Genomic DNA, 54703 nt, shown 5'->3' with positions numbered 1-54703 from the left:
AGCCGGCCGCCACCAGCGGCACGACGTTGCGGTTGAAGTTGGCCCAGCCGGTTGCGCCCGGACCCGAGCCGTGCAGCATGACGACGGTTTCGGCGCCGGACCCGACATCGTTGCAGTGGATGTGGAATTCGGTGTCGCCATCCTTCACGGTCACGAACCGGCTCGTGTTGGTTTCGGTGATGGCTTGTGCAGTGGCTTGCATGATGATCATCCTTGTTCGATTGAATCTGTACTGAACTGTATGTGTGCAGGTGGCGTGCGGCTCAGGCGCCGCGCCCGCCCGGCAATGCCGTCCCGGAACCCAGGCGCGGCGAGAATGAGCCCACCACCGTCAGCGCGGCGAGCGCCGCCACGACGATCAGCGGAATGCTGGCGGCCACCAGCATCGATGCGCTCTGGCCCAGTGCGAACAGCTGCCCGGCAACGAGCGGCCCGAGGATCGAGCCGAGCCGGCCGATCGCTACCGCCGCGCCCACGCCGGTACCGCGTACTTCCGTCGGATAGGCCTGCCCGGCCAGCGCATACAGCACCGACTGGCCGCCCACCAGGAACAGGCCGCAGAAGAACGCGCCCCACGCCATTGACAGGCTCCCGCTCGCCCCGGCCAGTCCCGCCAGCGCAACCGCGATGCCCGCGTACATGCCCACCACCGTGAGGCGTCGCCCGAAGCGGTCCATCACGTTGGCGATGCCGACCGCGCCGATACCGCCGCCGATGTTGAACATCATCATGGCGATGCCGGCCTGCACGCGCGTCAGGCCGTTGGACAGCACCATCGACGGCAGCCAGTTCATCAGGAAGTACAGCACGATCAGCGTGCCCAGGTAGCTGACCCAGAGCGCAAGCGTGGTGCGCGTACGGTCGCTGCCGTATAGCGCCTCGATAAAGCCGGGCGTGGGTTCGGCGCTATTCGCGGACTGGGACTTCGCCCGGACGAACTGCGCCGACTCGCGCAGCCAAAGCGCGAGCAGCGGCACCATCAGCAGCGGCCCGAGACCGCCCACGTAGAAGATGTGCCGCCAGCCTTCGTCGGCGGGACTGATGATGCCGATCGCTGCCGCCAGCGCGGCGCCGAACGGCATGCCGCAGTACATGGCGCCGACGGCCGTGCTGCGCTGCGCGGGTGAAGCCGCTTCAGAGCACAGCGCGATCAGGTTCGGCATGGCGGCGCCCAGGCCCAGGCCTGTCAGCAGGCGCGCGGCCAGCAGGCTTTCAAAGTTCCACACCAGCGTCGTCGCCAGCGAGAACGCGCCGAACAGCGCCACCGACAGCATCAGCACGCGCTTGCGGCCCAGGCGGTCGGCCAGGCGCCCGCCCAGCGCCGCGCCCGGCAGCAGGCCGATCGCGCCGGCGCTGAAGGCCCAGCCCATCTGCGCCACAGACAGCGAGAATTCCTTCGCGATGCGCGGCGCGGCAACGCCCGCCGACTGCAGGTCAAGTCCTTCCAGCAAGGCAATGGCCAGGCACAGGGCGATCGTGGTGATGCTGTCCTTCGTGCTCGGGTTGGCCCCGCTGGGTTGAAATCTGTTCATTGGTTGTCTCCGTTCGTTCTGCGAGCCGCTCTTGGTGGCGGTTCTGTTGCGGGTATAGGTGCCAGCCGGGTTTCTCCCCTCCCGCTTGCGCGAGAGGGGAGAGACTCCGCGGTGATCCCCATAGCCTTTCTTACTGCTGGGCTTCAGCCGCGCGCTTCTTCAGGTCCAGCGCGACATCGACAATCATGTCCTCCTGCCCGCCCACCATCCGGCGCTTGCCGAGTTCGACCAGAATGTCCACAGTCTTCACCCCGTACTTGTTCGCGGCCACTTCCGAATGCCGCAGGAAGCTCGAATAGACGCCGGCATAGCCGAGCGCGAGCGTTTCGCGGTCCACGCGCACCGGACGGTCCTGCAGCGGACGCACGATGTCGTCAGCCGCATCCATCAGCGTGTAAAGGTCGGTGCCATGGTTCCAGCCCATGCGTTCCGCGGCGGCGATAAACACCTCCAGTGGCGCATTGCCCGCGCCCGCGCCCATGCCGGCCAGCGAGGCGTCGATGCGGTCGCAGCCTTCCTCGACCGCGGCGATCGAGTTGGCCACGCCGAGCGACAGGTTGTGGTGCGCATGCATGCCGGTCTGCGTGTCGGCGTTCAGCACAGCCTTGAGCGCGCGGAAGCGGTCCCGCACGTCGTTCATCGTCAGCGCGCCGCCGGAGTCCACCACATAGATGCAGGTCGCGCCGTAGCTTTCCATCTTCTTCGCCTCGACGGCCAGGTTCTCCGGCGTGGTCATGTGGCTCATCATCAGGAAGCCGACCGTGTCCATGCCGAGCTCGCGTGCGTACTCGATGTGCTGCTTCGAGATGTCCGCCTCGGTGCAGTGCGTGGCCACGCGCACGACACGTGCACCGGCGTCGTAGGCGGCCTTCAGGTCATGCGTGGTGCCGATGCCCGGTAGCAGCAGCGTGGCGATCTTCGCGTGCTCCACCACGTCGGCGACGGCGGCGATCCATTCGAGATCGCTGTGCGCACCAAAGCCGTAGTTGAAGCTGGAGCCTTGCAGGCCGTCGCCATGCGCGACCTCGATACTGTCGACCTTCGCGCGGTCAAGCGCTCGTGCGATGTCCTGCACGTTTTTGATCGAGTATTGATGGCGAACCGCGTGGCTGCCATCGCGCAGCGTCACGTCGGAGATATAGAGTTTCTTGGCCGTGTTGCTCATGCGCAGGCTCCTTCAGTGGTGGCGTTGGCACTCAGCATCGCTTGCGCCATGCGCTCGGCCGTGGCCAGCGCGGCGGAAGTCATGATGTCGAGGTTGCCCGCGTAGGCAGGCAGGTAGTGGGCGGCGCCCTCCACTTCGATGAACACCGAAGTCTTCAGTCCGCTGAAGCGGCCCAGGCCCGGCACATTGAGCGGCGCGCTGGCCGGGATCTCGTCGAACTGCACGGTCTGCTTGAGGCGGTAGCCGGGCACGTAGGCGTGCACCGCACGGACGATCTCCTCGATCGAGGCCTCGACCTTGTCGCGGTCGGCCAGCTCGGACAGCGTGTAGACGGTGTCGCGCATCATTACCGGCGGCTCGGCCGGGTTGAGCACGATGATGGCCTTGCCCTTCGCGGCGCCGCCGACAACCTCGATCGCCTTCGACGTGGTCTCGGTGAACTCGTCGATATTGGCGCGGGTGCCCGGACCGGCCGACTTGCTGCTGATCGACGCGACGATTTCAGCGTAGTGGACCTTCGCCACGCGCGACACGGCCGCGACGATGGGGATCGTGGCCTGGCCGCCGCAGGTGACCATGTTGACGTTCGGTGCGCCGAGGTGCGCGTCGAGGTTGACCACCGGTACGCAGTACGGGCCGATCGCTGCGGGCGTCAGGTCGATCATGCGCAGGCCCGGCTTGAGCTTGCGCAGCAGCGCGTCGTTCTTGATGTGCGCGCCGGCGGACGTGGCGTCGAAGACGAAGTCGATGTCGTCGAACACCGGCAGGCGCGTGAGCCCTTCGGCGCCCTCATGCGTAGTCGCGACACCAAGCCGGGCCGCACGTGCAAGCCCGTCGGAGGCCGGATCGATGCCGACCATCGCCGCCATCTCCAGATGCCGGCTGTTGCGCAGGATCTTGATCATCAGGTCCGTGCCGATATTGCCGGAGCCGATGATTGCTGCCTTGAGTTTTTCGGAAGCCATGTGTGTTCCTGGTTATGCGGCAAACGTCGCGCGGACGCTGCCGAGTCCTTCAATCTCGGTGGTGTAGGTGCCCGGCTCGGTGACCGCGACCATCGGGCCAAGCGCGCCGGTCAGCACCACGTCGCCGGCGCGCAGCGGCGTGCCGAGCTGCACCATGCGGTCCGCGAGCCAGACCGCTGCGTTGAGTGGGTTGCCAAGGCAGGCCGCGCCGTTGCCGCGCGACAGCACCTCGCCGTCGCGCGAGAGCGTCATCGCGCACGCGGTGAGGTCGACCGCAGACAGCGGCACCGGGCGGCTGCCGAGCACGAACACGGCGCTCGACGCGTTGTCGGCCACGGTGTCGACGAAGCGGATGTCCCAGTTCTGGATGCGGCTGTCGACAACTTCGATCGCCGCCAGCGCATAGGCACTGGCGCGCAGGATGTCGGCAAACGTGTGGCGCTCGTGCGTCAGGTCGTGCTCGAGCACCAGCGCGATCTCGGCCTCGACCTTGGGCTGAATCAGGCGCGACAGCGGCATCGGCTGGCTGTCGCCATAGGCCATGCTCGCGAACAGCGCGCCGAAGTCCGGCTGGTCGACGCCGAGCTGCTTCTGCACGGCCAGCGAAGTCAGGCCGACCTTGCGGCCGACGATGCGCTCACCGCTAGCTACGCGTGCGTCGACGTTGGCCTGCTGCACGGCATAGGCCGTGGTAATGTCGTCCAGCGCGATCTCGCCGCGCACCGGAGCAATGGTCTGGCGCGAGGCCTCGGCGTCGCGCAGGCGCGCGGCGATGTCGTTGACGAAGTTCCGGTCTGTCATCGGGTTCTCCTTGATCGGGTCAGGCAGCTGCGGCGAGCTCGGCGCGCGGCTCGGCGTGCATGGTGGCGAAGCCCGCGATCCACTCGGGAATGGCGCGGTAGAAATCGAGTGACGCGCGGTACGGCCCAAACGCGGCCAGCGCGCCGAACGCTGCCACCCAGGTGCGAATCTCGTGCGCCGACTTGCCGCCGTGGCGCGTGATGGCGTCGTTGGTCATGCCGTCGACGGCGGTCAGTTCGCCGGAAGCGAGCAGCGACAGGAAGGCGCGGTCCCACTCCGGATTGAGTGGATGCAGGTGGCTGTCGCCGGCGACGAAAGCCTGCGCGGCAGCAACGGTGCGTGCCTGGCGCGCGGCGCGCGATTCGGCCGATGGGTTGCGTCCGGCGATCAGGCGCTCCGCGACCTCCTCGCTCGCGCCGGACAGTTCCGGCACCGGCGGCTCGTGCGAGATGCCGCCCGAGCCAACCACCAGCACGCGCTTGCCGGTGCGCGACAGGAAGCGGCCGACCGCGTCGCCGAGCAGCCGCGCGCGGCGCAGCGTCGCCATCGGTGGCGCCACGGAATTGATGAAGACGGGGATGACCGGGTAGCGGTCCAGCCCGCCGGTCAGCACCGCGAGCGCATCGGCGCAGCCATGGTCGACCTGCATCCGATACGACAGCGAGACATCGATCTCGGCGGCCATCACGCTTTCGGCCAGCGACTGCGCCAGGCCCGCAGGCACCGGCAGCTTGCCGGCCAGGCTCCTGAAATCGCCGATCGCGGTAGCGGCCGCGCCGATGCAGAACGGCGGCATGACGTCATAGAAGAAGCCGTTGAAGTGGTCCGGCGCAAACACGACGACCAGTTCGGGATCGAACGCGCGCACGCGCTCGCGCGCCGCGGCCTGCACGCGCTCGACCTCGGCGACGACTTCAGGCGCGGGGTCGACATAACCGTGCAACGGCGTGTGCGACAGACATTCCAGGTGAATCGGCATCCTCATGCTCCTGCTGCTTGGGTAACGGTGATGGGGTCACGCGCCGGGCGCGACGACATGGAAGGGCTGGAGGCGCCGGCGTACGGCGGCACCTGCGTCATGCCGAGCCTGCCGGCCAGTTCCGTGATGGCGTCTGACACCTGCTGCGGCGAACACACGCCCGCGACAAAGCGGTCGGGGCGCAGCAGCACCACCGATTGCGGCAGGCGGCTGAACCACTCCTTCAAGCGGCCACTGGCGTCGCCGATCGCGAGCACGCCCTCGGGCACGTCGTCGGCATGGCGCAGCTGCACGTCAGGCTTGGCCAGCACGAAGCGCATGCCGGCCTTCTCCGCCAGGGCACGCGCCTGCGGCGTCAGGCCAAAGGTCGGGTCGGTGCCCCAGCCGATCACGGCAAAGCCGTTGCCGATGGCGTCGTCGAGCAGCGTGAGGCGATCATCGCTGGTGCGCACGCGCGGCTGGATGAACATGCGGCCCACCGGCGAACCAGCCAGCGGGTCGTTCCCATAGACCAGGCGCCCGAGCAAGGAATCGCGCTTCTCGCTCATCAGCCCCAGCAGGCGGCCCGGTGCCGAATTGCCGGAGCGCTCCAGCACGCGCGCCAGCCAGCCACTGCGCGGCTGCGGCGGCGGCAGCAGCACCACGCCTTCCTCGTAGCGCGGCATCGGCTTGAAGCGCATCTCGACGAAGTAGCGCTTGACCGATGGCAGCACGTTGAAGCTGCGCACGAAGGCATCGCGGAAGCGCGCGCCAAAGCGCGTGGTCGGCGCGAAGATGTCGCCCGCCACCTCGGACAGGTGGATCATCGAACGCGCATGGGCGCGACGCTCTGCGGTATAGGTGTCGAGCAGGCGACCATCGGCCAGCCCCTTCGTCACCATCGCGAGCTTCCAGCCGAGGTTGTTGGCATCGCGGATGCCGCTGTTATAGCCCTGCCCCTGCCACACCGGCATGATGTGCGCGGCGTCGCCGGCCAGTAGCACGCGATCGACGCGGAATGTCGAGGCGAGCCGGGCGTTGTGCGTGTAGACGCGCTGACGGATGTAGTCGACCTTGTCCGGATCGGCCACCACCTTGCGGATCAGCGCGGCCATGTTCTCCGGTTTCGACAGCTCTTCCTCGGTCTCGCCGGGCATCACCATGAATTCGAAGCGGCGGATGCCATGCGGCAGCGCGGCCGAGACATAGGGGCGCTCGTGGTCGCAATGCATGTAGATGTGCGGCGAACCGACCGGGTCATTGCGCACATCGACGACGATCCACTGGTTCGGCTTGGTGCGGCCCTCGAAGGGCACCTCCAGTGCGCGGCGCGCCAGGCTGTTGCCGCCGTCGGCGCCGACCATGTAGGCGGCGCGGATGGTGCGGCGCTGGCTGCCGCTCGTGGTCACCTCGACGCTCACCCCGGCGCTGTCCTGCGTGAAGGAATCGACGCCATGGCCGAACAGCACCTGCACGTGATCGAAGCGCTGCAGCCCCTCATACAACACCCGGTCGGCCAGCGGCTGGATGAACGCATTGCGGCGCGGCCAGCCGAACTCGTCGGTGCGTGGCTCGATGGACGCGAAGCAATGGCCGTCCTTCGTGACGAAGCGCATCCAGTGGTCAGGGGTGGTGTGCGGCAGCAGCGTGTCGGCAAGCCCGACCGCCTGGAATACGCGCAGCGCTTCATCGTCGAGGCCGATGGCGCGCGGATAATCGATGAGCTGGTCCAGCTTCTCGACGACCGTGACGCGCACGCCCTGCAGGCCGAGAATATTGGCGATCATCAGCCCGACCGGGCCGGCGCCGATGATGGCGACGTCGGTTTCGACATCGGGAAGACGGTCGGCGTGCACCGTCTGCGTGGCCGTGGTGTTCATAGGTCTCCTACTGGCAAGGCACGAGCGCACCCCCGCGCCGCTCTGGCGCGTACCGGCTGTGCTGCGATGAATGGGAATTGTGCGGCCGGCGGTGCCGGCTACGGGTCAGGCGCCGGAAATGCGGCGCCGGCGACGGATCAGGCAGGACATTGGGGGGCGTCTCCGTGGATTTGCGATTTTCAGAAGAGTCTAGGCATCCGCCAGCGCGCGCTCAAACATTTCTATAAAATGTGCAAGGATTGCACATGATTGATTTTTAAGGATTTTCCATGACCAAGTACGCGAACGTGCGGGGCCTGTCACGCGGCCTACTGGTGCTGCGGGCGCTCAACGCCATGGAAAACGGCCGCGCCACCAGCCAGCAGCTGAGCGAATCGACCGGCCTGCACCGGACCACCGTGCGGCGCCTGCTGGAAACGCTGGTCGAAGAAGGATTCGTGCGGCGTAGTACGTCGGACGACAGCTTTCGCCTGACGCTCGACGTGCGCGCGCTCAGCGAAGGCTTCACCGACGACGAACGCATCGCCACTGTCGCGCCGCCGATCATGGGACGACTGCTGCAGCGCGTTGTCTGGCCGTCTGACCTGACCACGCCCGACGGCGACGCCATGATCATCCGCGAGACTACGCACCGGTTCAGCCCGTTGTCGTTTCACCGCGCCATGGTTGGGCGGCGCCTGCCGATCCTGCTGACCTCGGCCGGCCGCGTGTACTTCTCGATGTGCCCGGATGCCGAGCGCGAAGACATTCTCGAAGTACTGCGTTCAGGCGCGGGCGGCGAACAGCAGCTCAAGCTCGCGATGGATGACGCCTATATCCGCAACCTCATCCGGCAAACGCGCAAGGACGGATTCGGGTCCAACCATGGCGACTGGGCGGACCAGCGCAAGATCGGCGCCCTGGCCGTCGCCATCCAGGCGGAAGGCCGCGTCCTGGCCAGCCTGAACGTCATCTATCTCGAGCAGGCGATCAGTCCCCCAGAAGCAACGCGACGGTTCGTGCCGGAGCTGCAGCGGGCGGCAAAGGAGATGGTCCAGGCGCTGGAGAGTAGTGATGGTTAGTCGGGAAAGGGGAGCCGCGGCGCCTGTCAAGCACGACAGCGCCCAACCTCACATCGACGCCACATGCTCCCGGACCAAGGCCAGCAACCCGTCCAACTCCGCCGAATGCGCTTCCGCGCGTGACACCATCGGCCCGGGATGCCGGTGGGGGACAATGCTCAGTCTGGAAAGGGACCGCCTGCGCATGCCTAGCAAAGGTGGGCGAGCCTACGTGCGACACATCCTGCCCGTGCCGCCGGACCGCCCGCATCAGCTGGGCTGGTCCACAGCATCGGCGCAGAATGTCAGCGCTTCTGGCAAGCGCATTCCTGGCCGCAGCGGCATTGCGGCCCGCAGGTACAGGCGGTTTGTTCGGCGGGCTTCTGGCAACCACGGTATGCCGCCCAGTCATCCCCTGGGCTCCGGACTCGGCGCAGGTCATGGCAGCGAGCATCAGGGGCTGGCTAGCGTAACGATCCGCATAAGCCGCATTGCGCGACGCGACGTCCGCATTATGGCCGGGCAGCCGGCCATAATGCGTAGCGCGTAGCAAGCAGCGCCTCTGCTGTTCCGCCTCTTTGCGAAAGCGCTCGCCTACGCCGGCCGGACCACCATGCAGGTCGCCGTAGCGGTCGCCACCACCTCACCGTCCTGGCGCAACTCCCCCACCACGTTGCAGACATTGCGGCCGCGCCGTTCCAGGCGCGCGCGTCCTTGCAGCGGGCCGGCTTGCGCCGGGCGCAGGAACGAGAGATTCAGGTTCAGCGTGGAGCAGTACTCGCCATCGGCCAGCGTTGCCGTAACCAGCATCGCCGTCACGTCGTCCAGCATGGCGCCCAGCATGCCGCCCTGCACCTGGCCGGCCGGGTTGAGGAACGCCTCGGTGGCAACGTAGTCGGATTCGAGCGAGCCGGCCTCCAGGTCGGCCCGGCGGACGCTGCCGCCGAGCAGGCCGGCGACTGCGGGCACAGGAGCCTGCCCGCGCAGCATGCGCGTGAAATAGTTGGTATTGCTCATCATGCGCGTCCCCAATCAACGGCCAGTGAAGCGCGGCGCGCGCTTCTCGCGCCAGGCCAGTGCGCCTTCGCACAGGTCTTCGGAAGCATCCGCCTCGGTGATGTCCCGTGCCAGCCCGGCGGCGTCGAGTTCGCCGCGGGCAATGCGGTTCATGTGCTTCTTCATGCCAAGCAGTGCCAGCGGTGCCATGCCCGCGAGTGCCTCGCTCCACTGCGCGGCAAGCGCGCGCAGCGCCTCGGGGCCGTCTTCCAGCCGGTCCAGGTAACCGCAGGCCAGCATGGCGGCCGCGTCGAACTTGTCGGCCATCAGCAGGATGCGCTTGGCCGTGGCCAAGCCCAGGCGCGTGACGTAGCGCTCCATGCCGCCGCGGTAGAACAGCAGCCCAAGGCGCGCGGCCGGCACCGACATCTCGGCGCCAGCCGCGCCGAAGCGAAAGTCGCATGCGAGCGCCAGGTCCGTGGCGCCGCCGTACACGCCGCCATGCAGCACGGCAATGGTGACCGGCCGCGCCTGTTCCAGTGCGTTGGCCAGCGCCTCGAAGCGGGCACCGACATCGTCCCCGCCGAGGCGGCCGATGTTGAACCCGCTGCAGAAGTGGCGGCCCTGCCCCTCGAGGCGCAGCACGCGGACCCGGCTATCCGCGTTGACGGTCTCCAGGTAAGTGCGCAGCAGGTCGAGGTCTTCCGGCTCCAGCCGGTTTGCCACCTCTGGGCGGCGCAACGTGATGACGGCGACGTGGCCATCGACGACCAGTTCGGGCACCTGTCCTTGCGGGTTCTCGCTCATGACATCCGCCCCGCTCAGCGAAAGCCGTATATCCGCATGGTGGTCTCGCCAGCCTCCACCCGCTTGAGAATCGCGGCCTCGGTGGCCTCGCGGTCCTGCGCCTTGCCGACGACCTCCGCCGCACGCTTGCGCGGCACCACCACCACGCCGTCACGGTCGCCCACGACGAGGTCCCCCGCTTCCACGCATGTACCGCCGATCAACACCGGTGCATTGAGCCAGCCAATCGCGCCATAGTCCTTGCCGGTCCCGCGGATGCACAGGCCGCGCGCGAACACCGGGAAGCCGATTTCCTCGAGCAACACGCCATCGCGCACGCAGCCGTCGATGACCAGCCCGCCAAGTTGCTTCACCTTTGCCGCTGTGGTCATGATCTCGCCCCAGTAGCCGTGCTCGTAGGCGCCACTCACATGCACCACCAGCACGTCGCCCGGTTGCGCGATGTCCAGCGCGCGGTGCAGCCACAGGTTGTCGCCGCCGGGCGAATGGACCGTCAGTGCCGGGCCGCAGATGCGAAATCCCGGTGCGACAGGCTTGATGGCGGGCGAAACCACGCCGATCTTGCCGCCCGCTTCATGCAGCGTGGCAGTGGGCAACGCGCGCGCATCGCTGACGATATCGGCGCTGACCCGTTCGAATTCGCAGGTCGTGGTGCTGGTTGCATCGTGTTCCGCCATGGTCAGGCTCCCTTGGTCTGCAGCTGGTGGTAACGGAACTGGCGGCGCGCTTCGTCCAGGCGCATGCCGCCGCGCACGGCTTCGCGGATCGCGTTTTCCGCGTGCTCGATCTGCTCGGCGGTGTCGAGCACCGCAGCCTCGTGCTCGCACGGGATGACCACCACGCCGTCGGCATCGCCGCGCAGGATGTCGCCGGGCTGCACGCGCGCGTCGCCGATATTGACTACCACATTGGTGGCTTCGACCTGGACGCGGTCCTTGCCCGTGCGCATCCAGTGGTCCTTGCTGAACACCGGGTAGCCGAGCTGGCGGCACAGCGCGACATCGCGGCACACGCCGTCGATGACGGTGCCGGCAATGCCACGGCGGTGCGCGATCTCGGTCAGGATGTCGCCCCAGACCGTGGCGTTGTCGCGGCCGCCGTTGTCGAGCACGAGGATGCTGCCCGGCGGCACATCGTCAATGTAGTCGCCCACGGTGCCCGCCGGATTCGACGCCGGACCGTACAGCAGCGTATAAGCGCGGCCCGCCGTGGCAAAGCCCTCGCCGCGCGCCTTGATGCGGTAGCACTGGCCGGCGATGCCGTGCTTGTCCAGCGCATCGCTCAGCGTGGCGGTGTCCAGCTTCGCGGCGCGCGCGACGTTGATGTCCTGTTGTTCGCTCATCTCTCTCAACCCTTCAGCATATCTTCGTAGTTGCCGCTCATGACGTCGCCGATCGGTGTGCCGCCCAAGATGGCTTTCGCCATCACGGCCTCCTTGCGCACAATGGCTTCGGCGGTCTCCAGTACGCGGGCGATGTCGCGCGCGGCGATGAAGATCACCGCGCTGCGGTCGGCCACCACGTAGTCGCCCTCTTCCACCGTCACGTTGCCGATCTGCACCGCGACATTGGTGCCCTGCTCCACCACACGGCTGCGCGCGGTGAACGCAGTCAGCGCGCGGCTGAACACCGGGAAGTCGAAATCTAGCGCTTCATCGATGTCGCGCACGGGGCCGTCTGCCACGACACCGGCAACGCCGCGTACCTTTGCGCCCAGCGATAGCAGTCCGCCCCAGCTGCCGGCTTCCACGCCGGTGCGCTGCTCGACGACGATGATGTTGTCCGGCCCCGCCAGCTCGATGGCCGTGCAGCCGAGATGACGGGTCGGTCCCGGCGGCGGCGCACCGGTGCCGAGCTTGACGGTAATGGCACGGCCGGCAATGCGCCCGGCGCCGGAGCGCTGCGGCAGGCCGGTCACAGTGCCCGGCAATTGCAGCTTGTCGAGCGCGTCTGACACCGCGCAGCAGTCGAGCCGGCGCAGGCGTTGTACATAGGATTCGGTTTCACTCATGGTCGTCTTGGAGTCCGGTTCAGCAGTTCAGTCGAGGGTGCGCCAGGCAGCGAAACACAGCCCGGTGCCGGTCATGGCGGGCGTGCGGTAGCCCGGCACATAGGAAGCCCATTCAAGGTCGAGGTCGCGCACGGCTTCCACGGCGATCAGCCAGTTGCGGATCTCCGAACTGCCCGCCTGGAGCTGGCGCGGATCCAGCGAGGCCAGGAAGCCGGTGTCCTTCCTGCGGATGGCATCGATGATCGCGTTGTCGAGTTCGGCATCCACCACGAAGTGGCTCAGGCCGCCCGAGGCCAGCACGCCCACGCGCAGGTCTTCGGGATAGGCGGCGATCAGCTCGCGCAGCGCGGCACCAAGCTGGATGCAACGGCGCGGCGTGGGCTGGTTCGGCGGATCGAAGGTATTGACGATGACCGGCACCACGGGCAGGTCCAGCCCCTGCAGATAGCGCCGGTGGATGAACGAAAACGCATGGCCTTCGAACTGGCCGCGCTCGAGCCCGTCCATCGCGGCGATGTCGAAGTCGCGGTCGCACAGCTCGCGGATCAGCCAGCGGCCCAGGTCGGCATTGACCGGGTAGTCGCGGTCGGCGTCGGGCTCATGGCGCGCCATGCGGGCCTTCTTGTACCAGCCGTCGGATGGGCTTTCATCGCGTTTCGCGTTGCGGATGGTGTCGCCGTAGTAGATCGCGAAGGCCGGGTTGTTGGTGGTGCGAAACAGCTCGGTCTGGTCGTCCCCGACCACCAGCAGCACGTCGAGGCGGGCGGCGCGGATGCGCTCGCGCAGCTCGTCCATGGCCGCTTCGGCCTGGTCGTAGCGCTCGCCCATGCGCTCGGGCGTCACCATGGCCTCGGCATCGGCCGGGGCGATGGCCAGCAGGGCCTCATAGGTGGTCGGGTTGCCGGCCCGGTCGAAATAGTGCGGGTTCTTCGGGTCGACCTGGCGGAATCCGTGCTGCCAGTCTTCACGCTGGCAAACCAGCATGATGCTGTGAGAAGAGCCGAATGCGGCGACGAGTCTTGCCATGGGAGTGTCCTTCGTTCAAACGATGTAGGCGGCGCGCAGCTTATCCACCTGCCCGGCGCTATAGCCAAGCTCGCGGAGGATGTCGTCGGTGTTGGCGCCCTGTTCCGGTGCCGGCTGCGGCGGCAGGTCGCGCGGATAACGCGACAGGCGCATTGGCTGCCCCACCAGGGCAACATCGCCAAGCTCGTCGTGGTGCATCGGCCAGGCGACCCCGAGGTGCTTCACCTGCGCGTCGGCGAACACCTGGTCGACGCGATGGATGGGACCGCACGGCACGCCGGCCTTGAGCAGCCGCTCGGTCCATTCGGCGGTGGTGCGCGTGCGCAGCGCGGCCTCGATCGCCGCATTAACCTTGTCGCGGTTGCGCACGCGCTCGGGATCGGAACCGAGGCCGGGTTCCTCGACGAGATGCGGCACTTCCAGGGCTTCGCACAGCCGCTTCCACATGGTCTGGCCAATGGCGGCGATGTTCAGGTAGCCGTCGCTCGTCGCAAACACTCCCGTGGGCACGGTCAGCGGATGCTCGTTGCCGGTCTGCTCGGGGATCTTCTGGTCCACCAGCCACTGTGCGGCCTGGAAATCGAGCATCGCGATCTGCGCTTCGAGCAGCGACGTCTGCACCCACTGACCTTCGCCCGATGCCTCGCGTTCCAGCAGCGCGGTGAGAATGCCCATTGCGCAGAAGTGCCCCGCGCACAGGTCCGCGAGCGGAATGCCGACGCGCATCGGGCCTTCGCCCGGCTTGCCGGTCACGCTCATCAGCCCGCCCATGCCCTGCGCGATGGAGTCGAAGCCGGGCCAACCGGCGTAGGGGCCATCCTGTCCGAAGCCCGAGATGCTCGCGTAGACCAGGCGCGGGTTGATCGCGCGCAGCGCATCGGGCCCGATGCCGAGGCGGTGCTTCACATCGGGGCGGTAGTTCTCGATAAAGACGTCGGCGCGGCTGACCAGCTCGTGCAGGATTTTCACGCCCTCCGGGGTCTTCATGTTGAGCGTGAGGCTCTCCTTGTTGCGGTGGAGGTTCTCGTAGTCGGCGCGATTGTGGTCGCGTCCGCCGATCATGTCGTCGCCGCCGGGCGCACCGGGCGGGATCTCGAGCTTGATCACGCGCGCGCCCATGTCGGCGAACAGCCTGACCGCGGTGGGGCCGGCGCGCACGCGGGACGCGTCGAGAATCGTGAAGCGGGACAGCGGGCCCTTGCGAACGGCAGTGCCGCGCTCGTCTTGTCTGGTGTCAGCCATGGTCATTACCTCAGGTCGTCATGCCGGGGTGAACATCGGCACGGCGTGGCCGCCGTCGCTCGGCTTGAACACGACTTTCACACGCTGGCCGATCTCGATGTCGCGCGGATCGCAGTCCACCAGGTTGCTCATCATCGTCACGCCTTCGTCCAGCTTGATATAGGCGAGCGTCCAGGCGGCTTCGCCCTTGCCCATGGTGCTGAACGAATAGACCGTGCCGATGCCGCTGGCATCACGCCATTCGGTGCGATCGGACTGGCAGTGCGGGCAGATGTCGCGCGGGTAGTAGTGCGGCGCGTGGCAGTCCAGGCAGACCTTCAGCAGCAGGCGGCCGGTGTCGGCGGCATCCCAGAACGGCTGGCTTTCCGGCAGCGTGCGCGGCGCGGGGATCTTGCGCGGACCGGCGGGCGGCGCCTTGGCAGCGGCGTTGGCAGGCGTGGCAGGTGTGCTCATGTTGATCATTCCCTTTCAAGAATCAGCGTGGCTGCGGTGTGGCGGGAAGCGAGCGCGCCGCCGATGCCGCTGGCAAGTGCCAGGTCGCAGTTGCTGACCTGCACTGCGGGATGCGCCTCGCCGCGCAGCTGGCGCACGGCTTCGATCACCTTGGTGACACCGCCGCGGTTGGCCGGATGGTTGTTGCACAGGCCGCCGCCGTCGGTGTTGAAGGGAAGGCGTCCCACGCCGGAGATGAGCCCGCCGTCGGCGACGAACTTGCCGCCCTCGCCCTTCTTGCAGAAGCCCAGGTCTTCCAGCTGCATCAGCACGGTGATGGTGAAGCTGTCGTACAGCGATGCGTACTTGATGTCGGCAGGCGTGACACCCGCTTCCGCGAACGCTGCCGGGCCCGACCATGCGGCGGCCGACCATGTCAGGTCGATATTGCCGCCCATGGCATGCTTGGGCGCTTCACCGGCTCCTCGCACCTTTACAAGCGGGCGCTTGAGCTGGCGTGCGATCTCGGGGCGCGCCACGATCAGCGCGCCGCCGCCGTCGCTCATCACGCAGCAGTCCAGGCGATGCAGCGGGTCGGCCACCATCGGCGAATTGACGACGTCTTCGACGGTGACCACATAGCGCAGCATCGCGTGCGGGTTGTGCTGGGCGTGATGGGACGCTGCCACCTTGATCCACGCGAGCTGTTCGCTGGTGGTGCCGAATTCGTACATATGGCGCTTCGCGACCATGCCGTACAGGTTCTGCGTGGCCGGGCCGAACGGCAGCTCGAATGCCACGTCGGGCGCATCCGGGTCCGGCGCACGCAGCGCCAGCGCAGCGCCCGCCGCGCGCGGCCGTCCGGCCAGCGTGATCAGCGCGACATTGCAGCGCCCCGCGGCAATGGCCTCGGCGGCATGCGCAACGTGCAGGATCGGCGCGGAGCCGCCACATTCGGTGGAATCCACGTGGCGCGGCTTCAGGCCGAGGTATTCGACGATCGTTGTCGTTCCGAGGCCGGGCGCATCGCCGGCGCAGAAATAACCGTCGACGTCTGCTGCGGTGAGGCCGGCGTCGGCCAGCGCGCCGCGCGCCACGTCGGCATGCAGACGCGCGACCGACAGGTCATCGGCTTTGCGCGTGGGATGCTCGTAGGCCCCCACGATGTAGGCGGATCCGTTCAGGGTCATGATGAAAGGCAGGAACTAGGTGAGATGGCTGGCGTGGCGCGCGTGATCACTGGTCAGGCGAAAAGCCGCTGGCCTTGATGACGGGGCCCCAGTAGGCGAGTTCCTTGCGCTGCAGACGATCCAGATCTGCAGCCGGCCGGAAGTCGGGATTCAGCGTGGCGCGCTGCTGCAGCGTGGTGCGCACGTCAGGCATGGCGAGTACCTTGCCCAGCGCCGCCTGCATGCGATCGAGCTCTGCTTTGGGCGTGCGTGCGGGTGCCCAGATGCCGGCCCACGCTTCGCCACTGTCGACGGCCACGCCCTGCTCGGTTGCGGTCGGCACGCCCGGCAGCAGCGGCGAGCGTGCGGCACCAAACACGGCGAGGATGCGGACCTTGCCGCTCTTGGCATGCGGCAGGATGTCGCCGGCGGTCATCACGGCTGCAGCGAGTTGCCCGCCGAGCAGGTCGGTGACGAGCGGGCCGTTGCCCTTGTAGGGCACGACATTCATTGGCACGCCGATCGCCTTGCCGAACTGCAGGCCCGTGAAGTGGGTCTGGCCGCCGAGCCCGGCCGTGCCGAACATGGCCTTTCCGGGATGCGCCTTCACCCATTCCACGAAGCCCTTCACGTCGGTGACGCCAGTCTGGGTGCTCACGACCAGCGCCAGCGGATACGAAATCACCACCGCGACCGGTGACAGGTCGGCCAGCAGGTCGTACTTGAGCATGGCCGGCGGATACAGCAGCGTCGGGAAGATCGCGGTCGCATTCGGCGCGACCATGTAGGTCAGTCCGTCGGGAGCGCTGTGCTTGAGCATGCCGGTCGCGACGCGGCCACCTGCGCCGGGGCGGTTGTCGACGATCACGGTCTGCCCGAGTTCGCCTTGCAGCTTCTCGGCCAGCACGCGCGCCACGGTGTCGGTCGAGCCGCCGGGCGGGAAGCCGACCAGGAACTTGATCGGCTGTTTCTCTTGCGCCTGCGCGCCGCAGGCAAGCGCCAATCCCAGCGCTAGCAAGCCGCAGGCGGATCTGAGGGTACGGATGAGGGCCATGTCTTTGTCTCCTGTGTATTTCTTGTGTGAACCGGCCAGGTCAGGCCTGCCGGGCAAAACAAGCCAGGTGATGCCCGGCGTCGCCGAACAGCTGGTTGATGACCATCAGGCGCTTGGCGTAATGGCCCACGCGGCACTCGTCCGTCATGCCCATGGCACCGTGCATCTGGATCGCCCACTGCCCGACCTGCCGGCCCGCCTGTCCGATCATCACCTTGGCAGCGGACACCAGCCGGCGGCGCTGCACGGGGTCGCCATCGGCCACCGCCATGGCGGCCACGCAGGCCATCGACTTGCACTGCTCGAGCGCGATCAGCATGTCCGCCACGCGGTGCTGCAATACCTGGAACTTCGCGAGCTGTGTGCCGAACTGCTTGCGCGTCTTCAGTTGCTCCGCGGTCAGGTCCAGCAATGCTTCCAGCGCGCCGACGGCTTCCGCGCACAGCGCGGCGTTGGCGCGGTCCGCAGCGGCGACAATCGACGGCAACGCGGCGCCGGCCTGGCCCAGGACCGTGTCGGCGCCCACGCTGACTTTTGTCAGCGTGAGGTGCGCGGCGCTGCGGCCGTCCAGCGTGCGGAACTCACGCACGATCGCTCCGGGTGCATCGGACGGAACGAGGAAGAGCGTCACGCCCTGTTCGTCCGTGGCATCGCCGGCAGTGCGCGCCGCCACGAGGAAGGCATCGGCCTGCGCGCCATCGAGCACCAGCGACTTGGCCCCGTCGATGACCCAGCCATCGCCAGCGCGGCGCGCCTGTGTACCAACGCGCGACAGGTCATAGCGGGCGTCGGCCTCGTGGATGGCAAGAGCCAGCCGCGCCTGCCCCGCCGCCAGCGCCGGCAGCCACTGCTGCCGTTGCGCGGGCGTGCCGGCTTCGTCGAGCAGTTGCCCGGCCAGCACCACGCTCGACAGCCACCCGTCGCCGCCGAGCGCCCGGCCCAGTTCCTGGGCCACCAGCATCATTTCGGTCGGGCCCTGCCCGCTGCCGCCGACGTCTGCTGCAAGCGGCAGGCCCAGCAGGCCAAGGTCGGCCATGGCGGCCCAGCGCGCGGCGGCTTCGCCGCCGGTCTCGGCATCGCCGCGGCGGTGCGCGGGGTACTCGCCGTCGCAGAAGCGGCGCACCGCATCGCGCAGCGCGATATGTTCGTCGTTGAGAGAGAAATCCATGGTCTCGGGTACGGTGTCAGGCCGCGAGGAAGGCCTTGCTGATCAAATTGCGCTGCACTTCGTTGACGCCGCCGTAGATCGACAGCTTGCGCGCGTCGAGGTAGTTGGCGGCCAGCGCCGACAGTTCGAGCGGGCTGGCCGGATCGTCCAGCTCGCCGCGCAGCGCTGCTTCTTCGAACGGCACCGCATGCGGACCCGCCACTTCCACCAGCAGCTCGTAGATGGCCTGGCGCAGTTCGGTACCGCGCACCTTGAGCATCGACGCTTCCACGGCCGGCACGCGGCTCTGCTGGTTGGCGCTGAGCAGGCGCAGCGCGGTGAATTCGAGCGCCAGCAATTCGATCTCGAATTGCGCCAGGCGCGACTGCAGCACCGGATCGCCGTCCAGCCCTTCGCTGGCCGCCAGCGCGCGGGCGCGCTGCAATTGCTGCTTGCACGAGCCGATGCCCGCGATGCCCGTGCGCTCATGGCCGAGCAGATACTTGCCGTAGGACCAACCCTTGTGTAGCTCGCCGACCAGGTTCTCCACCGGCACCCGCACGTTGTCGAGATAGCACTCGTTCAGGTCGGTGCCGCCTTCCAGCATGCGGATGGGACGGACCTGCACGCCCGGCGTGTTCATGTCGATCAGCAGGAACGAGATGCCCTCCTGCGGCTTGGCCGCGTTCGGGTCGGTGCGCACCAGCGCAAACATCATCGAGCACCAGTGCGCATACGAGGTCCACACCTTGTGGCCATTGACTACGAAGTGCTTGCCATCAGGCTCAAGCACCGCGGTGGTCCTCACCGCGGCGAGGTCCGAACCGGCGCCCGGCTCGGAAAATCCCTGCGCCCACCACGTATTGCTCTGGCGGATATCGGGCAGATACTTCGCCTTCTGTTCGGGCGTGCCGAACGCAATCAGCACCGGCCCCAGCATCTGGATGCCGCTCGCGATGATGCGCGGCGCGCCGCCGAGCATGGTTTCCTCGTCGAAGATATAGCGCTGCACGTGGTTCCAGCCCGGCCCGCCGTGTTCGACAGGCCAGCCCGGCGTCAGCCAGCCGCGGGCTTCGAGGATGCGGAACCACGTCACGTAGTCGGCATGCTCCAGGCGCAGGCCGAGTTCGACCTTGCGCCGGATATCGGCGGGCAGGTTCGCCTTGACGAACGCGCGCACCTCCTGGCGGAACGCCTCGTCGGCGGGAGAGAAAGTCAGCTTCATGGTGTATGCGTAAGTTCAGGCTTGCGGAGCGCAGACGACCAGCGCGTCGAGCGCGAGCACGCGGTCGGGATAGGCCACCAGCGGGTTGACGTCGATCTCGACAATGGCCGGGTTGGCGCGCATTTGCCCGCCGATCAGCGTCACGGCGCGCGCGATGGCGGCCACGTCAATCGCGGCCGCGCCGCGGATGCCCCGCAGCAGGGAAGCCGCCTTGAGCCGGCCCAGTTCCTGTACGACATCGGCCTCGGCGATATCCGCCGGGATCAGCCGCACATCCTTGAGCGCCTCGATCCACACGCCGCCCAGGCCCACCAGCACCACCGGGCCCCAGCCGGCATCGCGCCGCGCGCCGACCACGAGTTCCAGTCCGCGCGGCCCCATGGCCTCGACCAGCACCCCGTCGAGCGTGAGGTCCGGGCGATGGGTGGCGATGTTCTGCTGCAGGCGATCCCAGCCGGCACGCAGTGCGGCTTCATCGGCCAGCCCGACGATCACGCCGCCGACGTCGCTCTTATGCGGCAGTTCGCTGGCCTGCGCCTTGATGACCACGGGGTAGCCGATGCGCGTGGCAATCGCGGCGGCATCATCGGCGCTCGTCGCCAGCGCGCCTTCGGGCACAGTCAGCCCCGCAGCGGCCAGCCATGCCTTGCCCTGATACTCGGCGAAGACGCCCGAAGTCGGAACGGCGCCGGGCAGCGGCACCGCCGCAGGAACGGACTGGCTGGCGCGGCCGGCGCGCTGCAGCGCCTCGCCATAGGCCGAAACGCGGGCGAGCGCGCGCAGCGCGCGGTCGGGCGAGCGGAAGAACGGCACGCCGCTGGCGCGGATCGCCTCGACAAAGAACGGTTCGATGGGACCGCTGTCGCCGGTCACGACCAGCACAGCCGGCTTGCCGGCGCGGGCCAGCGCCGGGACGATGTGCTCGGCCTTGTCGCGCTGGGCCACTTCGGGCCCGGCAGGAATGCTCAGGACGATGCTGCCCACGGCCGGATCGGACAGCATGGTCAGCAGGACCTCGCCGACCAGCCCGGGCTGGCGCACGCCAATGGTGGTGTAGTCGAGCGGGTTCTCGGCCACCGCGTAGTCCGGCAGCATGGCCTTGAGACTTGCCGTTGTCTGCGCGCCGAGCGGGGGCAGTTCCAGACCGAGCCCATCGCAGAAGTCCAGCGCGACGTTCTTCATCGCGCCCGAACCGGTCATAAAAGCCGGGCCGCCAGCTGGCGGCACCGGGAAACGCAGCAGGATTGCTGCAGCGTCGACAAGCTCGTCAGGGGTATCGACCAGCACCACGGCCTCGCGCGCCAGCGCCACGCAAGCAGTGGCGTGATCGCCGGCCAGTGCGCCGGTGTGCGACTGGGCGGCTTCGCGGGCACGCTCGCTGCGGCCCGGCATCAGCATCACGATCGGTTTGCCGGCCTCGCGCGCCTTGCGCGCCAGCGCCAGGAAGGTACGCGGACGGCGCACCTGTTCGGCGTACACGGCCAGCACGCGGGTCTGCGGGTCGTCGATGTAGTGGGCAACGAAATCCTCCGCGCCGAGCGAGGCCTCGTTGCCCGTGGATACCACTGCGGTCAGCGGCAGCCCGCGCCCGATGAAGGCGTCGCGCATGTTCGCGGCCATCGCCCCGCTCTGCGCCACCACGCCGATACCGGGGCGTCCGCCGCACGGATAGGGCTGGACCGCTTCGAAGGTCACGGGCACGTTGCCCTCGAAATTCGTGAAGCCCATGCAGTTCGGCCCCAGCAGCGCCATGCCGGCGTCGCGTGCGGCGGCCGCAAGCTGGTCTTGCCGTTCACGGCCGGCGTCGCCGGTCTCCGCATAGCCGGAGGCGAACAGCACCGCGGCTTTTGTGCCCTTCGCGGCCAGGCTGCGCACCGCGTCGAGCACGCCTGCCTCGGGAATTGCCAGCACGGCCAGATCGATGCCTGCCGGCAGTTCGTCCACCGTCTTCACGCAAGTGCGGCCATTGATCTCGGCGCTGCTGCGGCTGACCAGGTGAATCGCGCCGGCGTAGCCAAAGCGCTCCAGGTTCGCCAGCACGAAGCCGCCAAATGAACGCGGGTCCGCCGAAGCGCCGACGATCGCCACGGAAGCCGGACGCAGGACGCTGGTCACGGCAGCCACCGCGGCTTCGGCCGCCGGTTCGCGCTGTCCGGCCTGCGCGCCGGAAAAGTCTGAGGTCTTCATGGGTTGGGTTTCTTCCAGAAAAGGGCGTTTGCCTCGTGTTGAACGAATTCTGGCATACCAGAACAGCAGTTTCAATACACCAGAAAACGCAAACTCCGAAAAACTGGTAGGGGCTTTCCCCTAGCCGCACACCCGTTCTGAAGGGACTCCCAGTCATGCAAGAGACTGATAAATCACTGCGGCGAAGCGCTTGCGCCGCTCCGCCGCGCACCAGCCTCAAAGCCAGAAAGCCATACGCAGAGCGGATTTCCGAGATATCTTCCGTTCCTCATCCGGCCTTCCTGTCTCTCAGCATAGAAGACGAATGTCGAATAATCCCGAGCCTGTTCGATGCGATCATTAGTCACCGTCTTTGCATACCAGTATTTTTTTGTTGTATATTTTCGACCAACAACCACATGCTTGTCGTCGTTCAACCGTATGCAAACAACCCATCCCACCCTGATTCCGCCGCGCCACAGCCGGGCCGAAGACATCCGGGCCACGCTGGAGGCCGAGATCGAGGCAGGCGTGCTGTGTCCCGGCGCACCGCTCGACGAGCGGGAACTGGCGCAGCGCTTTGGCGTATCGCGCACGCCGGTGCGTGAAGCGCTGCAGCAACTGGCCGCGCACGAACTGGTCAGCATTGCCCCGCGCCAGGGTGCGGCGGTGGCGCGCCTGTCCGTCGGCAAGGTGCGGGCGATGCTCGAATACGTGGGCGAACTGGAATCGCTGGCCGCGCGGTTGGCGGCACGCCGCGGGGATGAAGCGCTGCACGCCGCACTCGACGCGGGCCTGTCGTTGGGCCGGCGCGTGGCAGCAGCGCCCGGTGCGGTTGGCTACGCCACCGCGAACGCGGCCTTTCACGAAGCCATCTACCAGGGCTGCTGCAACGAAATCCTCGCCGGCCATATTCGCGCGGCGCGGCGCTGCCTGCAGCGCTACCGCATGCGCGACTTCGCTACCGGCCAGCAGGTGGCGAAGTCGCTGGAAGAACACCAGCGCATTGCCGACGCCATCCGCGCCGGCGACGAACAGCAGGCTGCCGCGGCCATGACGCTGCATGTGCCCGCGGGCACCACTGGCTTCGCCGAATTCCTGGCGACCGTGCCGGCCCATTTCTTCGACGGCGGCCATGCCGCCGTCTCCTGATCCCGAATCCCGGAACCCGCTACTTCAGGCATCCCATGACCAGACCTCTCCGTTCGATCGACGTGCCCGGCCTTGCGCACAACGCCCCCATTCCCACCGGCGCGCGCGTGGGCAATGTCATCTGCACCTCCGCCATCTCGGGCAAGGATGCGGCCACCGGCGAACTGCCGACCGGGGCCGACGCACAGGCCGCGCACGCGTTCCGCAATCTCGCGAGCGTGCTCGCGGCGGGCGGCGGCAGCGTGGCGGACGTGGTCAAGCTGACCATCTACGTGAAGGACAACAGCGTGCGCGAAGCCATCAACACCGAATGGCTGCAGTGCTTCCCGAACCCCGAAGACCGCCCCGCGCGGCACATCGTCGTGCATGAACTGCAGCACGGCATGCTCCTGCAACTCGAATGCCTGGCCGTTCTGGCCGGCGCCAACCAAGGCTGAACACCATGATCATCGATTCCCACGCCCACGTCGTCATGCCCCCGGAGAGCTTCCGCTACATGGCGGAACTGATCGGCGGACGCGCCAACCCGTCCACCACCCCGAAGATTCCGGACGCCTCGGTGCGCAAGGCCGCGGAAGAACTGGTGCGCAGCATGGATGCCGTCGGCACCGACGTGCAGTTCATCTCGCCGCGCCCCTACCTGCAGATGCATTCGGTCAAGCCGGGCCGCGTGACCGAGCTGTGGTCGCGCCACTGCAACGACATCATCGCGCGCTTCGTCACCATGTTCCCGGACCGCTTCCGCGGCGTGGCCGGCTTGCCGCAGCACATGCTGGAATCGCCGGCCGAGCGCGCGGTGCCCGAGCTGGAGCGTTGCGTCAATGAACTCGGCTTCGTCGGCTGCCTGATCAACCCGGATCCGACCGAGAGCGAAGGCCCGACGCCGCCGGGCCTTGGCGATCCGTTCTGGTATCCGCTCTACGAAGCCATGACGCGCCTGGACGTGCCGGGCCTGATCCACTCCGCAGGAAGCTGCAGCGCGCGCGAGTCGTACACGCTCAAGTTCATCAACGAAGAAAGCATTGCCGTGATCTCGCTGCTGAACTCCAAGGTCTTCCAGGACTTCCCGAACCTGAAGATCGTCGTGGCACACGGCGGCGGCGCGATTCCGTACCAGATGGGCCGCTTCCGTTCGTGGTCGGTGCGCAAGGGCGAGACCGTCACGTTCGACGAGCAGCTGCGCAAGCTGTATTTCGACACCTGCAACTACTCGACCGAAGCGATCGACCTGCTGCTCAAGGTGGCCGGCACCGACAACGTGCTGTTCGGCACCGAGAAGCCCGGTACCGGCAGCGCGCGCGACCCGCTGACCGACCGCGACTACGACGACATGAAGCCGGTCATCGAAGGCATCTCGTGGCTGACGGACCAGCAGCGCAAGAACATTTTCGAATGCAACTGCCGGCGCCTGTACTCGCGCGCTTTCCGCACCGACGAGGAGTGCTGAGATGCCGCTGACCCGCGAAGACAACGACCTGCTCACGCGCGTGGAGAACGGCGCGCCGATGGGCGAGATGATCCGCCAGCATTACTGGATCCCCGCCGTGCCCTCGGCCAAGCTGGTGGCTGACGGCGCGCCCGTGCGCGTGCGGCTGCTCGGCAGCAATTATGTCGCGTTCCGCCGCACCGACGGCGCGGTGGGCGTGCTCGATGAACTTTGCCCGCACCGCAAGACGTCGCTGCTGATGGCGCGCAACGAAGACAACGGCCTGCGCTGCATCTTCCACGGCTGGAAGCTCGGCACCACCGGCGAGGTCATCGAAGCGCCGAACCACGTCGGCGACCAGGCGCAGTTCTGCAAGCACGTGCGCGTGAACCGCTACGGCGTGCAGGAGCGCGGCGGCATCGTCTGGGTGTGGCTCGGCAAGGGGGAACAGGCACCGAAGTTCCCCGACCTGCCCTTCACCTCGCTGCCCGAAGACCAGCGTTCGGTCACGAGCCAGGAAGTGCCGACCAACTGGGTGCAGGGCGTGGAAGCATCGATGGATTCCTCGCACGTCGGCGTGCTGCATGAATCGACCACGCAGATCACGGCAGGCTCGGGCAACCAGCGCATGCACATGACGCAGGCGCTTGCACCGCGCCTGGAGTTCGAGGACCGCCCTTATGGCTACCGCTATGCGGCGCTGCGTCCGCTGCCCGACGACAAGCTCTATGCGCGCGTGAACAACTTCGTCATGCCGTGGTACGGCATCATCTGCGCGCCCGATGAAAAGGGCCCGAGCACGGTGTTTTTCTCCACTCCGGTAGACGATGTCACGCACCGTGCCTGGTTCGTGCATTTCAATCCGCACCGCCCGCTCGGCATGACGATCATGTCGGCCACGCCCGACGTGTGGAACTTCCCGCCGCTGCCGCCGGGCACGCCCGCCGACAACTGGGGCCAGAACCGCGACCTGATGCGCCGCGGCCATGCCACCGGGTTCCCGCAGCATCTGGGCACCGAGGACTTCGCCATGTTCATCGGTCAGGGCCCGATTGCCGACCGCACCACCGAGCAGCTCTGCTCGGCCGACGGCGCGGTGCTGCGCGTGCGCCAGGCGCTGCTGAAGTCGGTGCGCGAGTTCGCGTCTGGCAAGACCCCGACGCTCGCCGACAACCCCGAGCTCGACTACAGCCGGATCGTCTCGATCGGCGGCGTGCTGCCCGCCGGCGAAGACTGGCGTTCGCTGGCCACGGCACCCTGAGCCGGCCGGCACAAGACTGACAAGAAGACGGAGACAATGATGACCAGCCCCCGCCTCCGCTCGCGTCGCCGGCTGCTACTGGCGGCGTGCGCGGGCCTCGCCGCACCCGCGGCCTCGTTCGCCCAGCTTCGTGGCAAGCCGCCCATCCGGATCCTGGTGGGCCTGCCGCCCGGCGGCGGTACCGATGCCATCGCGCGGTACTTCTCGGATTCCCTGCCCGCGCTGCTGGGCCAGCCCGTGATCGTGGAGAACCATGTCGGCGCCGGTGGCCGGCTGGCGGCGGATGTGCTCAAGTCCGCCGAGCCGGACGGCCTCACCTACATGATCGCGCCCAATGCCACGCCCACGTTCCAGACGCTGGTGTTCGGCAAGCAGCTCAAGTGGGACCTGTGGCGCGATTTCGCACCGGTGGCCGGACTGGTGTCCTATCCGACCGGCATGGCCGCGGGATCGACGACTGGTGTGTCGACCGCGGCTGCATTCGTGCAGTGGGCGCGCGCCCATTCGCAGGAAGCCAGCTTCGGCACGCCGGGCCTCGGCGGCCAGAACCATTTCCTCGGCATGCAATTCGCCAAGGCGGCTGGCATTTCGTTGTCGGTGACGCCGTACAAGGGCACGCCGCCGATGATCACCGACCTGCTGGGCGGCCATATTCCATCGGCCGTCACGCTGCTGCAGGACCTGCTGCGCCATCACCGCGCGGGCAAGGTTCGCCTGCTCGGCATCTTCAGCGACAAGCGTTCGCCGCTCGCGCCGGATATCCCGACCATGGCCGAGCAGGGCATTGCGGTGCGCTCCGGCGACGCGTGGACAGCCATGTGGGCACCCGTGCGCACGCCACAGGCCGAGGTTGCCCGCATGCAGACGGCGCTAAAAACCATCCTGGCCGCGCCGCAGGCACGCCTGTCGCTGATGGCCCAGCTCTCGGTGGTGCCCGACTACCTCGACGGCGAACAGATGGCACGGCGCCAGCGCGCCGAGCTGGAAACGTGGGCACCGATCATCCGCGCCTCGGGCTTTCGCGCGGAGCTGTAGAAGCCGGGACCACAAGACTTTCGCGGCCATGCATGCCGTGCGTGCATGACGGCCCCCCGCTTCGACCGGAGACATCCATGAGCATTACCGACACCCTGCAAGTCCGGGTCAAGTCCATCAACTGGGAGGCCGAAGGCATCCTGGCCTTCGACCTGCGGCCCGAACCGCCGCTGCGCAGCCTGCCCGCCTTTACGGCCGGCGCCCATATCGATCTGCACCTGCCGAACGGCCTGATCCGCAGCTACTCGCTGCTCAACGCGCAAAGCGAGCCGCACCGCTATGTAATCGGCGTCAACCGCGACGCGCAGAGCCGCGGCGGCTCTCGCTACCTGCACGAAACGCTACGCCCCGGCGACGTGCTGACCATCAGCGCGCCGCGCAACAACTTCCCGCTCGACGATTCGGCGTCGCTCGCGGTGCTGGTGGCCGGCGGCATCGGCATCACGCCGATCCTCGGCATGATCCATCGGCTGCGCGAGCAGGGCCGCCCGTGGCGGCTGCACTACGCCGCGCGCACGCGCAAGCAGGCAGCGTTCGTCGAAACGCTGGAAGACATGGGCGTTGAGCCGGGCAGCGAGGTCCACCTGACCTTCGACCGCGAGGCCGGTGCGGAACGCCTCGACGTCGAGGCGATCGCCGCGAGCCTGCCGGAAGGCGCGCACATCTATTGCTGCGGGCCGGTGCCGATGCTGGAGGCCTTCGAGCAGGCCACCGCATCGCTGGCGCCCGAGCGCGTGCACCGCGAGTACTTCGCCGCGCGCGAAGCCGCAGCCACTGCCGGCGGCTTCACCGTGGAGCTGGCACGCAGCGGCCGCAGCATCGAAATACAGCTCGGCAGAACCATCCTGGAATGCCTGATCGCCGAAGGCGTGGAGCCCATGTACTCGTGCCAGGAAGGCGTCTGCGGGACCTGCGAGGTACGCGTGCTCGACGGCGAGCCCGACCACCGCGATCTCGTACTGAATGCGGCCGAGCGCGCCGCCAACAACCGGATGATGGTGTGCTGCTCGGGTGCGAAGACCCGCAAGCTGGTGCTTGACCTGTAGGCGCCGCACCGCGAAACCACGCAATGAAAAAGGAGCATGAAATGAGCACCGCACTGGTGACCTATGAACTCGACGGCAACGTCGCCCTGATTGGCCTGAACCGCCCCGACAAGCGCAATGCCATCAATGAAGAGGTGGTCTGGGCCCTGCACGACGCCGTGGTGCGCGCCGGCGAGGAAGCCGACGTGGGCGTGCTGTTCGGCCACGGCAGCAACTTCTGCGCGGGGCTGGACCTGAAGGAAGCGCTGGCCCGCGCCTCCGGCGAGCAGCCGCGGCCGCGCAAGCGCACGCGCCACTCGTGGCACACCGTGTTCGATGGCATCGCGCGCGGGCCCATCCCGTTCGTCGCGGCACTGCACGGCGCGGTCGTGGGCGGCGGACTGGAACTGGCGACAGCCGCGCATATCCGCGTAGCGGATGAATCGGCGCTGTTCGGCCTGCCCGAAGGACAGCGCGGCATCTTTGTCGGCGGCGGCGGCACCGTGCGCATCCAGCGCGTGGTGGGCTACACGGTCATGGCCGACATGATGCTGACCGGCCGCCTGCTCAATGCACAGGAAGGCGAGCGCGAGCACATCGTGCGCTACGTGGTGCCGCAGGGCCAGGCGCTCGACAAGGCACGCGAGCTCGCCGCGCTGGTCGCGCGCAACACCGCCGACACCAACTGGCGCATCACCAATGTGCTGCCGCGCATCAACGACCTGTCGCACGACGATGGCCTGTTCGTCGAGTACCTGACCTCGAACATTCCGCGTCCTCCCGAAGCCGCCGAACGCCTGCGCGATTTCGTCGAAGGCCGCGCCAAACCCCTCGCCTCCGGCGCCAAGCCCGACTGAATCCAGGGAACGTCATGACAACCACAACCCAATCCACCGCCGGCGGCGAGGCACAAACCACGGCCGACTACGTCCGCTTCGCCCAGGCCGAAGCGGCCCGCATCCCGGACTTTCCGCAAGACCTGCCGCTGCGCCCCGTTAACCGTGTCGCCGTAGTGGGCGCGGGAACCATGGGCGGCGGCATCGCGATGGCGCTGGCCAACATCGGCATCCCTGTCACGCTGATCGACAGCAGCCAGCAGGGGCCCGATACCGGCCTGGGCCGCGTGCGCGACAACTATGCGGGCAGCGTCTCGCGCGGCAAGCTGGAACCGGCCGAGATGGAACTGCGGCTGTCGCGCATCACCGGCTCCCTCGACCTGGCCGACGCCGCGCAGGCGGACATGGTGATCGAAGCCGTGTTCGAGGACATGGCGCTCAAACAGCAGGTGTTCCGCAAGCTCGATGCGGTGTGCAAACCCGGCGCCATCCTGGCCACCAACACCTCCGGGCTGGATGTCGATGCCATCGCGGCTGTCACGCAGCGCCCGCAGGACGTGGTCGGCGCCCACTTCTTCAGCCCGGCGCACGTGATGCGCCTGCTCGAAGTGGTGCGCGCGCGCGAGACCGCACCGGACGTGATCGCCACGCTGATGGATCTCGGGCGGCGCATGGGCAAGACCGCCGTGCTCGCGCGCGTCTACCCGGGCTTTATCGGCAATGCGCTGTTCCGCAACTACACGCGTGAAGCGCATTTCCTGGTCGAGGAAGGCGCGCTGCCGCACGAGGTGGACCAGGCCCTGACCGGCTTCGGCTACGCCATGGGCATCTTCGCCGTGCACGACATGGCCGGCAACGACGTGGGCTACCAGACCCGCAAGGCGCAGATGGCCACCCGCCCGCAGGACCGGCGCTGGAACGACCTGATCCTCAAGCTGACCGAACTGGGCCGGCTGGGGCAGAAGAGCGGCAAGGGCTGGTACCGCTATGAACCTGGCAGCCGCCAGCCGCTGCGTGATCCCGAGGTCGAGGCCTTCATCGAACAGGAGTCGGCGCGTCTTGGCATCGTACGGCGCCCCATCGGCGCCGAGGAAATCATCAAGCGCTGCGTGTACGGCATGGTCAATGAAGGCGCGAAGCTGCTCGAAGCCGGCGTGGCGCTGCGGCCCAGCGATATCGACACCGTCTACCTGACCGGCTACGGCTTTCCCGCGCGCCATGGCGGGCCGATGTACTACGCCGACCGCATCGGGCTGCGCGAGGTGTACGCCGACATCGAGCGCTTTCACGCGGAACACGGCTACTGGTGGGAGCCGGCCCCGCTGCTGGCCCGGCTCGCGCGCGAAGGTAGGACCTTTGCCGACTACCAGCGGGGGAACGCGTAAGGCCGACGGCGGCGCCTTTCCGCTCTCCCTGAGCGCTCTCGTTGCATTCTTAATACGCACTAACGTATACCACTATTTTTCATATACATACCAGTGGGCGATAGTTCTGCCACTTCCCGGACCGTGGGAATGACATCTGGGTGACACCAAGAACATGGAGGAGAAAAAGATGAAACGAACCCTGGTCGGCCTTGCCTGCGCGATCGCCAGTGCATCCGCCGCGGCGCAGACGTCGGGCGTCACGCTGTATGGCGTTGCCGATGCCAACATCGAATACACCAACAACAACCCGGGAAGTGGCCCCGACGGGCATTCCAAGGTCGGGCTCGGTTCGGGCGGCCTGTCCCCGAGCCGCTGGGGCCTGCGCGGCACGGAAGACCTCGGTGGCGGAAAGCAGGCGATCTTCGCACTGGAAAGCGGCTTCAGCCTCGATACCGGCGTATCCACGCAGGGCGGCCGTCTATTCGGCCGCCAGGCATGGGTTGGCCTGCGCAGCGGCACGCAGCAGGTAACGCTGGGCCGGCAATACACTTCGCTGTTCCTGATGATGGCCAACTACTCGCCCACGGCGTACGCCACCACGTATGAACCGGTGGTCGGCATTGCCGGCGCGAACCTGCGCGAAGACAACATGGTGAAATACCATGTCGACCTGGGCCCGCTGACGGCGGAAGCGCACTGGAGTTTTGGCGAGCAGCCCGGCACGGTCGCGGGTTCATCGGCCTTCGGCGGCGGCTTCGACTACCGCGTCGGCCCGTTCGGCGTCGCGGGTGCCTATGACAGCCTCAACAGTGCAAAGACTGCCGACTACACGCGTACGCAGAAGGCGGCACTGGGCCTGCGCTACCAGATCACACCGGGCCTGCTGGCCCAGGCCGCATACCGGTACAACAACAACGGCACGCGCGCGACCAATACGTCGGCACGTGACGACCTGTGGTGGTTTGCCCTGAACTACCAGGCAACCGGTGCCTTGCAGCTTACGGGCGCGTTCTACTACGACAACGTCAAAGCGCAGTACACCGCGACGGGCAAGACCAACCCGAACAACCCGTGGCAGGTGACGTTCATCGCGGATTACTCATTGTCCAAGCGGACCGACGTCTATGTCAGCACCGCGTACACAAAGAATGCGTCGCTGAACTTTGAAAGCCTGAACGGCGCCGCAGCTGCCTACCAGATTGCGCCGAACGAGAAGAACCAGTTCGGCGTGGCGATGGGCGTGCGGCATAAGTTCTGAGGTGGCCAATCAGGCCGCGCGTGAAGCGGCCGGCTTGCGGCCACGCCTGGCGCCGCCGCGCGGTGCGGTGCTGCGCGTGGCGGCAGCTTCCCCGCCGCCCTCGCCCTCGAGATAGCTCGCTGGCAGGGTGGAAAGGAACTCCGAAAACCCGGTGGTGCCCACGGGCGCATGTTCGAGCATGGCCGCATGCGCGGCGGTTTCATCGCCGCTGAGAATGGCGTCGGCCAGCCGCTGGTGGTCTTCCAGCACGCGTTGCCGGCGCGCCGGGGTCTGGAAAATGCGCGGGCGGTAGCGCTGCATCAGCCGGCGGATGCTCTGGATCTGCTCCACCAGGTATTCGTTGTGGCTGCCCGCATAGACCGTGTCATGGAATTCCGCGTTGGCTTTGGCGAAGCGCTTGCCGTCGTCCTCGGCGTGCGCCTGCTCGCATTCGGCGCGGGCCGCCTTCAGGCGCACGCGCTGGTCGTCATCCATGCGGCGCGCGGCCAGCTTCGCCGCCACGGCTTCCAGCTCGCCGAGCAGTTCCAGGGTTTCGCGCAACTGCGTGATCGACAGGCGCGACACGAACACCCCCACGCGCGGCACGATGCGGACCATGTTCTGCACGGACAACTGCTGCAGCGCCTCGCGCACCGGCGTACGGGAAACGCCGAAGCGCTCGGCCAGCATGCGCTCGTCCAGCGGCGTGCCGGGCGGCATGTCGCCGGCTTCGATTTCGTGCTGGATCGTGGCCTTGATCTCGCCGGCCATGCTTTTCTTTTCTGGGTGTGTCATCGCGTCTGGGTGAGCAATCTTTCCGGCACAGTATACCGAAACGCGATACTGGCATGCCATCCGGAGGCGAAAGATACGGCAAATCCCGAACGAGCCGCCATCCGGATTGCCGTCGGGACACTGAGCCTGCCGCAGGCTCACCGGCATATCCCGCATGAATCACGCATGAGTCCGACGGCGCCCCACTCATGCTACGGCTCTATCCGCCAGCTGAAAAGAGGGAGTGGCCAAAAGCAGGGAGCAAAACCGTCAGGAAAGCTGCTATTCACGTCGACCAGCGCGCGGTTTTCCTGCACTACAGTCTGCCAAGCTTGCTCCCATGCTTCCTGCGTGCGATCGAGCTGTCCTGAGTTACTTGTTGTGTCATGAGTTCTCCAGCCCCCACCCCTTGGGGCATTTTTACCAAAGCGTAAAGCGCTACGGGTAGCGGCGGGAGTGTGGCCGCCGGCAGACGATCAGTCACCAGGGGGCCGGCTTTCGACTCAGACATGCTGCCTCTGCTTAAACCCGCTCAGTCCAGTATTGCAGCAAAGTCATGCAGTTGCCGAGCAGTCACCGTGGCGCCGCCACATACCACCACGGCAATGCTGGAGGCCGCCTTCAGCACCGCGTTGTCGCAATCCAAGGCCGTCAGGGCTGCGCCGCATGCCGGCTCAACCAGGACGCGGTGTTCGTCAAGAAACCTTATCGCTGCCTGCACCGCCTGATCGTCTGACACAACGACGCTGTGGATCTCGTGACGCTGCGCCCATCGGAGCGCGCCATCACACGGCCGCTTGGCGCCAAGCGATGTCGCCACGCTGGTGATACTTGAGAGTTCGACCGGCCTGCCTTGGGCGACCGAGCGGGCGTAGCAGTCCGCACCGTCGGTCTCTACCGCGATGACAGGCACGTCGGACCAGCCATTCCGCTGAAGCCCTTCCAGCACGCCGCACAGCAGGCCACCACCGCCCACGGCAAGAACGATGGCGCCCGGCTTCGGCCCGGATACCGCGATCTCGTCCACCAGCGTGGCGTGCCCCTGCCAGATGAGCGGATCGTCGAAAGGGTGCACGAAGGCATCGCGTGGCCCGATCAGGGACAGCGCAAACTCGTGCGCTTCCGCCCATGTGCCTCCGTGCACGATCAACTCCGAGCCTTCCAGGCGGATCAGGTCGCGCGCTTGGGGTGGCGTGCTCTCGGGTACCACCACCACGACGGGAACGCCGAGTTCGCGTCCGCAATAGGCTGCCGCAATCCCGGCATTTCCGTCTGACGATGAAACGAATCGCTGTGCGCCCGCGGCGTGCCGCGCTTCACACAAGGCTCCGACACCCCGGAGCTTGAAAGAGCCGGTCGGCTGTGCGGCTTCCATCTTTAACCAGACCGGCTTGCCGAGCCGCCGCGAATTGGGCTGGGACTGTACAAAGGGGGTGCTGATGTGGATCGTCATGTTTCGTAGCGAAATGGGGAAGCGAGCCGTCCCTGCAACGCGGGAAGCTGCGCCATCGTAGCGCAGGAAGCTATGCAAACCAATGCTGTTTAGGTAGCCTAGCTATGCTTGAGGAGCATGGGAATGAACGCGCGGAAGCGGTATGCGGAACATTGAATTGCGACATCTTCGCTACTTCATCGCGGTAGCACAGGCCGGCAGCGTGGTGGCGGGCGCCCGTGCCGTCGGCATTGTCCAGCCCGCCCTGTCGCGGCAAATTATCGAACTTGAGGCGGCCATCGGTACGCCACTGCTGGCGCGCAAGGCAAGGGGCGTGCAACTCACCGTGGCGGGCGAGAGCTTCCTGCGGGATGCCACACAAATTCTGGCAAACCTGCAAGCCAGTCGCGATCGCGCCCTGCGTTGCGCTGCCGGGCAGCTCGGCGAGCTGCGCCTTGGTGTGTTGCCGAACTATCTGAGTTCAGCCGTCGTGACGGAGGTGCTCAGAGCCTTCCGGACGGCGTGCCCGGAGGTCAAGGTCCTGGTGGACCCGATGCTATCGACGGAGCAGATTGTCGCGATCCGGCACAGGCAGGTGGATGGCGGCATCATGGCCTGGCGTCGGAATGAGGCGCCGCATCTGACAGGCATTGTGTTGCTCAGCGACCGCTTCGTATTGGCCATGCCTTCATCACAGACCGCCCGCCACAAGCAGCCGAAACGGCTGGCGGACGTGGCGGATCTGCCCTTCGTCTGGTTCGATCCGGCGCGGTCCTCGTCCCAGCATCGCTTCCTGATGACGCAGTGCGAGCGCGCCGGTTTCTCGCCCCGCGTGGCCCAGGTTGGCAGCGACATCCCGACCGTGCTCGGTCTGGTTTCGGCGGGGATGGGTTGCGCGTTTGTCCCCGAAAGCCTGTCAACCGTCTGTCCGCCGACCGTGCGGCTAGTGCCACTGCCTGAGGTCGCTGATCGCTTTGATGTGGAATTCGCGTTCGACGAGGAGGTAGCAACGCCAGCAGTCAGGCAATTTGTGCAGGCGCTACAGCAGGTGATCGATGATCGGGCAAGCCCATAGCAATTGGCTCCGTGGCGGTCCGTTCCGGTCGGTCCATGTTTGATGCTGTTCCGGTGTCGGACGGCAGCTGCCCTCGTCTTCGTGAGGAATGTCGCCGCACAGGAGTGAACAGCAGGGCGTGGCCCCGCACCGGCACGTCAAAACATGCACTGGAGGGGCGGCGTCTCACATGGAATACCGTCGCCGTCCCCATCCATCTTTACCGCCGGGCAGTTTTTCAGATAGAAGCGCGCTTCCGCGCAGGATGCCATCTGGCTGCAGTGCTGTTTGCCCTCGCAGCGGAATGCCGGTTCCGCCGTTGCTGCCACGGCTGAAACCTCGATCTGCTGTGGCTCGGCCTGGGCAACGGGATTTACCAGAGGCGCGTGCGTTTTGTAATAGATGAAGGCGGCCGCGACGGCCGCAACTACCAGCAAGCCCTTATACATGTTGACCCCTACCCTTCTTTTTCTTTTTGGAAATGGAAGGATGCCACAACAGCGTCGCTGTCGGTCAGGCGCTACTCTGCCAGCCTTGCCGTGACCTCGCTTACCATGTCGTGCAACTCTGAACCCAGCTTTTGGCGCAACGTGCTGTGGGCGGGCTGCCACAGCGCCAGAGCCTGTTGCAAATTAAAGGCGCCGGCCTCTGTCAACCACACCGCGCGGCGGCGGCGATCCGCTTCGGACATGACGACTTCCACCAGCCCCATGCTGACAAGCTGATCGACATTCCTCGACATTGTCGATTGATTCAGTCCGGCTCGTTGCGCCAATGAGCCAAGGGTGTCGTCTGTTGCCGACGCGATCAGACACATCAATCCAAATTGGGTACTGGACAGGCCAGACGAAGCCAACGCCCCATCTAACTCCGCTGTAATTCTGCGCGCCAACAGGCGCGACCACCAGCCGAGATCGACATCGAGAACCGCAGCGGCGTCTGCGCGCAGGGTCCTGGCTCCTTGCCTTCGCTTTTCCATGACGATACTATATGCAGATGCATTGTTTGTATCTGCATATATTACCAACAACAAGGAGATCTGACGAGATGGAATATCGATATGGCCTTGCCTCACCCGCCGACGTCGCAAACATGAACGGCCGGGCAATTCTTCAAGCCATTGTGGACGGACGCCTTCCACAGCCGCCCATCTCACAGATCCTCGACTTCTGGTTAGTCGAGGTTGGCGACGGATTCGCCGCGTTCGAAGGCGAGCCGTCGTCTCGACTGCTCAATCCAATGGGCTCGGTGCACGGCGGATGGCCTCTGACGCTCATTGACAGCGCAACCGCGTGCGCGGCCAACTCCCTTCTTCCCGCTGGCGCTGCTTACACCACTGTCGAAACCAAGGGAAATTTCTCCCGACCGATCAAGCCTGATACAGGCAGGGTCCGGGTCGAAGGCCGCGTTGTCAGCCACGGCCGTCAAATCATTACCGCGGAAGCTCGCGTGCTGGCGAAGAACGGGCGCGTTCTGGCCCATGGCACGTCTACGCTACTCGTGCTATCGCCTGCGCGGGAACAATAGGCAAACAAAGCGAGGAGCCGTTTCGGCAAGACTGCAGGATTGATGAGGCACTTTCCATTCGGAATTTGACAGGCTAATGTTGGACTATGCCGCTGGCAGACGATGGAGGCAGGTATGGGCATGGTCTCAATAGAACCCGGCAGCTATCACGTTGCGCCGCCGCAAAACCCCGGCGAAGTCATCGATCTGATCCGGACGCACGCGATCCAGGTCGTTGACCTCAGGTTCACCGACTTGCCCGGCGTGTGGCAGCACTTCTCGATCACGCTGCCGGAAGTCAACGACAATTTGTTCTCGGCCGGCATCGGCTTCGACGGGTCTTCCATACGTGGGTTCCAGGAAATCCACGAGTCCGACATGCTGGTCAGGCCTGACCCGGCCACTGCATTCATCGATCCGTTTTGCACAGCACCAACGCTGGCGCTGATCTGCGACGTGCTGGACCCTGTCCTGCACCAGCCGTACTCGCGCGATCCGCGCTACATCGCACGCAAGGCCGAGCTGTACCTCCGGAAAACCGGTCTTGCCACGGTTTGCTACCTTGGCCCCGAACTGGAATTCTTTATTTTCGACTCCATCCGCTTCGGGCAGGACCAGCACTCTGGCTACTACCATGTTGAATCCGCCGAAGGCGAATGGACCTCGGGCCGTGACGAAGGCGCCTATGGTGGAGGCAATCTCGGCTACAAGCAGCGCTACAAGGGAGGATATTTCCCCGTGCCGCCAAGCGATACGCTGCAGGACATCCGCTCCGAAATCGTACTCGCGCTGATGCAGGCCGGCATCCAGGTCGAGGTGCATCACCATGAGGTCGCCACGGCGGGCCAGAATGAAATCGACATGCGCTTTGCGCCACTGATGCGCATGGCAGACAACGTGATGATGTACAAGTACATCTGCAAGAACGTTGCGCGCCGCCACGGCAAGGTCGCCACATTCATGCCCAAGCCCCTGTTTGCCGACAACGCGAGCGGCATGCATTGCCACCAGAGCCTCTGGCGCGATGCCGAGAACCTCTTCTATGACAAGAACGGTTGGGCGCAGACGTCCCAGATGTGCCGTTGGTACATAGGTGGCCTGCTCAGCCACGCCCCCGCGCTGATGGCTTTCTGCGCGCCCAGCACAAACTCCTACAAGCGACTGGTGCCCGGATACGAGGCGCCTGTCAATCTGGCCATGTCGCAGCGCAACCGATCCGCCGCGGCCAGGATTCCCATGGTTTCGGACTCCCCAGGCGCCAGACGCGTTGAATTTCGCTGCCCTGACCCGTCCGCCAATGCCTACCTCGCCTTCTCGGCAATGCTGCTCGCCGGCCTTGACGGCATTGAAAACCAGACGGACCCCGGCGACCCGCTCGACAAGAACATCTATGATCTGCCACCGGAGGAAGCGGCCAGCATCCGGCAGGTACCAGGTTCGCTCGAAGAGTCGCTTTGCGCGCTGGAAGCCGACTCAGCGTTCCTGCGAAAAGGTGATGTTTTCACTGAAGACCTGATCAGCACCTGGATTGACTACAAGCGCACGCATGAGATCGATACATTGAAGGTGCGGCCACACCCGTGGGAATTCCAGCTCTACTTCGACATTTGATTACGGCGCGCCAGCAGTGTCCTTGCCTCCGGCAGAAGACCAGCTTCGCCCCTCACGCCCAGCCAGAAAATCAAAGGCCACTCCACGGGCAGCATCGGCCCGGCATGGCACGGAACATTTCGGCCTGGGCTGACACGAACTACGAGAGGGCCGCGTAAACGTCGACGCAGCGCGACGGCATCACATTCCCTGGCCATTCGCGGTATCTATCCTGGCAGGAGCACCGACATGGACACCACTGCAAAACTCATTCCCTCAACCGAGCTGGCGCAACAAAACCCCGTCCGGTTTCCCAATGAAAGCGCGGAGTACCGCAAGGCGCGCAATGCGCTGCTTGCGGAGGAGATCGAGCTGCGGCGCCACATCGAGCGCGTGGCCCAACAGCGCCGCGGCCTGCCCGCAGGCGGCGAGGTGACCAAGCGCTATACCTTCCAGGGAGAACGCGGTCTGGTCACGCTGGCCGAACTGTTCGGCGACAAGGACACCCTGGTCATCTACAGCTATATGTTCGGCCCGCAGCGGGAACAGCCTTGCCCCATGTGCACTTCGGTGATGGCGTCGTGGGATCACAAGGTTCCGGACATCGAGCAGCGCGTGGCGCTGGCGATGATCGCCCGCTCGCCCGTCGATCGCCTTGTCGCCGCCAAGAAGGCACGAGGCTGGACCAAGCTGAAGGTCTACGCGGACGTCGATGGCGATTTCACGCGCGACTATGTCAGCGCCGAGGATGCCGACGTCCCGGCCTACTCGGTCTTTACGCGCCGGGACGGCAAGATCCGCCATTTCTGGAGCAGCGAGATGTACGCCCTATCGGCCGACCCGGGTCAGGACCCGCGCGGCGCGCCGGACCTGGATCCACTGTGGACCCTGCTGGACACCACGCCGGAAGGCCGGGGGGCGGATTGGTATCCGAAGCTGGAATACCCGGATGGGAAATAATCGTGCCTCGATGGAAGGGTCAGGCCGCGGGTTGGTGGCAAACCACTTCGATGTTGTGCCCGTCCGGACCAATGACGAACGCTGCATAGTAGTTGGCGTGGTAGTGCGGGCGCAGACCAGGCGCACCATTGTCTTTGCCACCGGCCTCCAGAGCCGCGCGATGGAAAGCTTCGACTTGCTGGCGAGTCTCGGCAGTGAACGCCAGGTGTAGATGCGCAGGCTTCTCCTCGGCCTGGAACAGGCACAATGAAGCCTTGCCCTTTGGGGGGCAAAGCTCGACACCGTACGTCGGCGGCCCCTCCGAGGCAACAGCTACGCCGAGCGGTTCGAGTGCCTTGAGGAAGAACGCCTTGCTCGCTGCATAGTCGCTGACTCCGAATTTGACGTGGTCAAACATGAGTTCTCCTGAAGTGTGTGGGCCTGCGCGGCCCGACGTTTGCAAGAGACCGCTCTTCCCCGAGATCCGCGCCCCCACCCCGGAGTTTGACGATGAACCAAAAAAAATGCCAGCCATCCCGGATGGCCGGCACCAAGCTCACAGCGGTTGGAGACTGAGACCCCGCCGCGCGTCGCCGCCGCCGGACAGCGCGCTCTCGGGGCAAGCCTCAATCTGCATGACCTCGACGACTTCGCCTTCGTCCACCCGGACTCGTCCGTTCGGGGTATGCGAAGCCCACATGCACGGCTCTAGTGTGTCCCTTCCCAATGAATTTCATGAAGGAGGGGCCAATGGCCAAAGCAGAGAATCTCGTGACGTCGATCCAGGTGGAGATCGACGCGCCAGTAGCGCTGGTGTGGGAAGTGCTGACCGACTTTGCGCGCTACGCGGAATGGAATACGTTCTGCCCGGGGCTGGAGACCACCGGTCGGCTCGGCGACATGGTGTACATGCAGGTGCGTATCCCCGGCACCGACCAGGTCATTCCGGTCAACGAGTACCTGGTGGCGTGGGAGCCGGAGCGCCTGCTCTCGTGGGAGCAGCGCCCCACCGACGAGAACAAGGATGCCGCCCGGCGCGACCAGTACCTGGAAGCCGTCGGGCCCGGGCGCACCCGCTACTTCACCACTGACCTGTTCCTGGGGCTGAACGCGGAGACCATCATGCGCGAGCACGGTGCCTGGGTGAAGCAGGGGTTCGACCAGGTGGCACGGGACGTCAAGGCGCGCGCGGAAGCGCTCAATGCGCAACGGCAGGCTGGCCTGCGCTGAGCAGGGAAGTGCTGATCAATGAGGTTTGCGATTGATGTCGCACTAGCCAAGCAGCCCGCCGTTGATGGCGATATTCGCCCGTCACGCAGGCCGCATCATCCGAGCACAGGAAAGCCGCACAGCCGCCCGGCCGACCAAGGCACCGGGGTGTCCATCATTGCCTGTACGCGCGGGCGGGAGCGCCGCTACTCCCGCATTCTCTCCGCCATGAATGCCCGCAGCATCTCCATAGCGGGCGTCTCGGTCCGTCCCTGCAATGTGATCAGCGCGAACTGCGCGCTGGTGTGCAAGGGCGGCGTCAATGCCAGCTCCACCAGTTCCCCGCTTGCCATGGGCTCGCGCGCGGCGGCGATGATGCCGAGGAACACCGCATCGGTGATGCGGGCCGCTTCCACCAGGCTGGAGATCTCCTCGCAGCGCAGCGTGACCATCTGGTCGGGATGGGCCCGTGGCCCGAAGTGGGCGATCAGGATGCGCGCCACCTCGTCTGACAGGGGGCTGGAAGCGATCGGGTAGGCCAGCAGATCGTCGAAGCTCACGCGGCGCAGCTTGCACAACGGATGGCCGCTGCGGCACATGAAGCCGGCGCGCAGGTCCGGCAGCCGCTCCACGCGCAGGTCGGGGCCGGGCACTAGCGAGCGCAGATCGATGACCACGCTGTCAAGCACGCGGGCGCGCAGCTGCTGAAGCTGCAGATTGGTCGCGCCGCGCGAAATGGTCAGCCTGACCCTGGGATGGTGCCTGGCCATATGCACCAGCAACGGCGTCATCAGCATGGCGCCCGGCCCGGATCCCAGGCCGATGCGCAGCGTGCCCGCCTGGCCGGCCTGCAACTCCAGCGCGCTCTGCCTGAGCTCGCCGGCCTCGAAGGCGATGCGCCGTGCCCTTTCCAGCGCCAGCTGCCCGAACGGCGTCAGTTCGTTGCGCTTGCCGATGCGGTCCACCAGCGGCATGCCCAGCTCCGCTTCCAGGGCCTGGATGCTGCGGCTGAGTGCCGGCTGCGTCAGATGCAGCCGCGCGGCGGCCTGGCTGAACGAGCCGGTCTCCGCCAGCGCGATCAGGTGCTTGAGCTGAATCAGGTTCATCGCCGTCCTCGCATGCAATCTTGTAATGATAATGAGAAAAATGATGCATTGGACATCAGGTTGCCGCCCTCCTAACATGGCTGCCAGCCGTGCGTCCCGCGGGGGCAACAAGACAGACGCGGCATCCATGATCAGGAGACGACGATGTACCTCACACAATGCCTGCGCCGCCCGCTAACGAGACTGACTGGCGGTCTGCTTGCCGTCGTGCTGGCCAGCCCGATCTGCGCCGGCGCGGCCGGCGCAACCGCAGCCGCGGGGCCGACCGGGGCGGCCGCATCCTATCCCGCCAAGCCGATCGCACTGATGGTGCCCTATCCCGCCGGCGGCGCCTCCGACGCCATCGCCCGCGTGCTGAGCCAGCCCGTCGGCAAGCAGCTCGGCCAGACCGTGCTGGTGGAGAACCTGGGCGGCGTCAGCGGCGCCATCGGCGCGCAGAAGGTGCTGTCGGCGCCGGGCGACGGCTACTACCTGTTCCAGGGCTCTCCCAACGAAGTGATCCTGTCTCCGCTGACCAATGCCGCGGTCAAGCTGCAGGCGGAGGACTTCCAGCTGGTGCAGCCGATTTCCACCGCGGTGCTGGCACTGATCGCACGCAAGGACCTGGAAGCCAACTCCGCGGACGAACTGATCGCCCTGGCGCGCAGCCGCAAGGACAAGCCGCTGTCTTACGGCAGCGTGGGAGTGGGCTCGCTGTACCACATCCTGGTCGAGCACATGCAGCAGCTCACCGGCACCAGGATGACCCACATCCCTTACAAGGGCGCGGCGCCGCTGGTACAGGACCTCGGCGGCGGCCAGCTCGACTTCGCCATCGTGCCGTTCAACGCCGCGCTCGGCGCGATGGCCCAGCAGGGACGGCTGAAGCTGCTCGCCACCGCGGGCGCGACCCGGGCGCCGCTGTTGCCCAATGTGCCCACCATCGGCGAAGGCAAGCTGCTGAAGAACTTCGCCTTCACGATCTGGACCGGCTTCATGGTGAAGAAGGGAACCCCGCCCGAGGTGGTGCAGCGCCTGAACCTGGCGCTCGGCAATGTCCTCAAGGATCCCGCCGTGCGCGCCGGGCTGGAAGCCCAGATGCAGATCGTGGCCACGCCGATGACGCTGCAGGAGGCGGCCCGCTTCTATGAAGGCGAGACGGCGCGCTACCGCGGCCTGGCCAAGGCCATCGGGCTGCAGCCGCAATGACGCAACGCCAATGCCATCGCATATAGAGGAGAGAAATCCCATGCACGCCTTCCTGGAATCGCTGCGCTCCCGCGCGGACAAGTTCGTTGCGCTGCGCCGCGACATTCACCAGCATCCGGAACTTGGCTTCCAGGAGCACCGCACCAGCGACGCCGTGGCCGAGCGCCTCGCCCAATGGGGCTACGACGTGGAGCGCGGGCTGGGCGGCACCGGCGTGGTGGGCAGGCTGCGGCGCGGCAGCGGCACGCGCCGGCTCGGCCTGCGCGCCGACATGGACGCCCTGCCGATCGGCGAGGCGACCGGCCTGTCCTACTCCAGCAGCCATGCCGGCGTCATGCATGCCTGCGGGCACGATGGGCACACCGCCATGCTGCTTTGCGCCGCGGAATACCTGGCGCAGGAAGCGCAGTTCTCCGGCACGCTAAACCTGATTTTCCAGCCGGCCGAGGAAGGCATGGGCGGCGCCTTGCGCATGATCCAGGACGGGCTGTTCGAGAAGTATCCCTGCGACGCCGTCTTCGCCATGCACAATATGCCTGGCATCACGCAGGGACGGCTGGTGCTGCGCGACGGTCCCACCATGGCTTCGTCGGACTACGCCACCGTCACGCTCAGAGGCGTGGGCGGCCACGGCGCGCTGCCGCACCGGGCAGTCGATCCGCTGGTGGCCGCCGCCGGCATCGTGCTGGCCCTGCAGACCGTGGTCTCGCGCAACGTCGACCCGCTGCAGATGGCGGTGGTGACGGTCGGCGCCATGCACGCCGGCAAGGCCAACAACGTGATCCCGCAGGAAGCCACGCTGGAAATCAGCGTACGGGCGCTCGACCGCGACGTGCGTGCCACCCTGGAGCGGCGCATCAAATCCCTGGTGCAGGCCCAGGCGGAAAGCTACGGCGTGCGCGCCGAGATCGATTACCGGCAAGGCTATGCGGTGCTCGTCAACTCTCCGGAAGAGACGGAATTCGCGCGCCAGACGGCGCTCGCCTTGCTTGGGCCGGACAAGGTCGTGCCGCAAGGCGCGGCGCTGCCCGGCAGCGAGGACTTCGCGTTCATGCTGGAGCGCTGCCCCGGCAGCTATCTGCTGATAGGCAACGGCGATGGAGACAGCGCAGGCGCCTGCATGGTGCACAACCCCGGCTACGACTTCAACGACGACAACGTCGCCATCGGCGCGGCCTATTGGGCGCTGCTGACGCAGCGCTTCCTGATCGGCTGAGGTTGCAGATCGCTATTTCGGCTATTAGGGACTGGCCCGTCGAACGGCCTGCATAGGCAGGCCGTTCGACGGGTCATTGCGGAGGTCTCTGGCTTAGCACCACCAACGCCGCGGTGCCGCGGCTGCGCACGCAGGCGTCGTTGCAGTGGTCGTGCGCCACGTCGGCGGAGGCCATGCTGACAGCAGGCATCTCGTCCTGGCTGCCATGCGCGGTGGCAAGGTCGCCGCCCACGGCAATCGCCCAGGCCGCGCCCATTGCGGCGGCGGCCCCGGCCAGGCCCGCCGCCCAACGAAATCCGAGCCGCTTCATGCTGTCTCCTCCGCACCCTTGCTGGGTTTCCATGCTTTTGAAAGCATCGTAGTCAGCGCCGGCCCGAAACGCTTCGTCCGAGCAGACTAAGGGGTATCCCGCAGCAGCGCCGGATCGAAAGGGGCGTCGGATCGACCGGAAGGGATGGTGGGCAGGGCCGGATGCGGCGGCGCATCAGGCCCTTGATAGATCCGGGCCAGCGATGCGGCACAGCCGGACAGGCCAGACGGCGCCAGGTGCATGGCGTGCGCGCTCAGCAGGCCCCACAGGTGCGCCACCAGCAGGCTGGCCAGGGCGGGGGCCGGCAGCAGGTCAGCGAAGGTTGCGCGCAGCGTCTCGACACCCACCAGCACGCGGGCGCGCAGCGGGCAAAGCTCGCAGTCGTCGCCGCACTTGTGCTGCAGCAGCGCCGCCAGCAGGCTGACGTGGCGCGCCAGGTCATCGCCACGGAGCAAGGCGGCCAGCACCTGCTCCAGCGTGCCTGGCCCGGTGCCGGCGCGGCCCTGCGCCAGCGGCGCGAGGCGCGCGGCGAAGTCGGATTCGGCGCACGACAGCAGCGCGCCCAGCAGCTCGGCGCGGGAACGGAAATGCCCATAGACGGCCCCGCGCGTCATGCCGATGGCGCGGGCCACATCGTCCACGGTGACGCAATGCAGGCCGCGGTGCCGGATCAGCTGCAGCGCGCTGGCCAGGATGCGCGCCCGCGTGACGGCGGCATCCTCGCGGGTGTGGCGGGCCATGGGCGCGGCGGGCCTACAGGAAATGCACGTCGTCCGGCCCCCAGTGGGCGCGCATGCTGCGGATGCGGCCATCCGCGCCGAACGCCATGATGTCGGTCACGTCGATGCGGGCCGGCCGCCCTTCCAGGCGGGCGTGCACCGCAAAGGTCAACGCGGCGGCGTCGCCGTGCGAACCGCGCGGCGGCACCACCACCTCCAGGCGCGCGCCCAGCGCGGTGGCGTGCTGGTAGAAGGCCAGGATCGCCGGCTTGCCGGCGACCGGCTGCGCGCCGACCGGGTCTTCCACGGTGGCATCGTCGGCGTAGAGCGCGGCAACGCCCTGCGCGTCACCGGCATTGAAGCGCTCGACATAAGCGAGCAGCGTGGCCTTCATCGCGGCGCTATCGGGCATGGGGTTCTCCTTGTTGTTCTAGCGTGCGGTGTAGCCGCCGTCGATCACCAGCTCGGCGCCGGTGACGTAGCGTCCGGCGTCGGACACGAGGTACAGGATGCCCGCGGCGATGTCGCGCGGCTGGCCCACCTTGCCCGCCGGGGTCTGCCCGCCAAGATAGTCAAACAGCGCCTCGCCCTGCCCCGAGGCCCGGGCCACGTGTTCGAGCATCGGCGTGCGGATATAGCCAGGATGGATCGAGTTGGCGCGAATCCCCTTGCCGGCGTAGAGCATGGCATCGGTCTTGGCCATCATCCGCACCGCGGCCTTGGACGCGTGATAAGGCGGCACGTCCGGCCCGCCGGCGATGCCGTACATCGACGACACGTTGACAATGGCGCCGCCGCCGGCGCGCTCCATGTGCCCGATGGCGTGCTTGGTGCACAGGAAGGTGCCGGTCACGTTCACTGCCATGACCTGCTGCCATTGCTCCAGCGCCAGCTCATGGGTCGGCGCATTGGGCCCTTCGATGCCCGCGTTGTTCACCAGGATGCCGAGGCCGCCGAAGCGTGCCGCGATCTCCGTGAACACGCGCGCCACGTCGCTTTCGCTGGTGACGTCGAGCTTCCAGAACGCGGCCTCGCCGCCTTCGGCGCAGATCGCTTCGGCAGTGGCCTTGCCGTCGGCTTCCAGCACGTCAAGCACCGCGACCTTCGCGCCGGCCGCTGCCAGCACGCGGGCGGTTTCCGCGCCGATGCCGCGCGCGGCACCGGTGATGGCGGCAACCTTGCCGCGCAAATCGAACAGGCTATACGGGTATTCCATGATGTCTCCTTGGTCTCGTTATGTGGGCGCGGGCGCCAATTATGACGCGCCGCCCTGACGCGTGTCGGCCAGGAAGCCGAGACATTCACGGTTGAAATAAGCGGCATGCTCAACCATCACCCAGTGGCCGCAGCGGTTGATCATGACAAAGCGCGCGTCGGCGCAGCCGGCCAGGAACTTGGTGGCGCCCGAGGCGGGATTGAACTGGTCTTCCGTGCCCCAGAAGCCAAGCACCGGGCACCGGATCTCGCCCAGCCGCGCGGTCAGGTTGGGCACCTTCATGGTGGCCAGCACCTCGCGCGGCTGCTCGCGGCACACTGCCATGCGCTCGTCGACCAGCGCGTCGGTGACCAGGCTGGCGTCGTGCACCAGCAGTTGCAGCAGTTGCCGCATGGTGCCCGGGTTCATGTGGCCGCCGGTGAACAGCGACACCATGCGCTGGATGCCCTCCATCTGGAAATAGGTCTCGCGCTCTTCCACGCCGCCGGGCGCCATCATCACCAGGCGGCTGACATGCTCCGGGAAGTCCAGCGCGTACTGCAGCGCGATGGCCCCGCCAAGCGAATTGCCCACCAGCACGCAGCGCGGCAGCTCCAGTGCCAGCAACTGCTCACGCAGCGCGGCGACGAAGAAGTCCAGGGTGTACTCGACATCGTCCGGCTTGGACGACAGGCCATACCCGGGCAGGTCCACCACCACGGTGCGAAAGCCCGCCTCGGCGAAGGCCGGCACGTTGTGGCGGAAGTTGCTGTGTCCGCTCGCGCCCGGGCCGCTGCCGTGGATAAAGACCACCGGCTCGCTGCTGCCAGAGTCCAGGCAGTGCAGGCGCAGGCCCGTTGACGTGGTGGTGAAGCGCCCGACCGGCAGGTTCGGGTGTGGGGACAAAGGCGTGTGCTGTGACGTAGCGGACATGAGGGCGTCTCCCGTGGTTTGCCCAGCATATTGCGCAGCGCCGCCACCGCAGGCATCGTTCATTCGGACTACGAGCCGGACGGCCACTTCTCCTACGATGGGCGCTCCATGCATCAAGGGGGACCCATGACAGGATTCAACTACACCGGCCAGACCGTGCTGGTCACGGGCGGCATGCGCGGCATCGGCCGCGCCATCAGCGAGGCCTTCCTGCGCGCCGGCGCGCAGGTGTTCGTATGCGGCCGCACCGCACCCGCGGACGACAGCGAACTGCCGGGCGCAGGCAACCGCACCGCCCGCTTCATCCCGGCGGACATCCGCGACGTCGAACAGGTCGATGCCATGCTGGCGCAGATCGCGCAGGCCAGTCCCACGCTCGACGTGGTGATCCACAACGCCGGCGGCTCGCCGTTCGCGCTGGTTGCGCAGGCCTCGCCGCGGCTGCTGGAATCGGTGATCCGGCTCAACCTGGTGGCGCCGCTGCAGCTCGCGCAGCGCGCCAATGCACGCATGCAGCAACAGGCTGGCGGCGGCACGCAGCTGTTCGTCGGCAGCGTCAGCGCGCTGCGTCCTTCGCCCGGCACGGCGGCCTACGGCGCCGCCAAAGCCGGCATCCTCAATGCGGTGCGCACGCTCGCGGTGGAATGGGCGCCCAAGGTGCGTGTTGCCGCAGTCAGCCCGGGCATGGTGCTGACCGACACTTCGCAGCAGCAGCACTACGGCGACCCCGAGGCGTTGCGCACCATGGCCGCGACGGTGCCGCTGGGCCGGCTCGCGCACCCGGACGACATCGCCGGCGCATGCCTGTTCCTGGCCTCGCCGCAGGCGTCGTACGTGTCGGGCGCCAACCTTGTGATCGACGGTGGCGGCGAGCGCCCGGCCTTTCTCGACGCGGCGTCGGTCAATCGCGGCTGAGCGGCTGCCGCCTGTAGGGAAACCGCCTAGTCCGTTCTGCCGATTTGTGCATGGCTGCCCCTCTCTACGCTTGCGACCAGGCGAGCGCCATTCGAAGTGCCAGGCAATGAACCAACACCGACACCACGGGGAGACCACCATGCACCATCCACCATTCGGCCCACTGAAACGCCGCAACCGGCTGCGGCCCATCGCTGCCGCGGCGGCACTGGCCGCGCTGCTTGCGCCGCCAGCCAGGGCGGGAGAAACCATAGACCTTGGCCACGACACCACGCTCGACTACAGCGTCACCGCCTCCTACGGGGCCGCAGTGCGCACTGGCCACCAGAGCAACACGCTGCTGAGCCCGGCCAATATCAACGGCGACGATGGCAACCGCAACTTCAAGCGCGGCGACATGATCGCCAACCGCGTCTCGCTGCTGGGCGAAGCACATGTCAAGCACGACGCCTTCGGCGCGCTGGTGCGCGGCAGCGTGTTCCAGGACTGGGCCTACAGCGGCACCAACTCGAACAATGCGCCGTTCACGGTCAACCACAGCGGGCCGTTCAACCAGTTCACCGGCTCGGCGCAGGACTATCACGAGCACCGCGCGCAACTGCTCGATGCCTATGTCTATGGCGCGACGCCGATCGGCAGCACGCAGCTGAGCTTCAAGCTGGGCAACCAGGTGGTCGCCTGGGGCGAGAGCCTGTTCTTCGCCAATATCGCCGGCGCGCAAGGGCCTGCCGATGCGACCAAGGCCTTTGTGCCGGGCGCCGAGGTCAAGGACATCCTGCTGCCGGTGCCACAGGCGTCGCTGCAGCTTCAGGTCACGCCGGCATTCAGCGTAATGGGCTACTACCAGTTCACCTACAAGCCGAACCAGATCTTTGCGCCGGGCAGCTATTTCAGCTCCACCGACGTGGTCGGCCCCGGCGCGGAGTTCATCATCGGGCCTGGCTTCAATATCCCGCGCGGCCCGGATATCCGCCCCTCCGACTGGGGGCAGTGGGGCGTGGGCGCGCGCTTTCGCGTGTTCGAAGGCACCGAGGTCGGGCTCTACCAGCTGCGCTATCACGACAAGAACCCGAGCGTGGTCACCTCGCTCTTCCCCACGCTGCAGTACCAGCAAAAGTTCTACGGCGGCATCAACCTGACCGGCGCCAGCTTCTCCACACAGGTGCTGGGCGCCAACGTCGCCGGCGAAGTCAGCTACAAGGACGGCGTGCCGATGCTGGTGAATGTGGCCGGCTCACCCACCGCGACGCGTGGCCGGGCAATGCAGGGCCAGCTCTCCGCGATCTACTCGGTGGGCCCGACCTTCCTGGCCAACTCGCAGTCGCTGCTGGGTGAAATCGCCTACCTGCACGTGCTGGGCGTGGACCCGGTGATGGGCTTCAGCACGCTGTCGAACACCCGCAACTCGGCGGCATTCCAGGTTGGCTGGTCGCTGACCTACAACAACGTGTTCGATGGCTGGGACCTGACGGTGCCGCTTACCTATGCGCAGCAGTTCAGCGGCAGGTCGGCAGTGGCCGGCGCTTTCGGCACGCTGATGGGCTATGGCGACAAGCGCGCCAGCGTGGGGCTGACCTTCAAGTACCTGAACAACCTGGAGCTCAACCTGACCTATGCCGCGTTCATCGGCGGGGCGAACATCGCCAACCGTCCGCTGGCTGACCGCGACTACGTGGCCTTCAACGCCAAGTACTCGTTCTGACCTTTGTCCTGACCCGAACTGCCGCGGCGCGCTGCCGCCGCGGCAGCGCGGCCCGACCCTCCCCTGCCATGAACGCCGACCTGATCACCACGCTCAGCAATGAACTCCACCATGCGCTGGTCACGCGCTCGCCGGTGCCGCCACTCAGCGGCCGCGGTCTGGGGCTCGACGTCCACGCTGCCTATCGCATCCAGCAAGGCTTTATCGCCCACCGGCTGGCGGCCGGCGACCGCGTCACCGGCAAGAAGATCGGCGTGACCAGCCAGGCCGTGCAGCAGATGCTGGACGTGCACCAGCCGGACTTCGGCATCCTGCTGCAAAGCATGCAGTACGCCGCCGGGCAGCCCATCCCCACCGATACCCTGATCCAGCCGCGCGCCGAGGGCGAGATTGCCTTTTTCCTGCGGCGCGACCTGCGCGGCCCGGGCGTGACGCGCGACGATGTGCTCGACGCCACCGAAGCGGTGGCGGCCTGCTTCGAGATCGTGGATTCGCGCATCCGGGACTGGCGCATCCGCATCGAGGACACCGTCGCCGACAACGCCTCTTGCGGCGTCTATGTGCTCGGCGAGGAACGCGTCAGCCCACACGCGCTGGACCTGGGCGCGTGCGCGATGACGCTTGAGAAGAACGGCGAGTGCGTGGCCACCGGGCTTGGCAGCGCCGCGCTGGGGCATCCCGCCGACGCGGTGGCGTGGCTGGCCAACACCCTGGGCAGCTTCGGCATTCCCCTGCTGGCCGGCGAGACCATCCTGTCGGGTTCGCTGGCGGCGCTGATTCCCGTGCAGGCGGGCGACCGGCTGTCCATGCATATCACCGGCATCGGCGCCTGCAGCGCCGCGTTCTGCTGACTTCCAAAATTTTCCTGACTTCCTGACTTTGCCAAGCGAGACCTTATGAACAAGATCCGATGTGCCCTGATCGGGCCCGGCAATATCGGCACCGACCTGCTCTACAAGCTGCGCCGCAGCGACATCCTGGAACCGGTCTGGATGGTCGGCGTGGAGCCGTCCTCCGAAGGCCTGGCGCGCGCGCGAGAGCTGGGGCTGAAGACCACCAGCGACGGCATCGACGGCCTGCTGCCGCACCTGGAGGCCGACGATATCCGCATCGCCTTCGATGCCACCTCCGCCTACGTCCACGCTGAGCACTCGGCCAGGCTGACCGCGCGCGGCGTGCGCGTGATCGACCTTACGCCGGCGGCAATCGGGCCGTTCTGCGTGCCGCCGGTCAACCTGGAGGCCCATATCGGCAGCAACGAGATGAACGTCAATATGGTCACGTGCGGCGGGCAGGCAACCATCCCCATGGTGTATGCGGTATCGCGCGTGCAGCCGGTGGCCTATGGCGAGATCGTGGCAACGGTGTCGTCGCGCTCGGTCGGGCCCGGCACGCGCCGCAATATCGACGAGTTCACGCGCACCACGGCCGGCGCGATCGAAGCCGTGGGCGGCGCGCGCCAGGGCAAGGCCATCATCGTGATCAACCCGGCCGAGCCGCCGCTGATCATGCGCGACACCATCCACTGCCTGACCGACGATGCGCCCGACGTTGCCGCGATTACCGCCTCGGTGCACGACATGATTGCCGAAGTGCGCAAGTACGTGCCCGGCTACACGCTGAAGAACGGCCCGGTGTTCGACGGCAAACGCGTGTCGATCTTCCTGGAGGTTGAGGGCCTTGGCGACTACCTGCCGAAGTATGCCGGCAACCTGGACATCATGACCGCCTCGGCGGCCCGCACCGCCGAGTGCATCGCCGCCGCCATGCGCGCCGGCAGCGCGCAAGAAACTGCCAACGCCTGAGGAGCCCAGCCATGGTCCAACGCATCACCCTGCACGACATGACCCTGCGCGACGGCATGCACCCGAAGCGCCACCAGATCTCGCTGGAACAGATGAAAGGCATTGCCCGCGGGCTGGACGCCGCCGGCGTGCCGCTGATCGAGGTCACCCACGGCGATGGCCTGGGCGGCGCCTCGGTCAACTACGGCTTCCCCGCGCACAGCGACGAGGAATACCTGCGCGCGGTGCTGGGCGAACTGAAGCAGGCGCGCGTTTCCGCGCTGCTGCTGCCCGGCATCGGCACCGTCGACCACCTGCGCATGGCGTATGAGATCGGCGTGCATACCATCCGCGTCGCCACCCACTGCACCGAGGCCGATGTCTCGGAACAGCATATCGGCATGGCGCGCAAGCTGGGCATGGACACCGTGGGCTTTCTCATGATGGCGCACATGGCACCGGTGCAGACACTGGTGCAGCAGGCGCTGCTGATGGAAAGCTATGGTGCCAACTGCCTGTATATCACCGACTCGGCCGGGCACATGCTGCCGCACGATGTCACCGAGAAGCTGAGCGCCGTGCGGCAGGCGCTGCGCCCCGAGACCGAGTTGGGCTTCCACGGCCACCACAACCTGGCCATGGGCGTGGCCAATTCGCTCGCCGCGATTGCCTGCGGCGCCAGCCGCATCGACGCCGCCGCGGCGGGACTGGGGGCCGGCGCCGGCAATACGCCGATGGAAGTGCTGGTGGCCGTGTGCGAGCGCATGGGCATCGAGACCGGCGTCGACGTCTACCGCATCGCCGACGTGGCCGAAGACCTGGTGGTGCCGATCATGGACCACCCCATCCGCATCGACCGCGACGCGCTTACGCTGGGCTATGCCGGCGTGTATTCGTCCTTCCTGCTGTTCGCCAAGCGCGCCGAGGCCAAGTATCGCATCCCCGCGCGCGAGATCCTGGTGGAGCTCGGCCGGCAGCGGCTGGTGGGCGGGCAGGAGGACATGATCGAGGATACGGCGATCACGCTGGCGCGCGAACGGGGCCTGCTGGTGCCGTGACGGTGCCGCACCGGCTTCTGTCAAGTCTGGCGGCGTCGCTGCGCGGCCGGGCGCTGCTTTCACCACGCATAAGAGTAAGGAGACAGGTTCCCATGCTTCGACTTCGCGCCAGCCTGCGGCTCGCTTCCCTCGGTATCGCGGCCACGGCATTGGCTACCGCGGCCAGCCCCGCCCGGGCACTCAATGTGCTGCTGACCAATGACGACGGCTGCGCCGCGCCTGGCATCAGCGCGGTCCGCAAGGCCCTGCAGGACGCCGGCCACCGCGTCATCACGGTAGGCCCGGCCAGCAACCAGAGCGGCTCGGGCGCTGCCTATGCCGTGCCCGACGGGCGCACCCGGCTGGTGGTCGAACCGCTCTCCGGCAGCGCCGACACGTTCTGCGTGCACCGGGTCAAGACCACCATTGCCGCGGGCAGCGCGCTCAATGCCGCCAACCCGGACTACCTGGGCAGCGGCTCGCCGGTAGACGCCACTGCCATGGGCCTGAAGATCGTCGGGCCGGAAAGCGGCTTCGCGCCGGACCTGGTCGTCTCCGGGGCCAATTTCGGCGAGAACCTGTCTGACTCCATCCCGCACTCGGGCACGGTGATGAACGTGCTGTACGCCGCGCGCCGCGGTGTGCCCGGCATTGCGCTGAGTGTTGGCGTGGACTTTGCCGAAGCACGCACCGGCTTCGGCAGCACTGTGGCCGCGTTCCCCAGGGCCGGGGCCTTCCTGGTCCGCGTGATTGCCAGCCTGGAAGCCACGCGCACCGCCGGCCAGCCATTGCTGCCGGTGGCCCACCCGCTGAGCATCAACTACCCGATCGTTGCCGGCGGGACCCCTGCCGGCGTGCGCCTGACCACGCCTGGCACGGTGGATTCCTTTACCACGGCCTACAAGCGCAATGCCGACAACACGGTATCGATCGACGTGGGCGCGCCCGAGACCGAAGCGGCGGCGCTGGCGCGGATTGCAGAAACGCCGGCCTTCCTGGCCAAGTTCATCACGATCTCGGCGCTTGACGTTGACTTCCGCCCGACGCCTCTGGCGCGCGGCCTGTTCAACCGCTCGCGCCGCGAGCTGGCCACCCTGGCACCTTAGGCGGAGCAACCATGGGCAAGGACCTTCGATCCTGGCGCCACCTCGTGCTTGCATGCGGGGTCGTGGCGGTCGCAGCATGCGGCGATGACCATGCGCCGCAAGTGAGCGGCACGGCTGCGGTCGGCGCCGCGCTGGCAGGCGCTACCGTGCAGTTGCGCGATGCGCAAGGACAAGTGCGCAACGCAACGACCGATGCAAAAGGCGCATTCCGCCTGGCCGAGGTGCCGGGCGGGGCGCTGATGGTGCGCTGCGAGGGCGGGCTCGCGCAGGGCGAGCCGAACCGCCTGCGGCTGCATGGCCTGGTGCTGGGCGGGCGCACCGTGAACTGCTCACCGCTGACCGAACTGGCGTTGTGGAAGCTGCTGGGCGCGCCCCCGGGCCAGGCGTTCGACAGTTTCGGACAGGGGCGCGCCAGGGACCTGTCCGCAGACGCCATGGCCGAAGCGGAAGCCGCAGTGTTGGCTGCGCTGGCGGCAGGTGCCGGGGTCGATATCGACCCCGCTGCCATACCCCGGCGCTGGCATGACACGCCGTTTGCGGCCGGCAATGCCAGCGATCCCCATGATGCCGCGCTGGATGCGCTGCGCGACGCGATCGCCGACCAGGCCTCCATGGACTTCATGGGCGAGATGGTGGTGCGCGGCGTGTGCGTGGCCGACGGAACCTGCGGGTAAGGCAGTTGCCGCTGCGCCGCCAACCGGTAGCCTGAAGCGGCCGGTGTCCCAACCGCAAACGCCGCCCTTGGCAAGGGGGCGGCGTTTCCTTTTTATATCACCCCTGAATCTTTTTAAGCCCCGGCGGAAATGTGGCGCGCCCGGTGCTTCCAAGGTCTACACTGCCCCGGACAGGCTTGAACGTTGCTCCGGAGTTGTAATGCAGGTGGCGATCCGGGTATCTGCCGGGCGGCAGCCTGGACATGGCTCGAGATTCCCGGCAAGTGCGCGCGCAGCAGCGCAGCCATCACGCCCTCGCCTTGCGGCGCGGCACCTGTAACCGGACGCATGCCAAGGAACCGCTTCCTGCATATGATCCGCCCTGATCCGCTCCTGGTCGCCGTCACGGCGCACTGCCTTCATCCTCGTGGCCATGTCGTGGCTGCCGTGGGCCCATGGCTGGCGGCACGGCGCAACGGGAGCTGACATGCGGCGCACGCTGCCGGGCCTGACCCGATGGGTGCTCGCCAGTGCGCTGGCCTGTGCGTCGCTGGCAGCCCCTGCCGCCAGCGCCCCGGTCTGCAAGTGGCCGGACTGGGATGTCTTCAGGCAAACCCTGCTGAGCGCCGACGGCCGCGTGATCGACGCCAGCACCGAGAGCATGGCCACGGTGTCTGAAGGCCAGGCCAATCGAGCGCACGAAGGCTGAGGCGTCCGGTTCATTCACAACATGCCTGTCAAGATAGCCCGCGAAGCGCCGTAATCGCTAGAATGCGCATTAATGCGCAGCGGTGCGCGTTGGTCTGATCCCGGAGCCGGCATGGAACCCCTCTCTTTTGAATTCGTCACCGTTGAGGAAGCAAAGAAGGTATTGGACGGCGCGCCGCCAGTGCAAGCCGAGCCTGACTGGAGCGGCGTGCGGCGCCCGCCATCGCCGGAAGACACATTGCTTACAGACGTCGCCATGCGGTGGCTGGCGTCGCTGCCGGCCGAGGCGCGCCCCGTGGAGCTATGCCGCCGCTATGCGCGCATCGGCAACCAGCTGGCTGCGCTCGCTGCCAACCCGGCAGCTCTGCATGCTTTCCTGGTTGAGCTGCTGATCGACAAGCGGGGTGGGCGGCAGGGGTTTCCGGATGGCATTGCGCTTGAATTGTCGCGGTTGCATGAATATATGGGGCGGCAATTGCCTGGGGGTGGGGGGCAGGGGTGGTCTGAGCTGGTGGATTGAGGTGGGGCTTGGGATATCGCCGCCATGCGGTTGCTTGGCGTGCTTGGCGAGCGTGGGCTGTTTCGCCGGCGTAGCCGGCGAGTCACTTTCTGTCCGAGCGACAGAAAGTAACCAAAGAACGCGTCGCCTATGCGGCTGGCAATCCATTCCTCG

The 54703-nt window shown here is 66.9% G+C and carries 58 protein-coding genes (1 of these 58 cut by a window edge); 26 read left to right on the top strand and 32 right to left on the bottom strand.

Features of this window, described 5'->3' with window-relative positions; translation table 11 throughout:
- From A3A5_RS0118120 to A3A5_RS0118090, 7 genes are all read right to left on the bottom strand, one after another.
- Window positions 1-202, bottom strand: partial view of an alpha/beta fold hydrolase gene (locus tag A3A5_RS0118120; protein ID WP_026200885.1) — the 5' end (the start) only. It extends 668 nt beyond the left edge of the window; only the first 202 of its 870 coding nucleotides appear in the window; its start codon is at window positions 200-202; its stop codon lies beyond the left edge, outside the window.
- Between the two features lie 61 nt (window positions 203-263).
- Window positions 264-1532, bottom strand: coding sequence for a 3-(3-hydroxy-phenyl)propionate transporter MhpT (mhpT, locus tag A3A5_RS0118115; RefSeq protein ID WP_018311958.1), 1269 nt, complete (start codon window positions 1530-1532; stop codon window positions 264-266).
- A 130-nt stretch (window positions 1533-1662) separates the two neighbouring features.
- Window positions 1663-2697, bottom strand: a complete 1035-nt coding sequence (gene dmpG, locus A3A5_RS0118110; protein WP_018311957.1) for a 4-hydroxy-2-oxovalerate aldolase — start codon at window positions 2695-2697, stop codon at window positions 1663-1665.
- The gene (locus A3A5_RS0118105) at window positions 2694-3662 is read right to left on the bottom strand and encodes an acetaldehyde dehydrogenase (acetylating) (protein WP_018311956.1); all 969 of its coding nucleotides are present in this window, start codon (window positions 3660-3662) and stop codon (window positions 2694-2696) included. Before A3A5_RS0118105 ends, dmpG (A3A5_RS0118110) begins: the two co-directional genes overlap by 4 nt.
- Window positions 3663-3674: 12 nt before the next feature.
- A complete protein-coding gene (gene mhpD / locus A3A5_RS0118100) occupies window positions 3675-4463 on the bottom strand; it encodes a 2-keto-4-pentenoate hydratase (protein ID WP_018311955.1) in 789 nt (262 codons plus the stop codon).
- A 19-nt stretch (window positions 4464-4482) separates the two neighbouring features.
- Window positions 4483-5442 carry a 3-carboxyethylcatechol 2,3-dioxygenase gene (locus A3A5_RS0118095; protein ID WP_018311954.1) on the bottom strand — a complete coding sequence of 320 codons (960 nt, stop codon included), beginning with the start codon at window positions 5440-5442 and terminating at the stop codon, window positions 4483-4485.
- Window positions 5443-5444: 2 nt separating this feature from the next.
- Entirely contained in the window at window positions 5445-7301 is a 1857-nt protein-coding gene (locus tag A3A5_RS0118090; RefSeq protein WP_018311953.1) for a bifunctional 3-(3-hydroxy-phenyl)propionate/3-hydroxycinnamic acid hydroxylase, read from the bottom strand.
- A gap of 269 nt (window positions 7302-7570) precedes the next feature.
- On the opposite strand from A3A5_RS0118090, the gene A3A5_RS0118085 reads away from it, so the two are divergent.
- Window positions 7571-8362, top strand: coding sequence for a DNA-binding transcriptional regulator (locus A3A5_RS0118085; RefSeq protein WP_018311952.1), 792 nt, complete (start codon window positions 7571-7573; stop codon window positions 8360-8362).
- Between the two features lie 573 nt (window positions 8363-8935).
- Here A3A5_RS0118085 and A3A5_RS0118080 read toward each other — a convergent pair.
- The 14 genes from A3A5_RS0118080 to A3A5_RS43415 all read right to left on the bottom strand — a co-directional run bounded on the left by A3A5_RS0118080 (window position 8936) and on the right by A3A5_RS43415 (window position 22052).
- Complete coding sequence (locus tag A3A5_RS0118080; RefSeq protein ID WP_018311951.1) at window positions 8936-9361, bottom strand: PaaI family thioesterase; 426 nt, start codon at window positions 9359-9361, stop codon at window positions 8936-8938.
- A gap of 12 nt (window positions 9362-9373) precedes the next feature.
- A complete protein-coding gene (locus A3A5_RS0118075) occupies window positions 9374-10144 on the bottom strand; it encodes an enoyl-CoA hydratase/isomerase family protein (RefSeq protein ID WP_018311950.1) in 771 nt (256 codons plus the stop codon).
- A 14-nt stretch (window positions 10145-10158) separates the two neighbouring features.
- Complete coding sequence (locus A3A5_RS0118070) at window positions 10159-10821, bottom strand: 4-carboxy-4-hydroxy-2-oxoadipate aldolase/oxaloacetate decarboxylase (protein WP_018311949.1); 663 nt, start codon at window positions 10819-10821, stop codon at window positions 10159-10161.
- Between the two features lie 2 nt (window positions 10822-10823).
- Complete coding sequence (locus A3A5_RS0118065; protein ID WP_018311948.1) at window positions 10824-11486, bottom strand: RraA family protein; 663 nt, start codon at window positions 11484-11486, stop codon at window positions 10824-10826.
- Between the two features lie 5 nt (window positions 11487-11491).
- Entirely contained in the window at window positions 11492-12154 is a 663-nt protein-coding gene (locus tag A3A5_RS0118060) for an RraA family protein (RefSeq protein WP_018311947.1), read from the bottom strand.
- Window positions 12155-12181: 27 nt separating this feature from the next.
- A complete protein-coding gene (locus tag A3A5_RS0118055) occupies window positions 12182-13180 on the bottom strand; it encodes a protocatechuate 3,4-dioxygenase (protein ID WP_018311946.1) in 999 nt (332 codons plus the stop codon).
- 15 nt (window positions 13181-13195) lie between these two features.
- Window positions 13196-14422 carry a CaiB/BaiF CoA-transferase family protein gene (locus tag A3A5_RS0118050; protein WP_051108541.1) on the bottom strand — a complete coding sequence of 409 codons (1227 nt, stop codon included), beginning with the start codon at window positions 14420-14422 and terminating at the stop codon, window positions 13196-13198.
- 18 nt (window positions 14423-14440) lie between these two features.
- Window positions 14441-14875, bottom strand: coding sequence for a Zn-ribbon domain-containing OB-fold protein (locus A3A5_RS0118045; protein ID WP_157637254.1), 435 nt, complete (start codon window positions 14873-14875; stop codon window positions 14441-14443).
- Window positions 14876-14880: 5 nt separating this feature from the next.
- Entirely contained in the window at window positions 14881-16044 is a 1164-nt protein-coding gene (locus A3A5_RS0118040; protein ID WP_018311943.1) for a thiolase domain-containing protein, read from the bottom strand.
- A gap of 46 nt (window positions 16045-16090) precedes the next feature.
- Window positions 16091-17077 carry a Bug family tripartite tricarboxylate transporter substrate binding protein gene (locus A3A5_RS0118035; protein WP_026200882.1) on the bottom strand — a complete coding sequence of 329 codons (987 nt, stop codon included), beginning with the start codon at window positions 17075-17077 and terminating at the stop codon, window positions 16091-16093.
- A gap of 40 nt (window positions 17078-17117) precedes the next feature.
- Entirely contained in the window at window positions 17118-18245 is a 1128-nt protein-coding gene (locus tag A3A5_RS0118030; protein ID WP_018311941.1) for an acyl-CoA dehydrogenase family protein, read from the bottom strand.
- Between the two features lie 16 nt (window positions 18246-18261).
- Window positions 18262-19449 (bottom strand): acyl-CoA dehydrogenase family protein, encoded by a 1188-nt coding sequence (locus A3A5_RS0118025; protein ID WP_018311940.1) that lies wholly within the window; start codon window positions 19447-19449, stop codon window positions 18262-18264.
- 15 nt (window positions 19450-19464) lie between these two features.
- Window positions 19465-21636, bottom strand: coding sequence for an acetate--CoA ligase family protein (locus A3A5_RS0118020; RefSeq protein WP_018311939.1), 2172 nt, complete (start codon window positions 21634-21636; stop codon window positions 19465-19467).
- A 173-nt stretch (window positions 21637-21809) separates the two neighbouring features.
- Complete coding sequence (locus A3A5_RS43415) at window positions 21810-22052, bottom strand: hypothetical protein (protein ID WP_157637253.1); 243 nt, start codon at window positions 22050-22052, stop codon at window positions 21810-21812.
- Window positions 22053-22056: 4 nt separating this feature from the next.
- Here A3A5_RS43415 and A3A5_RS0118015 point away from each other — a divergent pair, with 4 nt between their 5' ends.
- The 9 genes from A3A5_RS0118015 to A3A5_RS0117975 all read left to right on the top strand — a co-directional run bounded on the left by A3A5_RS0118015 (window position 22057) and on the right by A3A5_RS0117975 (window position 30975).
- Window positions 22057-22767, top strand: a complete 711-nt coding sequence (locus A3A5_RS0118015; RefSeq protein ID WP_018311938.1) for a GntR family transcriptional regulator — start codon at window positions 22057-22059, stop codon at window positions 22765-22767.
- Between the two features lie 35 nt (window positions 22768-22802).
- A complete protein-coding gene (locus tag A3A5_RS0118010) occupies window positions 22803-23204 on the top strand; it encodes a RidA family protein (protein WP_018311937.1) in 402 nt (133 codons plus the stop codon).
- Window positions 23205-23209: 5 nt separating this feature from the next.
- Window positions 23210-24214: an amidohydrolase family protein gene (locus A3A5_RS0118005; RefSeq protein ID WP_018311936.1), complete on the top strand. Its 1005-nt coding sequence runs from the start codon at window positions 23210-23212 to the stop codon at window positions 24212-24214.
- A gap of 1 nt (window position 24215) precedes the next feature.
- Window positions 24216-25454 (top strand): Rieske 2Fe-2S domain-containing protein, encoded by a 1239-nt coding sequence (locus A3A5_RS0118000; RefSeq protein WP_018311935.1) that lies wholly within the window; start codon window positions 24216-24218, stop codon window positions 25452-25454.
- A gap of 36 nt (window positions 25455-25490) precedes the next feature.
- On the top strand, window positions 25491-26489 hold the full coding sequence (locus tag A3A5_RS0117995) for a tripartite tricarboxylate transporter substrate-binding protein (protein WP_232431379.1): 999 nt from the start codon (window positions 25491-25493) through the stop codon (window positions 26487-26489).
- A 77-nt stretch (window positions 26490-26566) separates the two neighbouring features.
- The gene (locus tag A3A5_RS0117990) at window positions 26567-27535 is read left to right on the top strand and encodes a PDR/VanB family oxidoreductase (protein WP_018311933.1); all 969 of its coding nucleotides are present in this window, start codon (window positions 26567-26569) and stop codon (window positions 27533-27535) included.
- A gap of 41 nt (window positions 27536-27576) precedes the next feature.
- Window positions 27577-28371: a crotonase/enoyl-CoA hydratase family protein gene (locus A3A5_RS0117985; protein WP_018311932.1), complete on the top strand. Its 795-nt coding sequence runs from the start codon at window positions 27577-27579 to the stop codon at window positions 28369-28371.
- Between the two features lie 14 nt (window positions 28372-28385).
- Window positions 28386-29735, top strand: a complete 1350-nt coding sequence (locus A3A5_RS0117980) for a 3-hydroxyacyl-CoA dehydrogenase (RefSeq protein WP_018311931.1) — start codon at window positions 28386-28388, stop codon at window positions 29733-29735.
- 169 nt (window positions 29736-29904) lie between these two features.
- The gene (locus A3A5_RS0117975; RefSeq protein WP_018311930.1) at window positions 29905-30975 is read left to right on the top strand and encodes a porin; all 1071 of its coding nucleotides are present in this window, start codon (window positions 29905-29907) and stop codon (window positions 30973-30975) included.
- 9 nt (window positions 30976-30984) lie between these two features.
- Here the strand turns inward: A3A5_RS0117975 and A3A5_RS38870 are convergent, their stop codons facing one another.
- Both A3A5_RS38870 and A3A5_RS0117965 read right to left on the bottom strand, forming a co-directional pair.
- The gene (locus A3A5_RS38870; protein WP_035812922.1) at window positions 30985-31749 is read right to left on the bottom strand and encodes a GntR family transcriptional regulator; all 765 of its coding nucleotides are present in this window, start codon (window positions 31747-31749) and stop codon (window positions 30985-30987) included.
- A 511-nt stretch (window positions 31750-32260) separates the two neighbouring features.
- A complete protein-coding gene (locus tag A3A5_RS0117965) occupies window positions 32261-33181 on the bottom strand; it encodes a pyridoxal-phosphate dependent enzyme (protein ID WP_018311928.1) in 921 nt (306 codons plus the stop codon).
- Between the two features lie 142 nt (window positions 33182-33323).
- Between A3A5_RS0117965 and A3A5_RS0117960 the strand changes: the two genes are divergently transcribed.
- Entirely contained in the window at window positions 33324-34235 is a 912-nt protein-coding gene (locus A3A5_RS0117960; protein WP_018311927.1) for a LysR family transcriptional regulator, read from the top strand.
- Window positions 34236-34372: 137 nt separating this feature from the next.
- Here A3A5_RS0117960 and A3A5_RS38865 read toward each other — a convergent pair whose 3' ends face one another.
- On the bottom strand, window positions 34373-34663 hold the full coding sequence (locus A3A5_RS38865; protein WP_018311926.1) for an excalibur calcium-binding domain-containing protein: 291 nt from the start codon (window positions 34661-34663) through the stop codon (window positions 34373-34375).
- 71 nt (window positions 34664-34734) lie between these two features.
- On the bottom strand, window positions 34735-35193 hold the full coding sequence (locus A3A5_RS0117950; protein ID WP_018311925.1) for a MarR family winged helix-turn-helix transcriptional regulator: 459 nt from the start codon (window positions 35191-35193) through the stop codon (window positions 34735-34737).
- A gap of 68 nt (window positions 35194-35261) precedes the next feature.
- Between A3A5_RS0117950 and A3A5_RS0117945 the strand changes: the two genes are divergently transcribed.
- From A3A5_RS0117945 to A3A5_RS0117935, 3 genes are all read left to right on the top strand, one after another.
- Entirely contained in the window at window positions 35262-35741 is a 480-nt protein-coding gene (locus A3A5_RS0117945; protein WP_018311924.1) for a PaaI family thioesterase, read from the top strand.
- A 114-nt stretch (window positions 35742-35855) separates the two neighbouring features.
- Window positions 35856-37331 carry a type I glutamate--ammonia ligase gene (glnA, locus tag A3A5_RS0117940; RefSeq protein WP_018311923.1) on the top strand — a complete coding sequence of 492 codons (1476 nt, stop codon included), beginning with the start codon at window positions 35856-35858 and terminating at the stop codon, window positions 37329-37331.
- Window positions 37332-37559: 228 nt separating this feature from the next.
- Window positions 37560-38270, top strand: a complete 711-nt coding sequence (locus A3A5_RS0117935; RefSeq protein ID WP_018311922.1) for a DUF899 family protein — start codon at window positions 37560-37562, stop codon at window positions 38268-38270.
- A gap of 19 nt (window positions 38271-38289) precedes the next feature.
- On the opposite strand, the gene A3A5_RS0117930 is transcribed toward A3A5_RS0117935, so the two are convergent.
- Window positions 38290-38667: a VOC family protein gene (locus tag A3A5_RS0117930; protein ID WP_018311921.1), complete on the bottom strand. Its 378-nt coding sequence runs from the start codon at window positions 38665-38667 to the stop codon at window positions 38290-38292.
- A gap of 332 nt (window positions 38668-38999) precedes the next feature.
- On the opposite strand from A3A5_RS0117930, the gene A3A5_RS0117920 reads away from it, so the two are divergent.
- A complete protein-coding gene (locus A3A5_RS0117920; protein WP_018311919.1) occupies window positions 39000-39479 on the top strand; it encodes an SRPBCC domain-containing protein in 480 nt (159 codons plus the stop codon).
- 185 nt (window positions 39480-39664) lie between these two features.
- Here A3A5_RS0117920 and A3A5_RS0117915 read toward each other — a convergent pair whose 3' ends face one another.
- Window positions 39665-40564, bottom strand: a complete 900-nt coding sequence (locus tag A3A5_RS0117915; protein WP_018311918.1) for a LysR family transcriptional regulator — start codon at window positions 40562-40564, stop codon at window positions 39665-39667.
- 144 nt (window positions 40565-40708) lie between these two features.
- Between A3A5_RS0117915 and A3A5_RS0117910 the strand changes: the two genes are divergently transcribed.
- Both A3A5_RS0117910 and A3A5_RS0117905 read left to right on the top strand, forming a co-directional pair.
- Entirely contained in the window at window positions 40709-41752 is a 1044-nt protein-coding gene (locus tag A3A5_RS0117910) for a tripartite tricarboxylate transporter substrate binding protein (protein ID WP_018311917.1), read from the top strand.
- Window positions 41753-41792: 40 nt separating this feature from the next.
- Window positions 41793-42968, top strand: coding sequence for a M20 aminoacylase family protein (locus A3A5_RS0117905; protein WP_018311916.1), 1176 nt, complete (start codon window positions 41793-41795; stop codon window positions 42966-42968).
- A gap of 73 nt (window positions 42969-43041) precedes the next feature.
- On the opposite strand, the gene A3A5_RS0117900 is transcribed toward A3A5_RS0117905, so the two are convergent.
- From A3A5_RS0117900 to A3A5_RS0117880, 5 genes are all read right to left on the bottom strand, one after another.
- Window positions 43042-43278: a hypothetical protein gene (locus A3A5_RS0117900; protein ID WP_018311915.1), complete on the bottom strand. Its 237-nt coding sequence runs from the start codon at window positions 43276-43278 to the stop codon at window positions 43042-43044.
- A gap of 86 nt (window positions 43279-43364) precedes the next feature.
- The gene (locus A3A5_RS0117895; protein WP_018311914.1) at window positions 43365-44018 is read right to left on the bottom strand and encodes a TetR family transcriptional regulator; all 654 of its coding nucleotides are present in this window, start codon (window positions 44016-44018) and stop codon (window positions 43365-43367) included.
- Window positions 44019-44031: 13 nt separating this feature from the next.
- A complete protein-coding gene (locus A3A5_RS0117890; protein ID WP_018311913.1) occupies window positions 44032-44409 on the bottom strand; it encodes a nuclear transport factor 2 family protein in 378 nt (125 codons plus the stop codon).
- An 18-nt stretch (window positions 44410-44427) separates the two neighbouring features.
- A complete protein-coding gene (locus tag A3A5_RS0117885; protein ID WP_018311912.1) occupies window positions 44428-45213 on the bottom strand; it encodes an SDR family NAD(P)-dependent oxidoreductase in 786 nt (261 codons plus the stop codon).
- A gap of 39 nt (window positions 45214-45252) precedes the next feature.
- A complete protein-coding gene (locus A3A5_RS0117880; RefSeq protein WP_026200880.1) occupies window positions 45253-46125 on the bottom strand; it encodes an alpha/beta fold hydrolase in 873 nt (290 codons plus the stop codon).
- A gap of 126 nt (window positions 46126-46251) precedes the next feature.
- Here A3A5_RS0117880 and A3A5_RS0117875 point away from each other — a divergent pair, with 126 nt between their 5' ends.
- The 9 genes from A3A5_RS0117875 (at window position 46252) to A3A5_RS0117835 (ending at window position 54550) form a co-directional block, all read left to right on the top strand.
- Window positions 46252-47040: an SDR family oxidoreductase gene (locus tag A3A5_RS0117875; protein ID WP_026200879.1), complete on the top strand. Its 789-nt coding sequence runs from the start codon at window positions 46252-46254 to the stop codon at window positions 47038-47040.
- A 139-nt stretch (window positions 47041-47179) separates the two neighbouring features.
- On the top strand, window positions 47180-48742 hold the full coding sequence (locus tag A3A5_RS0117870) for a DUF1302 domain-containing protein (protein WP_018311909.1): 1563 nt from the start codon (window positions 47180-47182) through the stop codon (window positions 48740-48742).
- Between the two features lie 68 nt (window positions 48743-48810).
- Window positions 48811-49593 (top strand): 2-oxopent-4-enoate hydratase, encoded by a 783-nt coding sequence (gene dmpE, locus A3A5_RS0117865; RefSeq protein WP_018311908.1) that lies wholly within the window; start codon window positions 48811-48813, stop codon window positions 49591-49593.
- 45 nt (window positions 49594-49638) lie between these two features.
- Complete coding sequence (locus A3A5_RS0117860; RefSeq protein ID WP_018311907.1) at window positions 49639-50547, top strand: acetaldehyde dehydrogenase (acetylating); 909 nt, start codon at window positions 49639-49641, stop codon at window positions 50545-50547.
- Between the two features lie 11 nt (window positions 50548-50558).
- Entirely contained in the window at window positions 50559-51584 is a 1026-nt protein-coding gene (dmpG, locus tag A3A5_RS0117855) for a 4-hydroxy-2-oxovalerate aldolase (RefSeq protein WP_018311906.1), read from the top strand.
- Window positions 51585-51676: 92 nt separating this feature from the next.
- A complete protein-coding gene (surE, locus tag A3A5_RS0117850; RefSeq protein ID WP_018311905.1) occupies window positions 51677-52669 on the top strand; it encodes a 5'/3'-nucleotidase SurE in 993 nt (330 codons plus the stop codon).
- 11 nt (window positions 52670-52680) lie between these two features.
- Window positions 52681-53343, top strand: coding sequence for a carboxypeptidase regulatory-like domain-containing protein (locus A3A5_RS0117845; RefSeq protein ID WP_018311904.1), 663 nt, complete (start codon window positions 52681-52683; stop codon window positions 53341-53343).
- A gap of 466 nt (window positions 53344-53809) precedes the next feature.
- Window positions 53810-54031 (top strand): glycosyl hydrolase family 8, encoded by a 222-nt coding sequence (locus tag A3A5_RS0117840; RefSeq protein ID WP_018311903.1) that lies wholly within the window; start codon window positions 53810-53812, stop codon window positions 54029-54031.
- 111 nt (window positions 54032-54142) lie between these two features.
- Window positions 54143-54550 carry a hypothetical protein gene (locus A3A5_RS0117835; RefSeq protein ID WP_018311902.1) on the top strand — a complete coding sequence of 136 codons (408 nt, stop codon included), beginning with the start codon at window positions 54143-54145 and terminating at the stop codon, window positions 54548-54550.
- The last annotated feature ends 153 nt before the right edge of the window (window positions 54551-54703 follow it).

Source organism: Cupriavidus sp. UYPR2.512, assembly GCF_000379565.1.
GTDB lineage: Bacteria > Pseudomonadota > Gammaproteobacteria > Burkholderiales > Burkholderiaceae > Cupriavidus.
The sequence above is the reverse complement of the archived record's forward strand: the minus strand, read 5'-3'. Positions and strand labels throughout refer to the sequence as shown.

Bases quoted from the DNA above. Each gene is read 5' to 3' on its own strand.
- mhpT (WP_018311958.1), bottom strand. From the start codon at position 1,532: ATGAACAGATTTCAACCCAGCGGGGCCAACCCGAGCACGAAGGACAGC.
- dmpG (WP_018311957.1), bottom strand. From the start codon at position 2,697: ATGAGCAACACGGCCAAGAAACTCTATATCTCCGACGTGACGCTGCGC.
- A3A5_RS0118105 (WP_018311956.1), bottom strand. From the start codon at position 3,662: ATGGCTTCCGAAAAACTCAAGGCAGCAATCATCGGCTCCGGCAATATC.
- mhpD (WP_018311955.1), bottom strand. From the start codon at position 4,463: ATGACAGACCGGAACTTCGTCAACGACATCGCCGCGCGCCTGCGCGAC.
- A3A5_RS0118095 (WP_018311954.1), bottom strand. From the start codon at position 5,442: ATGCCGATTCACCTGGAATGTCTGTCGCACACGCCGTTGCACGGTTAT.
- A3A5_RS0118090 (WP_018311953.1), bottom strand. From the start codon at position 7,301: ATGAACACCACGGCCACGCAGACGGTGCACGCCGACCGTCTTCCCGAT.
- A3A5_RS0118085 (WP_018311952.1), top strand. From the start codon at position 7,571: ATGACCAAGTACGCGAACGTGCGGGGCCTGTCACGCGGCCTACTGGTG.
- A3A5_RS0118080 (WP_018311951.1), bottom strand. From the start codon at position 9,361: ATGATGAGCAATACCAACTATTTCACGCGCATGCTGCGCGGGCAGGCT.
- A3A5_RS0118075 (WP_018311950.1), bottom strand. From the start codon at position 10,144: ATGAGCGAGAACCCGCAAGGACAGGTGCCCGAACTGGTCGTCGATGGC.
- A3A5_RS0118070 (WP_018311949.1), bottom strand. From the start codon at position 10,821: ATGGCGGAACACGATGCAACCAGCACCACGACCTGCGAATTCGAACGG.
- A3A5_RS0118065 (WP_018311948.1), bottom strand. From the start codon at position 11,486: ATGAGCGAACAACAGGACATCAACGTCGCGCGCGCCGCGAAGCTGGAC.
- A3A5_RS0118060 (WP_018311947.1), bottom strand. From the start codon at position 12,154: ATGAGTGAAACCGAATCCTATGTACAACGCCTGCGCCGGCTCGACTGC.
- A3A5_RS0118055 (WP_018311946.1), bottom strand. From the start codon at position 13,180: ATGGCAAGACTCGTCGCCGCATTCGGCTCTTCTCACAGCATCATGCTG.
- A3A5_RS0118050 (WP_051108541.1), bottom strand. From the start codon at position 14,422: ATGGCTGACACCAGACAAGACGAGCGCGGCACTGCCGTTCGCAAGGGC.
- A3A5_RS0118045 (WP_157637254.1), bottom strand. From the start codon at position 14,875: ATGAGCACACCTGCCACGCCTGCCAACGCCGCTGCCAAGGCGCCGCCC.
- A3A5_RS0118040 (WP_018311943.1), bottom strand. From the start codon at position 16,044: ATGACCCTGAACGGATCCGCCTACATCGTGGGGGCCTACGAGCATCCC.
- A3A5_RS0118035 (WP_026200882.1), bottom strand. From the start codon at position 17,077: ATGGCCCTCATCCGTACCCTCAGATCCGCCTGCGGCTTGCTAGCGCTG.
- A3A5_RS0118030 (WP_018311941.1), bottom strand. From the start codon at position 18,245: ATGGATTTCTCTCTCAACGACGAACATATCGCGCTGCGCGATGCGGTG.
- A3A5_RS0118025 (WP_018311940.1), bottom strand. From the start codon at position 19,449: ATGAAGCTGACTTTCTCTCCCGCCGACGAGGCGTTCCGCCAGGAGGTG.
- A3A5_RS0118020 (WP_018311939.1), bottom strand. From the start codon at position 21,636: ATGAAGACCTCAGACTTTTCCGGCGCGCAGGCCGGACAGCGCGAACCG.
- A3A5_RS0118015 (WP_018311938.1), top strand. From the start codon at position 22,057: ATGCAAACAACCCATCCCACCCTGATTCCGCCGCGCCACAGCCGGGCC.
- A3A5_RS0118010 (WP_018311937.1), top strand. From the start codon at position 22,803: ATGACCAGACCTCTCCGTTCGATCGACGTGCCCGGCCTTGCGCACAAC.
- A3A5_RS0118005 (WP_018311936.1), top strand. From the start codon at position 23,210: ATGATCATCGATTCCCACGCCCACGTCGTCATGCCCCCGGAGAGCTTC.
- A3A5_RS0118000 (WP_018311935.1), top strand. From the start codon at position 24,216: ATGCCGCTGACCCGCGAAGACAACGACCTGCTCACGCGCGTGGAGAAC.
- A3A5_RS0117995 (WP_232431379.1), top strand. From the start codon at position 25,491: ATGATGACCAGCCCCCGCCTCCGCTCGCGTCGCCGGCTGCTACTGGCG.
- A3A5_RS0117990 (WP_018311933.1), top strand. From the start codon at position 26,567: ATGAGCATTACCGACACCCTGCAAGTCCGGGTCAAGTCCATCAACTGG.
- A3A5_RS0117985 (WP_018311932.1), top strand. From the start codon at position 27,577: ATGAGCACCGCACTGGTGACCTATGAACTCGACGGCAACGTCGCCCTG.
- A3A5_RS0117980 (WP_018311931.1), top strand. From the start codon at position 28,386: ATGACAACCACAACCCAATCCACCGCCGGCGGCGAGGCACAAACCACG.
- A3A5_RS0117975 (WP_018311930.1), top strand. From the start codon at position 29,905: ATGAAACGAACCCTGGTCGGCCTTGCCTGCGCGATCGCCAGTGCATCC.
- A3A5_RS38870 (WP_035812922.1), bottom strand. From the start codon at position 31,749: ATGACACACCCAGAAAAGAAAAGCATGGCCGGCGAGATCAAGGCCACG.
- A3A5_RS0117965 (WP_018311928.1), bottom strand. From the start codon at position 33,181: ATGACGATCCACATCAGCACCCCCTTTGTACAGTCCCAGCCCAATTCG.
- A3A5_RS0117960 (WP_018311927.1), top strand. From the start codon at position 33,324: ATGCGGAACATTGAATTGCGACATCTTCGCTACTTCATCGCGGTAGCA.
- A3A5_RS38865 (WP_018311926.1), bottom strand. From the start codon at position 34,663: ATGTATAAGGGCTTGCTGGTAGTTGCGGCCGTCGCGGCCGCCTTCATC.
- A3A5_RS0117950 (WP_018311925.1), bottom strand. From the start codon at position 35,193: ATGGAAAAGCGAAGGCAAGGAGCCAGGACCCTGCGCGCAGACGCCGCT.
- A3A5_RS0117945 (WP_018311924.1), top strand. From the start codon at position 35,262: ATGGAATATCGATATGGCCTTGCCTCACCCGCCGACGTCGCAAACATG.
- glnA (WP_018311923.1), top strand. From the start codon at position 35,856: ATGGGCATGGTCTCAATAGAACCCGGCAGCTATCACGTTGCGCCGCCG.
- A3A5_RS0117935 (WP_018311922.1), top strand. From the start codon at position 37,560: ATGGACACCACTGCAAAACTCATTCCCTCAACCGAGCTGGCGCAACAA.
- A3A5_RS0117930 (WP_018311921.1), bottom strand. From the start codon at position 38,667: ATGTTTGACCACGTCAAATTCGGAGTCAGCGACTATGCAGCGAGCAAG.
- A3A5_RS0117920 (WP_018311919.1), top strand. From the start codon at position 39,000: ATGGCCAAAGCAGAGAATCTCGTGACGTCGATCCAGGTGGAGATCGAC.
- A3A5_RS0117915 (WP_018311918.1), bottom strand. From the start codon at position 40,564: ATGAACCTGATTCAGCTCAAGCACCTGATCGCGCTGGCGGAGACCGGC.
- A3A5_RS0117910 (WP_018311917.1), top strand. From the start codon at position 40,709: ATGTACCTCACACAATGCCTGCGCCGCCCGCTAACGAGACTGACTGGC.
- A3A5_RS0117905 (WP_018311916.1), top strand. From the start codon at position 41,793: ATGCACGCCTTCCTGGAATCGCTGCGCTCCCGCGCGGACAAGTTCGTT.
- A3A5_RS0117900 (WP_018311915.1), bottom strand. From the start codon at position 43,278: ATGAAGCGGCTCGGATTTCGTTGGGCGGCGGGCCTGGCCGGGGCCGCC.
- A3A5_RS0117895 (WP_018311914.1), bottom strand. From the start codon at position 44,018: ATGGCCCGCCACACCCGCGAGGATGCCGCCGTCACGCGGGCGCGCATC.
- A3A5_RS0117890 (WP_018311913.1), bottom strand. From the start codon at position 44,409: ATGCCCGATAGCGCCGCGATGAAGGCCACGCTGCTCGCTTATGTCGAG.
- A3A5_RS0117885 (WP_018311912.1), bottom strand. From the start codon at position 45,213: ATGGAATACCCGTATAGCCTGTTCGATTTGCGCGGCAAGGTTGCCGCC.
- A3A5_RS0117880 (WP_026200880.1), bottom strand. From the start codon at position 46,125: ATGTCCGCTACGTCACAGCACACGCCTTTGTCCCCACACCCGAACCTG.
- A3A5_RS0117875 (WP_026200879.1), top strand. From the start codon at position 46,252: ATGACAGGATTCAACTACACCGGCCAGACCGTGCTGGTCACGGGCGGC.
- A3A5_RS0117870 (WP_018311909.1), top strand. From the start codon at position 47,180: ATGCACCATCCACCATTCGGCCCACTGAAACGCCGCAACCGGCTGCGG.
- dmpE (WP_018311908.1), top strand. From the start codon at position 48,811: ATGAACGCCGACCTGATCACCACGCTCAGCAATGAACTCCACCATGCG.
- A3A5_RS0117860 (WP_018311907.1), top strand. From the start codon at position 49,639: ATGAACAAGATCCGATGTGCCCTGATCGGGCCCGGCAATATCGGCACC.
- dmpG (WP_018311906.1), top strand. From the start codon at position 50,559: ATGGTCCAACGCATCACCCTGCACGACATGACCCTGCGCGACGGCATG.
- surE (WP_018311905.1), top strand. From the start codon at position 51,677: ATGCTTCGACTTCGCGCCAGCCTGCGGCTCGCTTCCCTCGGTATCGCG.
- A3A5_RS0117845 (WP_018311904.1), top strand. From the start codon at position 52,681: ATGGGCAAGGACCTTCGATCCTGGCGCCACCTCGTGCTTGCATGCGGG.
- A3A5_RS0117840 (WP_018311903.1), top strand. From the start codon at position 53,810: ATGCGGCGCACGCTGCCGGGCCTGACCCGATGGGTGCTCGCCAGTGCG.
- A3A5_RS0117835 (WP_018311902.1), top strand. From the start codon at position 54,143: ATGGAACCCCTCTCTTTTGAATTCGTCACCGTTGAGGAAGCAAAGAAG.